This is a genomic window from Streptococcus parasanguinis CC87K (genome assembly GCF_000507765.1).
Classification (GTDB): Bacteria; Bacillota; Bacilli; order Lactobacillales; family Streptococcaceae; genus Streptococcus; species Streptococcus parasanguinis_J.
In genome coordinates this window covers 173,015-223,705 of the sequence record NZ_KI669403.1, presented here as the reverse complement: position 1 = coordinate 223,705, position 50,691 = coordinate 173,015, and the positions used below count along the sequence as shown (strand labels likewise).

The window sequence follows — 50,691 nt, the reverse complement described above, 5'->3', positions numbered from 1 at the left end:
TTTTTAATCACTGTTAACTATCAGTTTTTAAATGGAATTTTTAAAATCCTTTAGATAGTTTTCTAATTTCTTTTTCATTTTTGCTTTTCCTTGACATCTTCTGTTTGTTAGTAATGCTTCATATTGTTCTTTTTCTTTTACTGTTAATTTTTCTTTAAAATCCTTTAAAGAATCTCTTAGAACTACCAGTTCGTCTAAATACATTTTTCTTGATGAAATTCTGTGGCTAATTTCCCCAATTTCAATATATGGAAGTCTATTAATTTTTCTTTTATCACTTTCCTGTTGTCTTATTTTATCTTTAATATGATTACTAAATTTTGTTTTGAAATATGTATAAAGTAATTCTTCATTTGTTTCAATTTCAGGATTCTTTTGATAAAGTTCAAACAGAGTTAGCTGACCTTCTTGTTCCCAATCATCTTTTTCCCATAATTGAATATAATATTCTTTTTCACATTTTCTTACGATATATTTTACTTTTTGATACATTTTATTAAATTCCATAAGCTCTCCTTTACTTTTATCTGTATTTTATAAAAATAAAGAAGCCTATTGGACTTTTTTTCTATTCTGCACGTTTTTTTAACTATTTGGTTATTATTTTAACTATTTTGGTCAAATACACAAAAAAACTGCCACTTGGTGACAGTTTATCGATAGTCCGTACGGGATTCGAACCCGTGTTACCGCCGTGAAAAGGCGGTGTCTTAACCCCTTGACCAACGGACCATTTTTACAACATATTCTATTATACAGAATATTTTTACTCTGTCAACACTTTTTTAATAAAAAAAGAAGGAAATATTTTCCTTCTTTTAAATTAGTTGTTTTCTTCTAATTTTGACTTAATCTCATCATAGGATAGAGGTTTTGCTTCTTCTTCTAATTCATGTTCTGAATTTTCGGGCATTTTTCCTGTTTCGTATAATGATTTAATTTGGACACTATCCAAGGTTTCATATTTTAATAGAGCTTCGGCAATCAGTTTATGCGTTTCTCTATTTCCTTGAATAATTTCCGCAGCTTTATTACGGGCTTCATTCAACAGACCACGAACTTCTTCATCGATTTCGTAAGCTGTTTGTTCTGAAATCATTTTTTGTGGACTTTGGGCACCAAACATCGCATGATTTCCTTCATATTGAACCGGTCCAAGTTTTTCACTCATACCATATTCTGTTACCATCGCACGCGCCATTTGGGTTGCTTGTTCAAAATCATTTGAAGCACCTGTTGTTTGCGAATTGAAAATAATTTCTTCGGCAACACGTCCTCCCATGAGCCCTGCTAATTGTTCTTTCATATCTTCTTTAGAAAGTAACATTTGATCTTCTTTAGGAAGGGCAATCATGTAACCGCCTGCGCGACCACGTGGAACAATGGTAACTTTATGAACCACACGAGCATTTGATAAGACAAGACCAACGATCGTATGACCAGCTTCATGATAAGCAACCATTTCTCGTTCTTTTTGTGAAATCGTCCGATCTTTCTTAGATGGACCTGCAATAACACGATCTTCTGCTTCATCGATATCAGCAGCATCAATTACTTTTTTATTTCGACGAGCCGCTACCAAGGCTGCTTCGTTCAAAACATTTTCAAGATCAGCACCGACAAATCCTGGTGTCTGTTGAGCAACCAGTTTTAAGTCGACATCTTGAGCAAGTGGTTTATTCTTAGCGTGAACACGAAGAATCGCCTCACGACCTTTCACATCTGGACGTCCAACCAATACTTTACGGTCAAAACGGCCAGGACGAAGAAGGGCAGGGTCAAGAACATCAGAACGGTTGGTTGCTGCGATCACGATGATTCCTTCGTTGCCTTCAAAACCATCCATCTCAATCAAGAGCTGGTTAAGGGTTTGTTCACGTTCATCATTTCCGCCACCAAGACCTACACCACGTTGGCGCCCAACAGCATCAATTTCATCGATAAAGATAATGGCTGGTGCTGCTTTTTTAGCATCTTCAAAAAGTGAACGAACCCGGCTAGCGCCGACTCCGACAAACATTTCAACGAAGTCAGAACCAGAAATACTGAAGAATGGCACTCCAGCTTCACCAGCTACTGCTTTTGCTAAAAGGGTTTTACCAGTTCCGGGAGGGCCTTCAAGAAGCACACCTGCTGGGATTCTTGCACCCAATTTAGTAAAGCGTTTTGGATCTTTTAAAAATTCAACAACTTCAACAAGTTCTTGTTTTTCTTCTTCAGCTCCTGCTACATCTGAAAAACGAACTTTAATATCTTCTTTATTAGCAGCGCGGGCTTTATTACGACCAAAGTTCATGGCACCGCGGGCACCTCCGCCACCGCCTTGGTTCATCATTGAGAAGAAGAAGAACATGACGATAACAAATGGAACAATTGAAGTCAGAATGGTTATCCACATGCCACTTGAGCTTTCACGTTTGATAGTGATTTCCGCTTTGTGGTCAGCTGCTAATTTTTGTAATTCATTGACAGTGATGTCAGATGGAAGGATGACACTAGTAAAGCGAGATACTTTTTGAACACTTGGGGTAAAAAATTGAATTCCTGTATCATCTTTTGATTCTTTAGCTTTATTATAGGTCCCTGCAATTTCAATCACACTACCATTTGGTTGGTAACTGATCGTTTTTACATTATCATTTTTAATTTCTTTGACCAATTCTGTGTAGTTGATTTGCTGACTTTGACCAACTCCATTACCCGCAAAAAAGTACTGGAACCCTGTCACAGCCGCTACAATAATCAACAAATACAGAAATGGATTTCGAACAAAACCGTTATTTTTTCTGTTATTCATCTAGTCTCCTCTATTTTGAGTACACTTCCTCTTTTAATACACCAACATAGGGTAGGTTACGATAATTTTCATCATAGTCTAAACCATATCCTACAACAAACTCATTTGGAATCGTAAAGCAGGTATAATCTGCTTCAATCTCAACCAAACGTCCTTCAGGTTTATCCAGTAAGGTAGCAATCTTCACAGATCCTGCATTTCGTTCTTCAAAGAGTTCTTTTAGACTCTTGAGGGTTTTACCTGTATCGATAATATCTTCTACAAATAAAATATCTCTACCAGTAATATCTTGGTCGATATCCTTGATAATATTAATAATACCTGAGCTTGCTGTACCACCATGATAACTTGAAACCAGCATAAAATCCAATTCAATATGTGTATCCACGTGGTTGATCAACTCTGCCATAAATGGAACAGAGCCTTTCAAAATTCCAACAAAAATTGGATTTTTTCCTTGGTACTCTTTTGTTAGGGTTTCCCCCAATTTCTTTGCTGCTTCTACAATTTCATCATGTGAAACCAATACTTTTTTTATATCTTTTTCTAACATGTTTTTACCTATCTATTTTTTGAATATAAAGATCATCTTTCATTATACCACTTTTTGAGGGCTTACTCAAATCACTCGTTACCAATCCCACTACAGAAAGAATATTATGATTCTGTTCTATAATGAGAGCCTTTTGCCGAAGAGAAATTGGAATTTTATGGTTGATAAACCACCGCCTTAATTTTTGATGGTGGCCATTAACAAGCAGCTGATCTCCTTCCTTTCTCCTTCTAATTAAGATGGGAGTTTCGCGTGAAACAGAAAGAATTTCTACATTTTCCCCTACTAATGGTTGTCCAAAAGATAGTTTATAATTTGCAATTTCAAAAATATTCCCAAATTCTAACAAAAATGGGAGGGGTTGGTCATCCGACTTTTGACTGATTTTTTGTATTTCAAAGAAATCATATTCTTGATGTAGTTCATAATTCGACTTTAAATAATGAACGCAATTTCTTTTTTTTCGCAGTAAATCTAATAATTCTTGAAACTGTACCCTACCAAGTTGCAAATCTGGAAATTGTGCCAAATACTCTTCTAATAAGAATGATTGTACAGAATCAGAATACGTTCTAAAAGAAGCTAAATCTTGAATACTTAACTCGCTAGTCAATTCTTTCAGGGCTTGGTGCCAATGAGTCACTTCCTCTGCTAAATAACGAAGACTTGCTTGCATTTGAGGATTTTCTTTTTCAAATTCAGGAAGGTATTGATGGCGTACACGATTTCGGAAATAGTCCTGTGAGTCATTGCTACTATCTTCAAAGTGAGGGATTTCCATCAACTCATCTTTGGTAAAAATTAACAAAGGACGGATTAGCTCACCCTTGCCAAATGGTTGGCGTACAGGAATGCCACTTAAATGGCGTAATTTTGTTCCTCGTATCAAGCGCATGAAAGTTGTTTCAGCTTGATCATTTGCATGATGACCTGTTACTAAAGCAGTGCAATCTTCTTTCTCCATAATCTGTTTAAAAAAATCATAACGAAAGGTACGAGCTTTTGCTTCCGTAAAATCACCCGAATAGTGAGCCACATGAATACGTGTCTCTCGCCTATCAGCTAGCGTTCGAAGTTCACTTTCTTCTAAATCTGATTCTGGTCTTTGTCCATGATTGATATGAGCGAGTACCAGATGGATTTTCAATCGTTCTTTATTCTTATATAAAAGTTCATACAGATTCATTGAATCCAATCCACCAGATAAGGCAACTAAAACACGGCGATGGGGAGTAAATAGATCTTGTTTTTCACAAAACTCTAAAAATCGCTTTTCCATTATTTCAATACCTCATAGATATCCTTTGAAATGTTGGAAATCGTATCATAATTCGAATGATCTGTAAAAACGACTAGTACATAGGGTGAATTTGTGTATACAATCGCAACATCATGTCTAAAATCATAGGCATCTCCAATTTTATGAGCAACTTTTACTGGAAGGTCACGCGCAATCCGTTGATCATCATATTTTGTAGAGGAGAGTGCATCAATAATAGAGCCATTTTGTTGATAGACAGCCTCCATGACATTGCCAGCCATTTCAGCGGATGCTTCTCTTTTTTCAACATCCCAATGTTTCTTTGCAATTTTATCCAAAGTTTTTTGGAAGTCTTGATCTGATTGATGAGTGACATAATAATTCAAGATATTATGTCCAACATTATCTGATTCTTTTGCAATTTTATCTACCAACTCTTGAACACTATATTCTTTTCCATCTGGTGTTTTTGAAAGGCTACCACTTCCTTCTGGTTCATAGCCACCTTTGAAATCATTGACTTCTGGAATATATTTGTAGGTTGTAGTTGGAGAAATGGCTTTTTTCTTGAGCTGTTCTTGGACGTAGTACAAGTATGGTAATTTCGTTACACTGGCAGAATACATTTCTTTTTGCGGATTGATTCCAGCAGTATTTCCAGTCTCTAATTGTTTTACATAGATTCCATACGAAGGAGAATTGTATTTACTATTTAACAAGTCCTGGACTTTTTCCATTCGATTATCTTTTTCAGTAACGAATGGTTTGTTCACCCAGCCCTGACCTTCAATCTCCACAAATTCATCTCGTAAAGTCTTAGCTGTACGTAAGACTGTCACTTTTGTATAAGGAGAAAGAGGTGTATTTTTTTCTTTTGCACCATTTATTAAGGGTCGGTCATACACTTTAAAACCAGGTTTTAGCCACATGTCTTGTTTTTTTTCTTGTGTTTCTTGTACAACATCAGAAAAAATGACAGAAGAATCTGCTAATACATATCCTTTATCTGCTATTTTAAATACAGCTTTCCCTTCATCATTTACAAAGAGTTGTTCGATTGTAAACGGTGTGTTGGGAAGAATTTCTCCTTTTGCTTTTTTCAACTGAGGATCAGAAAAAACAGAAATTTTGCGATAGACATTCGGGTTCGCTGGAATTGAAGAAAAATAAAGTTCTGATGGATGAGCCATTGTCTGAGAAGACTCAGACTGCTCGATACTCGCTGCTTGAGACCCAATAAATAAAATTGGAACTAACAATAGGAGCAGAAATCGTTTAGACACCTGTATTCCTTTCCTTTTCATCCTTTTGAAGTTTAATCATTTGGTTTTTCTTTTTTAATTCCTCTAATTTTTCATCCGAAAATTCAAGGAATTGTTTAACTGTTTGTAAGATATTTTCCATCGGTTATTGGGGGAGTAAATCTGGGATGGTATAAACATATTCACCATCTTTTGAAAAAGAATACTTAGCGCGTGCATATTTTGTTGCATAATCATCGTCTTTTAATTTTTTAGCGATGTCTTGTTGGTATTCTTTTTGTTCACTTGTTTCTTTATACTCTTTTTCCAACTGTTTGTATTGTTCTTTTTTATCTTGTAGCGATTGATAGCTCTGGGCTAAATTATAAGTTGGAAGAATAAACAATAACATGACCAATATCAAAACGAGCCCCAGAAAACGATTGCGTTTTTTTCTTTCTTCTTCTAAAAAACGTTTTCGCTGACTTTCGTCTTTGATATATTTATTGTTCATTTGAACGATATTTTTAGGCATCTTCTTCTATCCTTGTTTCACTAATTATTTCGTACATTTTGGATGCATCTTCTTTTTTTGTACTATCCAACATTTCCAAGACTTTAACCGTCAATACTTTATTTCCAAAACGAACTTCAATTTGATCATTCACTTTCAAATCCGTTGAACTTTTGGCTAATACTCCATTAACTTTGATCCGCCCTTTATCTGCAACTTCCTTTGCAACAGGGCGACGCTTAATAATGCGAGAAACTTTTAAATATTTATCTAATCTCATACTGTCACCTCTAACATAGTATTGTATCATTTTTTATACATAAAATGCGAAAAATGAGCTGAGAACTGCTAGTTCTCTTCTTTTTCCTGTTTAATTTCCAATAAGGTTTGACCAAATTGCTTCAGAGCTTCTAAAATTTCAAAATCTTTCTTGTTTCGAATATCAAAGATCACTTCAATCAATCCCTTTTCTTCTGCAATCTGTGCCTTCAACTGTGTCATTGACAGAGCTTTGAAATAATCCTGTGTTAAAAACAGTTGTTTGGCAATAGGTTCAAATTTCACTGTCACTTTTTGTTGTTTTCTCTCAACAAGACGGACAAAGACTTGATCTAAGTAAGCTTTCACTAAACCAATTTCAAGTAGATAGGCCACAACATCTGGGTATTCTCCAAAACGATCAATCAATTCATCTTGCAAGTATTCATAGTCCGTTGTAGAATTCATTTCACGAATTTGTTTGTAAATTTCAATTTTTTGACGTTGATCTGAAATATATTCATTAGGTAAATACGCATCTATTTGAAGGTTCAACTCTGCATTGCTCTTTTGCCGACGATGCTCTTGGCCTTGTTTCTTAGCAATAGCTTCTTCTAACAATTGAGAATACATTTCAAAACCAACTGAATCGATGAAACCAGATTGAGAAGCTCCAAGGATATTCCCTGCTCCACGGATCGATAAATCTCGCATAGCAATTTTAAATCCAGACCCCAACTCAGTAAAACCTTTAATCGCTTCTAAACGTTTTTCAGACACTTCTGTAAGAGATTTGTCTGGACGATACATCAAATAGGCATAAGCAATTCGATTGCTTCGTCCCACACGACCTCTTAGTTGATAAAGCGTTGAAAGTCCCATATGATCCGCATTTTCAATAAAGAGCGTATTGGCATTTGGAATATCCACACCTGTCTCAATAATGGTTGTCGTCACTAAGACATCGTATTCGCCATTAATGAAATCCAACAGGGTATTTTCTAAGCGAACCTCACTCATCTGACCATGAACAAAGCCAATCGAAGCCTCTGGAATCAACTCTTTTAATTCAGACACCTTTTGTTCAATTGTATCTACCTTGTTGTAAAGATAATAGGCTTGTCCTCCACGATCCATCTCCCGCAACACAGCGTCTCGAATAATGGTTGGATTGGTCTCTAATACAAAAGTTTGCACAGGATACCGATTGGTCGGAGGTGTTTCGATGACAGACAAATCTCGAATTCCTAGCATAGACATGTGAAGAGTTCGAGGTATAGGGGTAGCTGTCAAGGTAAGCACATCCACCTTTTTTTTCAATTCTTTCAAGGTTTCTTTGTGCTTCACTCCAAAACGTTGTTCTTCATCGATCACGATTAAACCTAAGTCTGAAAAAACAACATCTTTGGACAAGAGACGGTGAGTTCCAATAATAATATCCACTCGTCCTTTTTTCAACTTTTCAAGCGTTTCTTTCTGCTCTGCCTTACTCTGGAAACGACTTAAAACAGCAACCTCTACTGCAAAAGATTCAAAACGCTCCTTAAAATTGGCATAATGTTGTTGGGCAAGAACAGTGGTAGGAACCAGCACTGCTACTTGTTTATGATCATTTACTGCCTTAAAGGCTGCTCGCATAGCGACCTCTGTTTTTCCAAAACCGACGTCTCCAACCAGCAATCGGTCCATCGGACGATTCGATTCCATATCTTTTTTAATTTCTTCAATGGAACGTAATTGGTCATCTGTTTCAATATATGGAAAATCTTGTTCAAAAGCCTCTTGATTTTCATCATCTTGGGAATAGGCAAAGCCTTCTAATTGACTACGCTCCGCATAAAGTTTTATCAAATCATCCGCAATGTCCTCTACCTGGGTCTGAACCTTTTGCTTCGTTTTTTGGAAACGCCCATCGTTTAACTTGTTAATTTTTGGCGTTTTTCCATCACTTGCAACGTATTTGGACAACATCTGAATCTGATCGACAGGAATCGAGATGCGATCTCCATTTTGATATTGAATTGAAACATAATCACGATGGACACCCGAAATTTCAATCGTTTCAATTCCCAAATATTGACCAATACCATGAACTTGGTGAACAACATAGTCCCCTTTTTCCAATTCATTATAATTTTTTAGGCGTTCTGCATTGGAAATATTTTGCCTGCGAATCTTTCGTTTGATCTTTTTCTGATAAATCTCTGATTCTGTAATGTAGACAATTTTTTCATCAACAAATTGAAAACCGTGAGCTAATCCTCCAACGACTAATTGACTAGCTTGAGGAATGATCGTATCCCCATCAATATAATCTAATCGAATCCCATACTCTTCTAAATTTTTATGGAGCTGTTGAAGATTGTGATGAGAAGTTGCTTGGACAATAACAGTATAGTTTGATTTTCGATACCGTTCAATTTCCTCTTTTAGTAAATCAAATTGTCCAAAAAACTCCTGCATGGGATATTGATTGAATTGATACAAATGATCAAACTTCAGATTTCCTAATCCTTTTTGAAAGTTTGAAAAATAAGTTGCAGGCGTATATTTTCGTAATGTTGTACTGGTGTCTGCAAAATACACTTGGCGAGAAGAAGCTCTATTTTTATGTAAATCTTCCGTCAAGAGATTAGCTGTATCTAGTTCAAATCTCGCTATTTGGTCTGCTATTTTTTGATAATCATCCAGAAAGACTGGAGTATGTTTAGGGAGATAATCGAATAGGGTATATTGCTTTTTGTAAAAGAAACTAATAAATTTCCTAAGATCCGGATGGAGTTTCCTTTGAGAAATATCTCCCAGAATTTCTGCTAGATAAGATTTAAATTCTTCATTTGCACTCTGTTCTTGCAATTGTTCTATTTGCTGCTGACCACGGATAAAATCTTCCTCTTGCAACAATAGATCACTCACTGCCTTCAGTTGAACTTCTTCAACATTTTCAACAGAACGCTGACTTTCTGGGTCAAAGATTCGGATTCCATCAATCTCATCTCCGAAAAATTCAATCCGATAGGGTTGGAGTTGGTCGATCTCAAAGATATCTAAAATATCTCCTCGTAGACTAAACTCTCCCTGTTGCAAAACTTGGCTCACCTTTTGGTAGCCAATTTTCTGTAATGTTTCACTCAGAGTAGTTAAGTCTATTTCTTGACCAACCTTCAATTGAAAAATGCTAGATGCAAAAACTTTAGGAGAAGGTAATAGTAGTTTTATACCACTCACATTGGTCACAAGGATGCCTTGACGATCTTCTTGGCATAAAAAGTTCAAAGCCTCTAATCGTGCAAATTGCCTTTCTTGTGAAGCAAAAACAAATTCTGCTAAAGGGTTATCATCTCCCAAAAATGTATGGACTTTCTCTTCTCCAAGTAAGGCAATAAAATCACTGGCCAATCGTTCTGCTTCGTTATAACTGGAAGTGATGAGGACTGCTTTTTCAATAGAATCAAAGACTGAAGCCATTACAATAGCCTTTGTGGTCGCAGATAATCCTAAGATCAATTCCCTATTATTTTTTTGCAAACCTTGTTGCCAGGATAGAAGGTTGGAGTTTTGACTCACTAAATCAATTACATTCATCTACTTACCCGTTGTATTTCTGCATGCTTCTTTCAAAATTTTCTTCTACCAAGTAATCGTTAACCGCTTCTTCTACTCGATCGATTGTTTGTAGAATAGTGATGTAATCGCCTTTATCAAATTTTCCTAATACATGATGAACAACTGACATGCCCTGCTTAGGTCTTCCAATTCCAATCTTAATTCGATAAAAAGTCTGAGTTCCAATATGATTGATAATCGATTTGATTCCGTTATGACCTCCAGCTGATCCTTTCGCTCGAAGACGAATCTTACCAACTTCCATATCTAAATCATCGTAAATAACCAAAAGATCTTCAATATCCAGACCATAATAAGTCAGAAGGGCATGGACTGCTTTTCCACTCTCATTCATGAAAGTGGTCGGCTTTACAAAATAGACCTTTTCTCCATTCAAAAATGTTGAGGCGATATCAGCTTGAAAAATCTTATCATGGGAGAAAGTAAGATTTAAAGACTTTGCCATTTGATCAACTAACATAAAGCCTACATTGTGTTTCGTTTCAAAATACTTATCACCTGGATTTCCCAATCCAACAATTAATTTCGTCATCTCTTTCCTTTCAAAACACTAAAAGGGTTGGAAATATTTTTTCCAACCTTTACATTTTTTTAACTATCTTATACATTAAAACGGAATTCCATGATGTCCCCGTCTTGGACAACATATTCTTTTCCTTCTTCGCGCAAGCGTCCTGCTTCTTTTACAGCCTTTTCAGAACCGTATTTAACTAAATCATCATAGGACATGGTCACGGCACGAATAAATCCTTTTTCAAAATCAGAGTGGATGATTCCAGCAGCTTGAGGAGCTTTCATACCACGTTTGAAGGTCCAAGCACGCACTTCTTTTTCACCAGCTGTGAAATAAGTGCCAAGTCCCAACAAGTGGTAAGCTGCACGCGTGAGTTTATCAACTCCAGACTCTGTTAGGCCAATTGCCTCTAAAAATTCTTGTTTATCTGCATCATCTAGCTCAGAAATTTCTTCCTCAGCACGCGCAGAAATCACCACGACTTCCGCATTCTCTGTTGCCGCAAAGTCACGAATTTGCTTCACATACTCGATAGAATCTGGATCTGCAACAACATCTTCATCCACATTGGCTACATAAAGAACTGGTTTGGTAGTCAAAAGGAAAAGTCCTTTCACCACTTTTTGTTCTTCCTCCGTGAATTCAATGGTCCGAGCTGATTTACCATCTTCAAGAACTGGTTTGATTTTTTGTAGAACATTAAATTCCGCAACAGAATCCTTATCTTTTTGTGTACGAGCGATTTTTTCTACACGCGCATAGCGTTTATTGACAGACTCTAAGTCGGCTAAAATTAATTCTAAATTGATGGTATCAATATCTGCCAGTGGATCAACAAAGGCATCTTCACGACCTTGCTCCCGCATGACATTTTCATCATCAAAAGCACGCACTACATGGACAATGGCATCTACTTCACGGATATTGGCCAAGAATTTATTACCAAGTCCTTCTCCCTTAGAAGCCCCTTTCACAATCCCAGCAATATCTGTAAATTCAAAAGTAGTCGGAACTGTCTTCTTAGGAGTAATCATTTCCGTCAATTTTTGGAGGCGTTCATCTGGAACTTCTACCATCCCGACGTTTGGATCAATGGTTGCAAAGGGATAGTTTGCGGCCTCTGCTCCTGCTTTTGTAATTGCGTTAAATAGGGTTGATTTACCAACATTTGGTAAGCCAACGATACCTGCTGTTAATGCCATTTTTCTTTTTTCTCCGTTCAAATTTCAATCTCTTTTATTATAACATAATTCAAAAGACAAGTAATGAAAAATAAAATATTTCATGACCTTTGAAACTAGATTTTTTCATCAAACTGTAACGTTCTAAAAAGATAAAAATGATATACTATATTTAACAATGAACAAAGGAGTTTTTCAGATGAAAAAACAAATATGGAAATCTATTTTTCTTTCTTTAATCGCTATCTTTACGCTCTTTCTTCTTGGAGCTTGTGGACAACAATCTGTTCAAAAATCCTATCTTCAGGCAATCAACCAAGAAAAGAAAACAGATGTTCGTATTACACTAGAACATAAAGGTGATAAAGCGATCAGTAACCAAACCACCACTACTATTTATTACAAAGAGGCGGGAGTTACGAAAGATCAATTAAAGGAAATGATCGATAAATATGATGAAGAATACAAAGATGTCAAAGGATTCACACATTCTGCTGAATATAAAGATGATTATATGGTTGAAAAAACAACACTAAATTATGAAAAGGCAGACTTAGATCAGCTAATTGAAAAGAAATTAGTAACGACACAAAAAGATAAAAAAGTCGACTATATCAGCTTCAAATCAACTTTTGATATGATGAAACAGGGTGGTTTCAAAGAAGTTAAAAATGGAAAATTTGAAGAATTAAAATAATCGAAAAGGTTCGGTCACATAAGTGACTGAACCTTTTATAGTACTTTCTTCATTTTCTGTTCAAAATCATGGCGACTCATCATGACCACATGATCACAATTGCTACACTTGATTTTTATGTCTGCACCAAGTCGCGTAATTTCCCAACGATTTGCCTTTTTGCCTGTTTCTTTAATCACACAAGCGTGAGGCTTTTTCATTTCTACAAAATCACCTAACGTATACATGATTCACCTTTGTTAATTTGTGCGAACTGGCGTAATCAATTGAATGAACCCTTGTTCATTTCCTTCTGGAACCAATGTAAACGGTCTAACAGAAGAAATAAAACGAATAACAACTTGTTCACTGTCAATAGCTTTGAGCGCTTCAATCAAATAAGTTGGATTAAAGCTAATAGACAAATCCTCTCCTGAAACGGCGCTCGTATCGATCTCTTCATTTACTCGCCCAACTTCTGGTGAATGAACGTGGGAAGAAACCACTCCATTTTTGAACTCTAATTTAACCGTTCCGTTTTGAGTCGCATTTGAAAGAAGACGAGCACGCTCCATTGCAAATCGAAGGTTGGCCACATTGAAGGTTGCCTCTGTATTGAATTCTGTTGGAATGAGACGGTCTGTATCAGGATAATTTCCTTCTAGCAAACGGGTATAGAAACTAATGTGTTCACTTCTAAAGAGAATTTGATTGTTTGCAAAGAAAACTTCAACTGTTTCAATATCATCAGAAAAGACAGAGGTGAATTCACGAAGAGAGCGACTTGGGATGACAACATCAAAGTTGTCTCCATTTTTCTCCAGTGTAATCACTTTTTGACTCATACGGTGAGAGTCTGTTGCTACTGTTTTTAGCTCTTTATTATCCGATAGAACAAAGTGAACACCTGTCAAAATTGGCCGACTTTCTTGTACACTTGCTGCAAATGCTGTTTCATTAATTAATTGTTTTAATAATTTTGTTTCCAAAACTAATGGATTACTTGCAGCAATTTCTTGAATACGTGGATATTGATCTGCATCTTTTCCTTTAAGTGTAATTTCTGATTTTCCACTTGTTAAAAGAACCTGTTTTTGTTCAATCTCTTTAAAATCTAAAGTAACATCTGGTAAACTTGAAACCACATTAATAAAGAAAGTTGCTTCTAATAAAATAGAACCTGGAGAGGTCACCAATAAACCAGCATTTTCATCTTTGATAGAAATAAAGTTTTCAATTGAAATTTGGCCATTCGATCCAGATAAGGCAACTCCTTCTGGAGTGACATCAATTTTAATCGTGGAAAGGATTGGGATAGCATTTTTTGAACTGATCGCTCTTTTGGTAGTATTTAGTGCTTGTAAAAATAAAGTTTTGTTAATAGAAAAATTTATCATGGTCATTCCTTTTATTTATTTTATGATTAGTAAATTAATAGTAATAGTAGATTGTGTGGAAGTTGTGGAAAACTCTCAGAATCCTGTCTATGACTTGAAAAGTTACTTGTTTAAAAATTGTGCATAACCCCTAGAAGTTTAGAGGAAGTTATCCACAGATTAATTTAACTTTTTCTTGATACTTTGAATTTCGAGTCGTAGATTATCATCTGTGTCGACCATACTTTTAATTTTTTCATAGGCATGAATGACAGTCGTATGGTCTTTCCCACCGAATTCTTTTCCTATTCGAGGAAGTGAGTTGTCCGTCATCTCTCTTGAAAGATACATGGCCACTTGTCGTGCTAGGACAATATTCTGAACTCTTCGCGAACCTTTGATTTCTTTTACACTGACTCCATAAAAGGCTCCAACTGCTTCCTGAATTTTTTCAATGGGGATGACAAGCGTCTTGCTATTATCGTTTTTACGAGCTCGAATAGCTTCAGCTGCAACATCGATCGTAATTTCTTTTAGTTTTTTCACCTTCGCCATTAAAGAAATATCATTTAAGGCACCTTCTAAGTCTCGGACATTTGAATCAAACTGACCAGCTAGATATTCTAGTGTGTCATTAGGAAAAATATAATCTAGATCTTCAATTTTATTTCGTAAGATGGCAATCCGAGTTTCAAAATCAGGTGGTGTTATATTTTGCGTTAGTCCCCATTTGAAACGAGTAACCAGCCGCTCTTCAAGACTATCTAAATGATCCGGACTTCGATCGCTTGTTAGAACAATCTGTTTGTTGTCGCTATGGAGAGCATTAAAGGTATTAAAGAATTCCTCTTGAGTCGTGACTTTTTTCCCGCCAAGTGACTGGATATCATCGATTAGTAAAAGATCAAGACTTCGATAGGTATTCTTGAACGTCTTCATTTCTCCTAATCGAAGGTGTTCTAAAAATTCATTAATAAAGGTTTCTGCTGGGACATACTTAACCCGTGCATTTGGAATATTTTCTAGGATTTGATTTCCAATTGCGTTCAATAGGTGAGTCTTTCCAAGCCCTGGTCCACCATAGATAAAGAGAGGGTTGTATGTTGTTGCAAGATTTTCAGAAACTGCAAGCGCTGCTGCTTTCGCCCAAATATTTCCATCCCCTTGCACAAAATTATCAAAGGTGTACTTTGATTTCAGGCCTGTATCAATTTTAGGCAACGGTTCGGTTGTTAAGCTACCTGAAGATAATCTCCTGTTCTCACTGCTATGACTACTAGGAATTTCTTCGGTATCTTCAAAAACGAAATGGAACTTCAAATCTGTATTGTAGACTTCAAAGCTGGCTGTGATCAAAGCATTTTTTAGATTTGTTTCCCAAAATAATTCTTTATAATTTCCATCAAGATAAATGGTAGCCGTCTCTCCATCGATTTTTACTAATTTTGAATCGGCGACAAAAAAATCATAGGCACTATCTTTTAGTTGTAATTGGGCTAATTCTAAAAAACGAGACCAAAATTGCTCTTCTTGTGACACTATCAGACTTCCCTCCTTTTCTTGAATTGTATCAAATCATACGTACTCCTATTCTACCACAAACAAAAATAGTTTTCCACAGGCTAAATTTCATGAAATTAAATTATAGTTTTAAACTTTTTCCACAAGTTGTGGATTTAAATTCACATTGTTTTTAAAAGTTATCCACAAAGTGGGGATAACTAGTGAATATCCTTATTTTTCTGCTATTTACAAAAGATTTTTATGGTGGAAAAGCTTGTCAATACAAAAAATAAAAATAACAGCCTTATTTAAGGCTGTTGATAATTCGTTGGTATTCATCAAGACTAGAAAAAGAAATTTGGATAGTTCCTTTATTTTGAGAAGAGGAGTGTATCGTCACATCTGTTCCTAATATTTTTTTCAATCGTTGTTCCTCTTCTAGTAGGAAGCTCTCTTTTGCTTTTTTATTTTTCTGTTTTCTTTTTGAACTGATCTTATTTTCTAATGTTCGAACATTTAAATGATCCTGTTTGATTCGCTCCAACCAAAAGCGCTGCTCTTCTTCATCAAGAGGAACAAGAACACGCGCGTGAGCCGAAGAAATATCATTTTGAATGACTGCTTCTTGAACAGAGGGAGCTAGATGTAACAAGCGAAGCATATTGCTGATATAGGGTCTAGATTTCCCCATAAATTGAGCGATTTGGTCGTGCTTATAGCCATGATCAACTAGCTTCTGGTAGGAGATAGCTTCTTCAATTGGATTGAGATCTTCTCGTTGAAGATTTTCAATAATGGCTTGTCGCATCATTTCTTGATCTGTTAACTCTTTAATAATCGCAGGAACAAGCTCTAATCCAGCAATTTTTGAAGCTCTAAAACGTCTTTCACCTGCAAGCAATTCAAAACCAATTATTGGAGATTTTCTGACAATAATTGGTTGAATTAAGCCATTTTCTTTGATTGACTGAGCCAGTTCTTCTAATTTTTCTTGATCAAATACTTTTCTTGGTTGGAAAGGATTGGTTCGAATGTCCTTTACCGCTATTTTTTCTAATTTTTCCATCTTATGAATAGAATAACACACCTTTACAAATTCGTAAAGGTGTGTTTACAAGTATGTCAAGAAAGTGAAAGTTAATCGCTCAGATCCTCAGTTGATTTTGTCAACTTGATAGAAGTTGTTTGTTGTTTTCCATCACGATAGAATGTGACCTTGATCGTATCATTGATTTGGTGAGAATAGAGGGCGGATTGTAAATCTGCCGTTGACTCGATATCTGTATCATCGATCTTTGTGATGACATCATAACGTTGCAATTTATCTGAAGCAGGCATATTTTCAAGTGTTGAACGAACCAGTACTCCTCCAGAGATTTTTTCAGGAAGTTTTAATTGGCTTAAATCAGAAGTTGAAAGGTTGGATAAATCCATCATTTGGATTCCAAGAGCTGGTCGAACTACTTTTCCTTTTTCTTCTAGTTGCTTGATAATATTGACAACATCATTTGCAGGAATAGCAAATCCCATTCCTTCTACTGAAGTTTGTCCGTTATTTGAAATTTTACTTGAGGTAATCCCGATGACTTGTCCTTGAATATTGATTAATGGACCTCCAGAGTTTCCTGGGTTGATGGCTGCGTCTGTTTGTAGAGCGCGTGTAGAGATATTTTGTCCATTATCAGCTTTCAAATTCACATTGCGACCTTGGCTAGAAATGATCCCTTGAGTAACAGAATTAGCATAATCTGTTCCAAGAGGGCTACCAATTGCAATTGCAGTCTCACCGACTGTTAATTGGTTTGAATCTCCGAATTCAGCTACTGCCTTTGCTTTATCCGCACTGATGCGAACTACTGCAATATCAGAATAGACATCTGACCCAACTACTTCTCCGGGGACTTTATTACCATCTGCTAAAAGAATGTCTACTTTTTTAGCACCATTGATTACATGGGTGTTGGTAACAAGGTAGGCATATTTTCCTTCTTTTTTATAAATGACCCCAGAACCTTCACTAGAAATTTGTGAGTCAGAGTTTTCTTCTTTTTCAAATAGCCCTTGATTCGAAGAATCAGAATAAGTAATCACAGAAACCACAGCATTTTTCACCTTGTCTACGGCCTCACTAGTTGAGGTTGTATTTTTATAAGCTGTTTTAACAGTGGTTGAGTGTACTTGCTTACTTTCAGTATTTGAAGTAGAAGAATGAGAGGTTTGTAAGGTTAAAAAGGTTCCAAGAATCCCACCTAGAAAACCTACAACGAAAATGAGGGTTATGTTTCCGAGTTTTTTCAGTAAATTAGATGAAGATTTCATATTTTCCTCCTAAGGATATCAAATTGTCTAAAGTATAGAAAAACTTTCTTAATTATATCTTAAATAACTAAAGTTATCCACAAATTGTGGATAACTTGTAGAATTTAGTTGAGAAATGGCTTTAAAAAGGACTTTATAGAATAGATTTCCTTTCTATAGCTGTGGATTATTTGTGGAATTGAAGAATTATGCTACAATAGGGGAATGAAAATTAAATTGATAACCGTTGGAAAATTAAAAGAAAAATACTTAAAAGATGGGATCGCGGAGTATATTAAAAGGCTTGGTCGATTTGCAAAAGTAGAACAGGTTGAGTTAGTTGATGAAAAAACTCCAGATCGTGCCAGTCAACTCGAAAATCAACAAATCCTTGAAAAAGAGGGGGAACGAATTCTCTCTAAGATTTCAGATAAGGAATATGTGATTGTATTAGCCATCGAAGGAAAACAATTTCCTTCAGAGAAATTTAGTCAAACGATTGACCAGATTATGACATCTGGTTATTCAAACCTTACTTTTGTTATTGGAGGCAGTCTTGGTCTGTCTCCTGAAGTGAAAAAAAGAGGAAATCTATTAATGAGCTTTGGTCAATTAACTCTTCCTCATCAGTTGATGAAATTAGTGTTGGTGGAACAAATCTATCGTGCTTTCATGATTCAACAGGGGAGTCCTTACCATAAATAACCTTGACGCTCCTTCCTTTTTCTGCTAAAATGAAGTAAGTCGGTCTCATAGCTCAGCTGGATAGAGCATTCGCCTTCTAAGCGAACGGTCGCAGGTTCGAATCCTGCTGGGATCAAATGAGAGATGCAGCTTTTGCTGCATCTTTTCTTTTATGTAAAAATGTATAATTTTTCATTATCTATTAATTTTTGTATACTTCACTATATACAAATAGTAATGAAATGATTTATTAGGAATATTTAAAAAAAAGAACTAACAATCCCTATATAGTGCAAAGTGTAGATTATATAAATTGTGTAAAATAGTTTTCATTCATGTAACAAAAACATTAAAAACATTACAATTTTACCGATTCCCTTTAATTTTAGGCTATTTTATATTATAATTTTTTGTATATAAAATTTTATTTTTTTATAATAATACTAGAGTATAATAAAATAGAAAAAAGTGGGAGAGTTTGTGTGATTCAGTCATTAATCTTGTCTTTTCTCTTGGGAGGGATCATTGTTCTGACGTTTGCATTAGTGGACGAAAAAATCTATCAGGAACATCAATTTGCATTTATCTTTCTGCTGAGCACCTTTGTTCTTCTTTTTGAAAGTCTCTTAGTATTTTTAGATGTGACTTTATTTTCAAATATTCGACTCTCTGATTTAAATATGCTCTTATGGCCGGTTTATTTATATCCTTATTATCATTATGCCAATCGGACGAATCGCTTGTGCGCCATTTTTTATTCTTTTTTTACTTATTTAGCGGTTGAAGGAACAGCAACTTTTCTGACGATAATTGTCTCTTCAGTGTTGGGAGATGCTGTTGTAGCAGCTTACTCGATTGTCTACAATATGTGCATTCGTTTGGTCTCTTTAGGAATCATTTTGAAGTTAATTGACTTATTTGAATTTGATTTCACTCCTTTTTATGAGAAAGAATTTGAAAAATATTTAAAGAGACTCATCTGTGTTTATTTTGCTATATTTGTAGTGATTAATTTTGCTTTATGGATTAGTGAACAAGCGCAATTTAAAAATTTTGGGAGTATGTTGGCAACGATTTGTTTTTTCTCTTTTGTAGTCAGCTTATTCCATATGAAAATCGAGCGAGATCAGTATCGTAAAAATTTAGAACTGGAGTATAAAGAATTTTCTGAGCAACAAATGAGTCGGTATATGGCTGAAATTCAAAGTCTCTATTCTATTGTTAGGGGATTTCGTCATGATTTGGGAAATTTAGTTATTTCTATGTCATTAGCTATTGAGGAAGAAAATATTCCAGAAATACAGAGAATCCATAGAGAAGTATTGGAAAAAGGTTATAAAGAGATCAATACAGAAGCATTATCAGGATTCAACTTGGTCAATATCAAAGATTCTGCTTTACGAAGTATTTTGATTCGAGGCTGGTTGGATGCAAGAGATGCTGGGGTGGAAATGACCTTTGAAACGAGTGAACCAATCGAGCAACTACCAGTTGATTTATTAGATATCGTGAGAATCGTTGGGATTCTGGTGACAAACGCTTTGGAAGCTTCAAAAGAAGCAGAAGAAAAGAAAGTTCATATTGCTATTTTCTCTATTTCAAAAATTGTTTACTTAGTGATTCATAATACAACAAATGAAATCACTTTTGATATTAGAAAAATATATGAAGAAGGCTATTCGACAAAAGGAGAAAATAGAGGACTAGGATTAAATAATGTGAGAAAAATCTTAGCAAATTATGGAACGATGTTTTTAGAAACGGAATTGCAAGGAAATCGTTTTTTACAAGTTTTGAAGATTGGAGGATACGAACAAGAATGAAGATTTTTTTATTAGAAGATGAGCTCTCTCAACAGATACGGGTAGAAAAACATATTGCAGAAATTGCTAAGGAATTAGAAATTAAACTTGAAGTGATTTCTACCGGTAAAATTTCGGAATTTGAAAATTATATCCAGCATTCGGATATCCACCAATTATATTTTCTAGATATTCATATCCAAGACAATGAGTATTGTGGGCTGGAAATTGCTCAAAAAATACGAGAAGCAAATCCTTATGCCATTATTGTTTTTATTACTACAAAATCAGAATTTGCTTCGATTACCTATCGTTATAAAGTATCTGCCTTAGATTTTATTGATAAAAATTTGAATGAAGATTTATTTAGATTAAAAATTAAGGAGTGTATTGAGTATCTAACGACTATTCAAATTGGAAATGATGATTTGACAGATTATTTTGAGTATGACTTTAAGGATAAAAAGATAAAAATTCCATTTAAGGATATTCTTTATATTGAAACTGTTGGTTCGGCTTATAAATTAAACTTAGTTGGGAAAAATTTTCAAAAAGAAATTGCGGGAAGTTTATCAGATGTCTTGGAGAAAGATGTGGAGGAGAGATATTTCAGTCCCCATCAATCTTTTATCGTGAATAGAAGTATGATCATTGGAATGGATAAGAAAAAGAAACAGCTACTGTTGAAAGAAGGCTATTCTTGTCCAATCTCAAGAAGCAATATCAAACGTGCCAAAAAATTAATTGAAGAGCAAAATTTAGAATTTAGTGCTTGACAATTAGTTAAATTTTGATATAATGGGATATGTTCTGTTAATGAATATATGGTCCGTTGGTCAAGGGGTTAAGACACCGCCTTTTCACGGCGGTAACACGGGTTCGAATCCCGTACGGACTATATCTCATTCCGCCATAGCTCAGTTGGTAGTAGCGCATGACTGTTAATCATGATGTCGTAGGTTCGAGTCCTACTGGCGGAGCTAGTATAGCACCCATTTGGGTGTTTTTTTGTTTTGAAAAAGGCTAGGATAATGACTATCCTAGCCTTTTATTTATAAGTGAACGATGGTTAGATTCCTTAGCTTTTTCGTCTTTTTATTTGTCTCCATTCGTAGAGGAAGAAGAGAATGATTCCAACGAAAAAGGCAATGAGTCCTTCAATGAAGCCTTGGGGAACAAATGTTAAGGTGAGCGTTCCTGATCCTTTTGAAACACGAACTCCCATCAATCCTTTCTGGATGCGATGAATTTGGATAGGTTTTCCATTTTGTTTAGCTGACCAGCCTTTATCATAAGGGAGTGTAAAAATAAGGGTAGTGTCTCTATTTGCGTTATAGGCTGCTACCAATTTGTTTTTCTTTTTGTGAATAGCAACTTCTTGCTGACGAATACTAGCGATAGCTTGTGTGTATTGGTCAAGATCCAGAGCAAAAAATTCTGGTGTATCAAAGGAGACTGTCGAATTTTCGGGAAAACTCATACGAATAGTAACTGTTTCCTCTGTGTCAAAATGGCCAATCGAAAAGAATGGAAAGGCATTATCAATGGTATAGCGTTGGGTCTGTCCATTGTAGCTGATTTCAATATCTTTTCGATCATCGTTTGAAAATTGTAAATTTGGAACATTGACATATAGTTGGCTATGGGCAGGAACCGTTACTTCATATTGAATACTTGCGTAGGAAAGATGACTATCTTCTTCAATTTTTGCAGTTTGCAACGAAGATGTAGTATTTTGTGAAGTAGGCGAGAGAATATTTAATTTCTTATAAAATTTATATTTTTCATCCGTGATTTGATGGATGAATCGTGTCTGATTATCCAGTGTCAAATTCGTAAAGGAAGTATTTTTATAAGGTTTTGCTGACAGAAAGGCGATTGGTAAGGCATATTCGTTTTCTGAAAGTGAGACTCCATTTTTGGTTGCAATCTCTTTAAATCCAAATTTTTGAACAGGTTGTTGGCTTAAATTATAGCGAACACCAAATAGACTATCCATTAAAATAGAATTGTTTTGGTATCTAAGATTGAGGTTGGTTCCTTCAGATTTAAATCCAAGTTTGTCTAATGTCGAACTAGCATCCGTATTTCGTACAGATGAAAATTGAGAAATTCCATTATAACCATACTTCATGCTATCATTGCCCGTTTGTGGCTGTAAAATCTCAGTCCGATAATTAGAGTCTGTCTTCTCTCTTACTAAGGATTGGATGGCTTTTAAGTCTCGTTCGTAGGATGACCGAGAAGCAAAGACCCATTCATTCGCAATTCCTTCCATTTGATAATAACTATTCACCGATAATTCAAAGATGGAGAAAAACAGGATTGAAAGATAGAAAAGTCTAGGCGGTATCTTTTTTAGGATAAATCCTAAACAGACCAAATAGAAAGCAATTAAAAATTCAAAAGTAACAATGAAATTGACTGCATCTAAAAATTTATAGTGACTGCTGTAAAGGACAGTTGCTCCAAATCCTAGAATAAGGAGGAAATTAGCAAGACTAAAACGAATCCAAGTGATCTCCTCTATTCTATTTAGTACTTCTCCTGCCATCAGAATAATCGTCAAAGAAAAGATCCAAGAGTATCGATGAAGAAACATATTTGGCGCGTGCATACCTTGCCAAAGGAGATCTAATAATTGAAAACGAAAACTCAAAATAAGAATGGTCAAGAGTATAAAGTAAGAAAGTTTCACGTGAAACTTGATCGACTTTACAAAGAAAAAGGTAATCGCTAAAAGAAGTGGAAATAATCCCACGTAGATCATTGGAATTGATCCATATTTAGTAGTGTCAAAACTTCCAATGAAATTTTTCGCAAATACGTCAAGATACCAACTTTTTTCTGTAAAGATACTGTCAACCTTTGAAAAACTTTCTCCATGAGTGCGTAAATCTAAGAAGGTTGGATATAACATCACAAGGCTTGTTATAACTGATAAAAGAGATACAATCACAAAATGAAAGAAGCGTTTTCCAATTCCTTTGATGTCCCATGACAGTTGTGTCAAGTACCATAAAATAAGAAAAATAGACATCATAAACCCAAAATAATAATTTTGGATAAACAAGCTGGTTAAGCTGATAAAGTAGAGAATCTCTCCCTCATTGTAAATGAGTTTTTTGAATCCATAAAGAATTAATGGTGCTAGGATAAAAACATCTAGCCAAGTTTTGATTTCAATTTGGCTGATAGCAAAGCTCATAAGAGCAAATGAGGTTGAAAGGGTAAGAACCAGGGATCTAGGAATTTTAGAAAACATTCCATGTAAACTAATATAAGTGCTTAACCCAATAGCTCCAAATTTAAGAAGAGTGATGAGGTAAACAGCATCCGGCATGGATTGTGCATTAAAGAAGTAGACAAGAGGAGAAAAGAAACTTCCTAGATAATAGCTACTGAGTGCATAAAAATTAATACCTAATCCACTTTGAAAACTGTAAAATAGGCTATCTGTCCCGTGTAAAATATTTCGAAGTGTGGTATCAAAAATGACATACTGATGATAACCATCTCCTAATAAGGGGGATGTATCACTGTTCCAGTAGATTCCTTGTGAGAGGTAAATAAAGAACATCATGATAGCTGGAATCAGGAAAGAAGATACTATAAAAAGGGATGTTTTTAGCTTTGTTTTATTCATATATTTCTACTGAAAGAGCCTGAAATAATGATTTCAGGGCTCTTTATTTTTATGATTGACTCCAAAGTTCTTTCACTTTTGCTTGAACTTCTTCATTTTCAAGAAACTCATCATAGGTTTCATCAATACGATCGATCACGCCGTTTTTTGAAAGAACGATAATATGGTTGGCGAGTGTTTGAATGAATTCGTGGTCATGGCTGGCAAAGATAATCGATTCTTTAAAATTCTTCAATCCATCATTCAAACTTGAAATAGACTCCAAATCCAAGTGATTGGTTGGATCATCCAGTACAAGAACATTTGACTTGAGGAGCATCAATTTAGACAACATGACACGAACTTTTTCTCCTCCTGACAAGACGTTGACAGACTTGTTAACTTCGTCACCCGAAAAGAGCATACGTCCTAAGAAACCACGAAGGAAAGTATTGTCATCTTCTTCTTTACTTGCAAATTGACGAAGCCAATCAAGAATACTTTCACCACCTGCAAAATCACGACTGTTGTCTTTTGGTAGATATGATCGACTAGTTGTAACTCCCCACTTGACAGTTCCTTCATATTCAATATCATCCATCAATGCACGGATCAAAGTGGTTGTTTGAATATCGTTCTGTCCGATAAGGGCGGTTTTGTCACCAGGACGTAAGATAAAGCTGATATTGTCAAGGATAGTTTCACCATCAATCTTGACAGAAAGATTTTCAACTGTCAAGAGATCGTTACCAATTTCTCGTTCTGCCTTAAAGTTGATAAATGGGTACTTCCGACTAGATGGAACAATTTCTTCAAGTTCAATCTTGTCAAGCATTTTTTTACGCGAAGTTGCTTGTTTTGATTTTGAAGCGTTGGCTGAGAAACGTGCGACAAACTCTTGCAATTGTTTAATTTTTTCTTCAGCTTTTGCATTTCTATCTGCTTGTAATTTTGCTGCAAGTTCAGAAGATTCTTTCCAGAAATCATAGTTTCCGACGTAAAGTTTAATTTTTCCAAAGTCGAGATCCGCCATATGGGTGCAGACTTTATTCAAAAAGTGGCGGTCATGGGATACAACGATAACCGTATTTTCAAAATCAATCAGAAAATCTTCTAACCAGGTAATGGATTGAATATCCAATCCATTGGTCGGCTCGTCCAAAAGAAGGACATCTGGTTTACCAAAAAGGGCTTTAGCTAAGAGAACTTTCACTTTATCCCCATTGGCTAACTCGCTCATAGTTTGATAATGAAGGTCTTCTGAAATATTTAGATTTTGAAGCAATTGAGATGCTTCACTTTCTGCTTCCCATCCACCAAGTTCGGCAAATTCACCTTCAAGTTCAGCTGCACGGACACCATCTTCATCAGAGAAATCTTCTTTCATGTAGATAGCATCTTTTTCCTTCATAATGTTGTAGAGCTTTTCATTTCCCATAATGACAACATCGATGACCCGCTCGTCTTCGTAGTCAAAGTGATTTTGACGCAAAACAGACAAACGTTCATCAGGGCCAAGAGAAATATGACCAGTTGTTGGTTCAATATCTCCAGCTAAAATTTTTAAAAAGGTTGACTTTCCAGCACCGTTGGCACCGATGAGACCGTATGTATTTCCCTCTGTAAAGTTGATATTGACATCGTCAAACAATTTTCGATCACTAAAACGTAGTGAGACGTCTGATACTGTAAGCAATGATATTCTCCTCTTTCTATAATGTCTTCATTTTACTAGAAAATAGGGGAAAATTCAACTTTTTTACTGTCAATTTGTTTTTACAACTATGTAAACGAAATTGACAGTTTAGTAAAGTGTTAATTCCTTACAAACATAGAGGATAGACTAACATTTTCAACTAGAAAGTGCTATAATGATAGGGATAACGATTAAGGAGAAGAGTATGACAAAACCCATCATTCTGACAGGAGATAGACCGACAGGAAAACTCCATATCGGCCACTATGTTGGTTCTTTAAAAAATCGCGTCTTGTTGCAAAATAAAGACGAGTATAATATGTTTGTTTTCCTAGCAGACCAGCAAGCTTTGACAGACCATGCAAAAGATCCAAAAACGATTGTAGAATCTATTGGTAATGTTGCTTTGGATTATCTGGCAGCTGGACTAGATCCTGAAAAAGTTACGATTTTCATTCAAAGTCAGATTCCTGAATTAGCGGAATTGACAATGTATTACATGAATCTAGTATCTTTGGCGCGACTTGAAAGAAACCCAACTGTAAAAACCGAGATTTCTCAAAAAGGTTTTGGTGAGAGTATTCCAACAGGATTTTTGGTATACCCTATTTCACAAGCAGCCGATATCACAGCATTTAAAGCGAATTTTGTTCCAGTAGGAAATGATCAAAAGCCAATGATTGAACAAACTCGTGAGATTGTTCGTTCCTTTAATCATGCTTATAATACAGATACTTTGGTGGAACCGGAAGGGATTTATCCTGAAAATGAAGCAGCTGGTCGCTTACCTGGTTTAGATGGAAATGCTAAAATGTCTAAATCGTTGAATAATGGCATTTACCTAGCTGATGATGCAGATACTTTAAAGAAAAAAGTGATGAGTATGTATACTGATCCTGATCATATTAAAGTAGAGGATCCAGGAAAAATCGAAGGCAATATGGTATTTCATTACCTGGATGTATTTGGCCGTCCAGAAGATGCAGCTGAAATTGCAGAAATGAAAGAACATTATCAACGTGGTGGACTTGGTGATGTAAAGACCAAACGATATCTTTTAGAAATTTTAGATCGTGAATTAAGACCGATTCGTGAAAGACGCCTTGAGTTTGCAAAGGATATGGGTGAGGTCTACTCTATTCTTGAAAAAGGAAGTGAGCGCGCTCGAAATGTAGCAGCTCAAACACTAGATGAAGTAAAATCTGCGATGGGAATTACCTATTTTAAAAAATAAAACGACTTCATTAATAGCGAACATTTCTTACTGTTCATTGATAATTTACCAATAAATGATTGACAAATTGCGATAGAATGGTATGATATTAACAATAAAAATTCGAGCCTTGCTCAAATAAAAAGAAAAGAGGATCCAGCTAATGTCTAATTGGGACACAAAGTTTTTAAAAAAAGGGTTTACATTCGATGACGTGCTTTTGATTCCAGCGGAAAGTCACGTATTGCCTAATGATGCAGATTTAAGTACACAATTAGCAAGTAGTTTACGCTTGAATATCCCAATCATTACTGCTGCTATGGATACAGTGACTGAAAGTCAAATGGCAATTGCTATGGCACGTGCTGGTGGACTTGGTGTGATCCATAAAAACATGTCAATTGAGCAACAGGCAGATGAAGTACGCAAAGTAAAACGTTCTGAAAATGGGGTTATTATTGATCCGTTCTATTTGACTCCGTCTCATACAATTGCAGAAGCAGATGAGTTGATGGGACGATACCGAATCAGTGGTGTCCCTGTTGTTGAAACACTTGAAAATCGTAAATTAGTTGGTATCCTTACAAACCGGGATTTGCGTTTTATTTCTGATTACAATCAACCCATTTCAAATCATATGACAAGTGAAAATTTGGTGACTGCACCGGTTGGAACTGATTTGGAAACAGCTGAACGCATTCTACAAGAGCATCGTATTGAAAAATTACCATTGGTAGATGAAAATGGTCGTCTTTCTGGCTTGATTACAATCAAAGATATTGAAAAAGTTATTGAGTTCCCAAATGCGGCTAAGGATGAATTTGGTCGTTTGCTTGTGGCTGGTGCCGTAGGGGTTACTTCAGATACTTTTGAACGTGCAGAAGCTCTTTTTGAAGCTGGTGCAGACGCAATTGTCATTGATACTGCTCATGGACATTCTGCGGGTGTTCTTCGTAAGATTGCAGAAATTCGTGCTCACTTCCCAGATCGTACCTTGATTGCAGGAAATATTGCAACTGCTGAAGGTGCTCGTGCATTATTTGATGCAGGGGTAGACGTAGTTAAGGTCGGAATTGGTCCAGGATCAATCTGTACAACTCGTGTTGTTGCAGGGGTTGGTGTTCCTCAAGTGACTGCTATTTATGACGCAGCCGCTGTAGCTCGTGAATATGGAAAAACGATCATTGCTGATGGTGGTATCAAGTATTCAGGAGATATTGTCAAAGCACTCGCAGCTGGTGGAAATGCAGTTATGCTTGGCTCAATGCTTGCAGGTACAGATGAAGCACCAGGTGAAACAGAAATCTTCCAAGGTCGTAAATTTAAAACATACCGTGGTATGGGATCTATTGCAGCAATGAAGAAAGGTTCTAGCGACCGTTACTTCCAAGGATCTGTTAATGAAGCCAATAAATTGGTCCCTGAAGGAATTGAAGGACGCGTTGCTTATAAAGGTTCTGTAGCAGATATGGTCTTCCAAATGATCGGTGGTATTCGTTCAGGTATGGGTTATGTTGGTGCAGCAACCATTCAAGATTTACATGATCATGCACAATTTGTTGAAATGAGTGGTGCCGGATTGAAAGAAAGCCATCCTCATGATGTGCAAATCACAAACGAGGCTCCTAACTACTCAGCACAATAAATTTACACATTTGTAAATAAAAATAACAGCATCTTGACAGTATTGTCAAGATGCTGTTTTGATATGACCGGCTTGAACAGTGAAAATTTTCAACTCTTCAGGCAGGTCTTTTAAATGATCGAGAGTGGTCGTTGTAATAAATGTTTGAATATTATTAGAGATAGTTTCAAGTAGTTGAAGTTGACGATAATTGTCAAGTTCGCTCATGACATCGTCAAGTAATAAAATAGGCTTTTCTCTTGTGATTTCTTCCATCAATTCGATTTCTGCTAATTTTAGAGAGAGAACAACACTTCGATGCTGGCCTTGACTACCAAAGGTAGCATTCATATTATTGATAAAAAATGCCAAATCATCCCTGTGAGGCCCAATACTTGTTGTTTTCCTAAAAATATCCTTCTGACGGTTTTTTTCCAACATAGAGAGAAACTGCTCTTCTATATCATTTCCTTCTTCAGAAAAAACAGTTGACTGATATTGAATCGATAGGTCTTCTTTGTTGTCAGAAAGTCGAGTGTGTTTTTCTTTTGCTTTAGCTTCTAATTTCTTAATAAACTCAAGCCGATGATGGATGACGCGACTTCCAAAACTAGCTAGTTGTGAATCTAAGACCTCCAAAAATGTGGCATCAATTTTTTCCGAATTTTTTAGATAACTATTTCTTTGTTTCAGTACATGGTTGTATTGAGATAAGTCGGATAAGTAGAGAGGTTTCATCTGACCTAATTCAATATCAATAAACTTTCGACGCCCTGCAGGTGATCCTTTGATCAGTTGCAAATCTTCGGGTGCAAAAAGGACAACATTCATATGGCCAATATAGTTCGATAATTTGGCTTGTTTCAAATGATTTACCTTAGTTATCCGACCTTTTGGTGTCAAGGAAATTTCTAATGGAAGGGGACCAGTTTCTCTTTGTAATTGACCAGAAACTTTAAAATCGGTGGATTCAAAATAGATGAGATCTCTATCATTTCGTGTTCGATGACTTCTGGTTAAAGCTAGAAAATAAATTGATTCGAGAATATTGGTCTTTCCTTGAGCATTTTGACCTAGGAAAATATTTAATCCAGGATGAAACTCGACTTCAAGTTCTTGATAATTACGAAAATGTTGAATGGATAACTGTTTTAACCACATTACGAGATACCAGGAAAGCGAATTGCTTTTTCTTTTTTGTTAGTCTTTGTCGGTAGTTTCTTTTGTTGTTGATTGAGTTGCTTGACAAGTTTAGCAACACGTTCCTTTTCTTCCTTCTCTTTAAGATGCTCTTCTATTTCTTTTTGAGAAGGTTTAAGAATGGTGATAGTCATGTTCAGTTCAGGAATGTCAATTTGATCATTGACACGAAGTTTACGGCCTCTCCGTTGTTCTAATTCACCATTAACAAAGACTTCTTTTTCTTGAAGAAAGGCTTTGATTGCCCCACCACTCTGTATAATACCGAGTTCTTTTAAGATCGCTTGTAATGTAATAAAGTCATCAAATAATTTGTAATTCATAGTTCACCTCTTTGCGTGTTATTATACCATATTTTTAGTTTTTCTAGGGTAGAGAATATTGAGTGATTTGAGGAGCTTTTTCACAGTTTGAATTAGGATTTTAGTGTGATTTCGTGTTATAATGAAAGTTACTATTGAGTAGAACGAGGATGAAAATGGAATTAGTAAAGGGCGTGAATCTTCACTTTCTTCAATCAAAAAAATTTAAAACCAATAAAATTAAGGTCCGTTTTTCATCGCCATTAGATGAAAATACCGTGGCTGCGCGTGTTTTAGTAGCCTGTATGATGGAAACTGCAAATCAAAAATATCCAACTTCACAATTATTCCGTGAAAAATTAGCGAGTCTATACGGGGTAGAATTGTCCACCTCAGTCTCTAAGAGGGGGCGTGTTCATTATGTTAATTTGAATATTTCCTTTGTGCGCGATGACTTTTTGAGCAAGAAAAATGTTCTTACTGATGAGGTTTTGGACATTATAGAAACTATCTTCTTTTCACCTTTGGTAGTAGAAGATCACTTTGACAGTGATACATTTGACGTTGAAAAGAAAAATACAATTTCCGATTTGGAGTCGGAAATTGAAGAGCCTTATTATTATGCACATGGGCAATTGAATCAACTGTTTTTTGAAGACGAAACAATTGGGATGTCAAGATTGGGGAAAGTTGATTTAGTGAGACAAGAAACAGCTCAAAGTTCTCTTGAACAGTTTCATCAGATGCTCCAATTAGATAACATTGACTTCTTTTTCATAGGTGACTTTAATGAGGTCGCTATTTTGGATCGAGTGAACCAGTTTGAATTCAAACCACGTGATAACAATTTGTCTGTCACCTATCAACAACCTTTTACAAATGTTGTTAGAGAAAAGTTAGAGCAAAAACAAAACCAACAATCTATTTTAGAATTAGGTTACCATTTTTCTACCCAGTATGGAGAATCTCTCCATATCCCACTAGTTGTATTAAATGGGATGTTGGGAGCTTTCTCGCATTCGAGACTTTTTCAAATTATTCGAGAGAAAGAAGGTCTTGCTTATACTATCTCTAGCCATTTTGATATTTTTACAGGCTTTATGAGAGTTTTTGCAGGCATTGATAAGGAATCTCGTACGAAAGTAATGACCTTGATTATGAGACAGTTGAATGATTTAAAACGAGGCAAGTTTACAGAGTCAGAGCTTCAATTGACAAAAGAAATGTTGGTGAATACGACCTTATTAGCACAGGATCGGCAAAATACCTTAATTGAAAGGGAATATTTGAAAACGATCCTAGGAAAGAAAGTTCTTTCTTTAGAAGAGTGGTTAGAGTCCATCGATAAGGTTAGTAGAGAAGAAATTATTGAAGTGGCAAAAACAATTAATTTACAGTCTGTTTATTTTATGGAAGGAAAGTAGTGTAAAGATTGAAAATTAAAGAAAAATATTATGAATCAGTTGGTGAGCAAGTATACTTTACACGCTTGTCAAATGGGTTGACTATTCATTTAATTCCCAAAGAAGATTATTATGAAACCTATGGAATAATAACAACTAAGTTTGGCTCAGTGGATACACGAATTCTAGTGAATGGTGATGAAAGGCAATATCCTGCAGGAATTGCTCATTTTCTAGAACACAAAGTATTTGAAGATGAAAATGGTCAAGATTATTTAAAAAAATTCGTTCATTTAGGATCGGAAAGTAATGCCTTTACAAGCTTTACAAAGACAAGTTATCTTTTCTCAACAACTTCAAAAGTCCCTGAAAATATTCAATTGTTATTGGAGATGGTTTCAAAGGCTTCCTTTACAGAAAAATCTGTATCAAAGGAAAGAGAAATCATTCAACAAGAAATTGGAATGTACCAAGATAGTCCAGACTATCGATTATTTTTTGGTGCTTTAGAAAATTTATATCCTGGAACACCGTTAGCAGATGATATTGCTGGAACCAGGGAGTCTATTTCTGGTATTACAATAGATAATCTCCGTGAAAACTTTGATCTATTCTATCATCCCTCTCAAATGCACTTATTAGTGATCGGAAACTTTGATGTTGATGAAGTATTGCAAGTAGTAAAGAAATATGATCTGACTTCTCCTCGTTCTTCTGTTGAGTTAGAACGTTTTCCTGTAGAAAAAAATGAAGTAAGATTGAATCAATCTTGTAGAATGGAAGTTGCTACTCCTAAGTTGGCAATTGGAATTCGAGGAAATGATATCATTAAGGAAGAGGAAAAATTTCGTTATAAATTGATGTTGAAATTACTGTTTTCGATGATGTTTGGTTGGACTTCGCAACGGTTTCAAAGTTTATATGAATCTGGGAAGATTGACAACTCATTGACACTTGAAGTCGAGGTTGAGGAATTATTTCATTTCGTTATTTTGACAATGGATACTCAAGAACCGGTGTCCTTATCTCATCAATTTAGGTCAGCGATCAAACAATTTGAGAAGGATCCAGATGTGAATCAGGAACATTTGGATACGATTAAAAGCGAAATGTTTGGTGATTTCTTACAAGGTTTAAATTCGCTTGAGTATAGTGCCACTCAGCTTGAATATTTTTCAGACGGTAGCACTTCTTATGATCTTCCAAAGATTTTACAAGGTATTAGTTTACAAGATATCATCAAATTAGGACGTCAGTTCATCGACCAGGCTGAGATGGTAGACTATATGATTTTTCAAAAGTAGTAAACAATGTATCAAGAAGGGAAAACATGAAGAAGAGAACGATTGGTCAAGTGTTAAGACTGTCAAGAGTAAATTTACACTTAAGTTTACAGGATGTGTCAAATAAGACAGCCATTGAAATTCCTTATATAGAAGCGTTGGAAAACGATGAGTTTGATCTATTACCGAGTCCCTTTTACGCTCAGATCTATCTTAAAAAGTTAGCATGGGCTTTGGGATTAGATGAGTCCATCCTATTGACAGCTTTTCGTGAAGGAAAAGAATTGTTATTTGATGAAGAAATACTTGTAGATGACGAAGAGCTTCATTCAAGAAAATTAAGACAGAAAGCGAGCTGGTTACCAATCCTGTATTATCTACTAGTTAGTTTTGTCATCCTTGGCTTTGTGATTTATATCGTATATTTTTATGAGTTTACAGCATCTGTAAAATAGATGTAAAGATAGTTTATTTTTTGGAGGAAGTATGAAAAAAGAAAATATTCCTAATGCATTGACATTAATTCGGGTTGTGATGATTCCTATTTTTATTGCCATTTTAAGTTTAAGTCACTCTTACTTAGGACATATTGTAGCGGCAGTTATTTTTGCAATTGCTAGTATTACAGATTATTTAGATGGCTTTCTTGCACGAAAATGGAATGTAGTTAGTAATTTTGGTAAATTTGCCGATCCAATGGCAGATAAATTATTGGTTATGTCAGCCTTTATCATGATGATTGAATTAAAAATGGTTCCTGCTTGGATTGCAGCTGTTATCATTTGTCGTGAGTTAGCTGTTACTGGTTTGCGTCTTCTTCTTGTTGAGACAGGTGGTACAGTTCTTGCTGCAGCCATGCCAGGAAAAATCAAAACCTTTAGCCAAATGTTTGCCATTATCTTTTTGCTTTGCCATTGGACTCTTCCAGGGCAAGTGTTGCTTTATATTGCATTGATTTTCACAATTTATTCTGGTTACGACTACTTTAAGGGAAGTAGCTATCTCTTTAAAGACACATTTAAATAAATGAAACAGATGATTGAGCTAAAAAATGTATCCTTTCGATACGATAAAACAGTAGAAGAGTATCAAATTGACACGGTTTCGTTTCACGTGAAACAAGGAGAGTGGCTTTCAATTGTTGGACACAATGGTAGTGGGAAATCTACAGTTGTACGCCTGATTGATGGTCTTTTGGAAGCTGAGTCTGGTGAGATTTACGTTGATGGAAAACAACTGACTCGTGAAACCATATGGGAAATCCGTAGTAAAATTGGGATTGTATTTCAGAACCCTGACAACCAATTTGTTGGTGCGACAGTAGAAGATGATGTTGCCTTTGGTTTAGAAAATCAAGGAATTCCACGGGAAGAAATGCTTCAACGTGTGGAGAAGGCTATTGAGCAAGTCGGTATGCTGGAGTTTAAAGATCGCGAACCATCTCGTTTGTCAGGTGGTCAAAAGCAACGAGTGGCCATAGCAGGTATTATCGCCTTGAGACCAACTATTATTATCCTTGATGAAGCAACTAGTATGTTAGATCCAGAAGGCAGAGAGGATCTAATCGCGGTAATGAGAGAACTTCAGAAAAAATTTCAATTAACAATTATCTCCATTACCCATGATTTAACCGAAATTGCCTTAAGTGATCGAACACTCGTCTTTCAAAAAGGAAAACTAGAGTCTTCTATGACGCCGCGGGAATTGTTTTCAAGAAATGACCTTAATGAGATTGGACTAGATAAGCCTTTTAGTAAGCAGGTTCAAGAATCTCTCAGCTCGCATTTTCCGCTAAAACAGGATTATCTAACAGAAAGTGAGTTATTAGACCAACTATGGGAATTTCTTTAAAGAATGTCTATTATACTTATCAAGAGGGAAGTCCTTTTGAAGGGCAGGCGCTTTCTGATATTAGTTTGGAAATAAAAGATGGATCTTATACAGCCATCATCGGACATACTGGTAGTGGTAAGTCCACTTTGTTGCAATTACTAAATGGGTTACTGCGTCCGACTAAAGGAACGATTCAATTTGAAGATTTTGTTTTAGATAATCATTCTGAGCCAAAAGAAATGAAGTACTTGAGAAAAAAGGTTGGTTTGGTTTTTCAATTTCCAGAAAGTCAGCTGTTTGCAGAAACCGTTCTAGCTGATGTAGCCTTTGGACCACAAAATTTTGGGGTACCTAAGGACAAAGCGGAGGAAATAGCCAAAGAAAAATTAGCGATCGTTGGTTTAGATGAGTCTATCTATGATAAAAGTCCATTTGAACTATCTGGTGGACAGATGAGACGGGTTGCGATCGCGGGTATTTTAGCTATCGAACCAGAGATTTTAGTATTGGACGAGCCGACAGCAGGGCTAGATCCTGCTGGAAGAAAGGAATTGATGGCGCTGTTTGAGACATTACATAAAAATGGGATGACCCTAGTTCTGGTAACTCATACGATGGATGATGTAGCAAATTTTGCTGATACCGTATTTGCTTTAGAAGCGGGAAAACTTGTTCTAAACGGATCCCCAAGGGAAGTGTTTCAACAGGTTGAGTATTTACAAAAACTTCAATTAGGAGTCCCACAAATTACGAATTTTGCTCTTCAATTGAAACGAAGAGGACTTCCTCTGGACAGACTACCAATCAAAATTGAGGAACTAAAGGAGCTGTTACTTCATGAATAATATGATTTTAGGAAGGTATATTCCTGGAAACTCCATTATCCACCAACTAGATCCTCGTGGGAAGTTGCTCTCAATGTTTTTATTCATATTTCTTCTGTTTTGGGCAAATAATCTCCAGACAAATGTTCTTCTCTTTGCTTTTATTTTTGTTTTAATGTATCTAACGAGGATTTCGGTTAGTTTTTATATTAAAGGCTTAAAATCAATGATTTTTATCATTGCTTTTACAACTATTTTTCAATTATTTGCGACCTCTCAAGGAACTATTTTGTATCAATGGTGGTTTTTTAAATTAACCGACCAAGGATTGATGCAAGCCGCCATCATATTTTGTAGATTTATTTTAATCATTTTTTATTCGACGATTTTAACAGTGACGACGACACCATTGAGTTTAGCAGATGCTGTTGAAAAGATCCTTACACCACTAAAAATTATTAAGGTTCCGGCCCATGAGATTGGCTTAATGCTATCTATGAGTTTGCGCTTTGTTCCAACCTTAGTAGATGATACGAATCGAATCATGAATGCGCAAAGGGCGCGTGGTGTTGATTTTGGTGAAGGAAATCTATTAAAAAGGATCCGTTCCTTTATTCCAATCCTCATTCCTTTGTTTGCCTCAAGTTTTAAACGCGCAGATGCATTAGCAATTGCGATGGAAGCGAGAGGGTACAAAGGCGGTGAGGGACGAACACGCTATCGGACTCTGCAGTGGGGAGTAAAAGATACCCTGGCATTGCTCGTTATTCTGTGCCTCATGTTGATAGTTTTTTATCTAAAAAATGGATAGAGCTAGTTGAATTGGTTCAAAAATAAGGAAAAAGCGCTATACAAAGCGCTTTTTACATTAAATTCACATATTCTTGTAACATTTGTAATATATTCTACAATAAACTGTAACATTTTGTGTGTATGATAGAATTATGTTCGAAAGGAGAATAGAATTCATGAACAGTAAAAAGTTCCAATGGACAGTCACTTCCCTACTTTCAGCAGCATCACTTTTCATTTCTGGTATTGCTACAGTGAATGCTGAAACTTACGAAGTGAAGTCTGGAGATACTCTATCAAAAATTGCACTAGAAAATAACACTTCAGTAGAAAATATTATTGCATCTAACAATCTGACTAATGAAGATTTGATCTATGCAGGACAAATTATTGAGTTAGGTGAGCGTTCAAAATCTATGATTGATAAAGTTGCTCCACAAGAGCAAGCAAAACCTGCTGAAAGTGCACCTGCAGCAGCACAAACTGCTCAAAAACAAACAACTTATGCAGCAAATGCTGCAGTGACTTCTGCACAATCAACAAATGGTGGAATTGTTCTATCAAATGGGAATACTGCTGGAGAACAAGGATCTTATGCAGCTGCTCGTATGGCTGAAATGACTGGTGTACCTGCTTCTACTTGGGAAGCAATTATTGCCCGTGAATCAAATGGTCAAGTAAATGCAGCAAATGCTTCTGGTGCCAGTGGTTTGTTCCAAACAATGCCAGGTTGGGGTTCAACTGCAACAGTTGATGATCAAATCCAGGCTGCATACAATGCATATAGTTCACAAGGTTTATCAGCTTGGGGTTATTAAAAAATAGGTTTACAATTTGTAAACCTATTTTTTTAATGTCTCAAGAATGTCAAGTGGAGAGTGACAAATAAAATCTGGTGAGTAAAAAAGTAGCTCTTCAAGATCTCCAAATCCCCAAGTGACTGCCATGGTTTTTATGCCAACTGTTTGACCTCCAATGAGGTCAAATTTTGTGTCTCCAATAATCACTGTCTCCTCTTTTGGAAGGTCATTGATTGACAAGGCGTATCGAATGACATCGGCTTTGTGGATACGATCTGAATTTGATCCATAAATTCCTTTAAAGTATTTAGCGATACCTAAATCTTGACACATCTGTAAAGCAACCGGTTCATGTTTTGAAGTAGTTACATAAAGAGGAATGTTTTCGTCTTGTAATGCTTTCAAAGCTTCTACTATCTGAGGAAACAGAGTTGATTTGTATTGACCTTTTTCATGATAATACTGGCGATAGATCGTCACTGCTTGATCTACCAAAGTTTCAGGAAGGGTAGCTTCAAAACTAGAGATCAAAGGTGGTCCCATAAAACTACGGATGGTTTTGAGATCGGGTTGAGGAACCTTCAAAGTATCGAATGTATGTTGAAAGCTCTCTGTAATTCCCTTGGAACTGTCAACTAATGTTCCATCTAAATCAAAAAATAAGGCTTGCATGTTATTCTCCAAATATCTCTTTTTGTAATCTACGTCCGGTTGGTGTTGCTGCCAATCCTCCTTCAGCTGTTTCTCTAAAGGCAGTCGGAAGACTAGAACCAACTTGGTACATGGCGTCAATCACTTCATCAACAGGTATTTTTGATTCAATACCTGCTAAGGCCATGTCAGCAGCAATGAAGGCATAGCTGGCTCCCATTGCGTTTCGTTTGACACATGGAACTTCCACGAGTCCTGCTACTGGATCACAAATGAGCCCAAGCATGTTTTTGATGACAAAACAGACTGCTTGACTCGCTTGATAAGGAGTTCCTCCAGCAGCAAGTGTCAATGCAGCCGCACTCATAGCTGAAGCAGAACCAACTTCTGCTTGACAACCACCTTCTGCACCTGAAATAGAAGCATTATTGGCGATGACTAAACCAAAAGCTCCAGCTGTCAGTAGAAAATCTAGTTGTTGCTGACGGTTTAACCCTAATTTTTGAGTTGCTGCAGTGAGAACTGCGGGAAGGCAGCCAGCAGATCCTGCAGTGGGTGTTGCGCAGACCAGTCCCATCTTAGCATTGTGTTCGTTGACAGCAATAGCATTCTTCGCTGCGGTTAGGACGGTCAAGTCAGATAACGTTTTTCCTGATTTGATATAGCGATCTAATTTTGCGGCATCCCCACCGGTTAACCCACTACGAGAGTGGTTTTCATTTAACCCTAACCTTACAGAATCAATCATCACTTCTAAATTACGGGTCATTAATCGTAGGACTTCTTCTCGTTCACGACCAGTTAGTTCAAATTCAGTCGCAATCATTAACTCTGCGACGTTTCCTTGGTATTGCGTGCTTGCTTGTTCTACGAGGTCTACAATTGAATAAAACATATGAACTCCTTATTTGAAAAAGTTGACATTATGAAGATGAGGAATTTTACGGATATCGTCGATCGCTGCTTCACAACTCCTTGAGTCAACTTCTATAATCATAATCGCTTTTTCTCCAGCTTTTTCCCGCGTCACATTCATTTGTGCAATGTTAATATCATAGCGAGAAAGAGCTTCTGTCACATGAGCGATCATTCCAGGGACGTCCTGGTGAACAATGATAATGGTTGGAGTATTCATATTTAGCGAGATAGCAAAGCCATTTAACTCAGTAACCTGTATGTTCCCACCACCAATTGAGATTCCAGTGACAGAAATCGTTTTATGATCATTTTTAACAGTAATAGTCGTTGTGTTTGGGTGAGGAGCATTGCTTTCTTTTTGAATAGACCAAACAATCCGAATGCCTCGTTCATGTGCAATTTTTAGACTATCTGGGATTCTAGGATCATCCGTGTCCATTCCTAAGATGCCCGCTACTAAGGCTAAATCTGTTCCATGACCACGATAGGTTTTGGCGAAGGAATTAAATAATTGGAACTCAACTTCTTTTGGTTCCTCTCCAAAGATAGAAGAAACAATTTTACCAATTCGAACAGCACCTGCAGTGTGACTACTGGATGGGCCGATCATCACAGGTCCAATAATATCAAAAACTGATTGGAATTTTAAAGAGTTCATGCTCTGCTCCTTTGTGATCACTTTACTTCATTATATCAGATATGGCTGATGATTTCTTCTATTTTTCCCGAAATATCTGAGAAATCTTAAAGGGAACTTAAAGCATTTATATTATCCTTGATTTTTAGTATTTCTAACATCTGACTGAAATATTTGACACATTATTTCAATAAATATGAAATATTTCTTGTGTAGTATAGAGGTATACCAATAAAGGAGTACATAATAATGAATAAAAAACAAATGATGAAACGAATGATTGGACTTAGTTTACTTGCAGGACTTTTCCTTCCAATTGTAGCGAATGCAGATTCTTATACTGTAAAATCAGGTGATACTTTATCAGCTATTGCTAAAGAGAAGAACACAACGGTTGATGCAATTGCTAAGAAAAATAAGATTAGTAACGTGAATCTCATCTCAGTTGGTCAAGTTCTTGAGATTGAAGATGCAAATACAACGCAGAAAACTACGGAGCAAGCTCCTGCTAGTAAAACGGATACTACACAAGCAACAACTACTGTCTCTGCTTCAGATGGCTTGAGTGCGGAAGATGCAGCTGCTAAGGAATGGATTGCCCAAAAAGAGTCAAGTGGTAGTTATACAGCACAAAATGGCCAATATTATGGCCGTTACCAATTGACTATCACTTATTTGAATGGTGATTTATCACCTGCAAACCAAGAAAAAGTGGCCAATCAATATGTTGTCAGCCGTTATGGATCATGGTCAGCAGCTAAAAATTTCTGGTTGGCAAATGGCTGGTATTAAATTCGTATGAAAAGAGTTCTTGAATAGGACTCTTTTTATATTTACAGGCCTGTAAACCCATCGATCCTGATCAACAAAAGAATAGTAAGATGCTTGTTTTCTAATATAAAGCGTGTTAAAATGGTAACTGCTCAAAACGACCTTCAATCGTTGAAGCAAACCACGACCTTCAATCGTGAGAAACGAAAAGATGGGAGAAATCTATGAGTGATAACTCGAAAACACGTGTTGTTGTTGGTATGAGTGGTGGTGTGGATTCATCTGTAACAGCTTTATTATTAAAACAACAGGGTTACGATGTCATCGGCATCTTCATGAAAAACTGGGACGACACAGACGAAAATGGCGTCTGTACAGCTACAGAAGATTACAAAGATGTAGCAGCGGTTGCAGACCAAATTGGCATTCCTTACTATTCTGTCAACTTTGAGAAAGAATACTGGGATCGTGTCTTTGAATATTTCCTTGCTGAATACCGAGCTGGTCGAACACCAAATCCGGATGTCATGTGTAATAAGGAAATCAAATTTAAGGCCTTTTTAGATTATGCTATGACACTCGGTGCAGATTATGTTGCGACAGGGCACTATGCGCGCGTGGCGCGTGATGAGGATGGCATTGTCCATATGTTACGTGGCGTTGACAACGGGAAGGATCAAACTTATTTCTTAAGCCAACTGTCACAAGAACAACTTCAAAAAACCATGTTCCCATTGGGACATTTGGAAAAGCCTGAGGTTCGCCGTCTAGCTGAAGAAGCTGGATTGGCAACAGCTAAAAAGAAAGACTCAACTGGAATTTGCTTTATCGGAGAAAAGAATTTCAAAGAGTTTCTAGGGAACTACCTTCCTGCCCAACCAGGTCGAATGATGACCATCGATGGACGAGATATGGGTGAACATGCTGGTTTGATGTATTACACAATCGGTCAACGGGGTGGACTTGGAATTGGTGGCCAACAAGGTGGAGACAATGCTCCATGGTTTGTAGTTGGGAAAGACCTCAGTCAAAATATTCTTTATGTCGGTCAAGGCTTCTATCATGAAGCATTGATGTCAACAAGTTTACAGGCTAGTCAAGTTCACTTTACACGAGATATGCCAGAAGAGTTTACATTAGAGTGTACAGCTAAGTTCCGCTATCGTCAGCCTGACTCTAAGGTGACTGTACACGTTAAAGGTGACAAGGCAGAAGTGATTTTCGCAGAACCTCAACGAGCCATTACACCAGGACAAGCTGTTGTCTTTTACGACGGTGAAGAATGTCTAGGCGGTGGCTTGATTGACAATGCTTATCGGGATGGAAAAGTTTGTCAGTATATTTAGAATTTTCTAGGAGGAACGAAAGTGTTTCAGTTCTTTAAGAAAAAAATAGAGAATACAAAGACTATCTCTGATTATAAGAAACAATATTTGAGGGAAAAAACGACGGAGTCAATTGAAGCTTTGTTCAAGGAATTGAAGCAATCTAAAGTTTGGGTTCCCTTTAATGCTTCTTTAATGGATGGGAGTGATGAACAAGAAGGTGTTCGTCTAAAACCGGATATTCTACGAAAGGGAGACGACTACTTTTATCCTTGTTTCTTGACGGAACAGGATATTCCTAAAGATTATTACGATCGTTTTTCTTGGCTGCAAATACCTTTTACGGACTGTTTATTTACTGCAGAAAGGATAGGAAAGTTTCCAGTGAGAGGGATTGTTCTAGATGCATTCTCTGATCCAGTTGAGATTGACAAAGGAGTTTTTGAAGCAATCCGTCAGTGTTAGTATATTTAAATTGACAAATTTTCTCAATTTGCTACAATAATAAAAGCAATAGAAATGATGGTCAAAGCTCATGGATGTTGCAGGCTTTTTTGTCCTGCACTTCTCAGAGTTTTGACTATTTTTGTGTGATTTCGAAAGGAAGTAAAATGAGGCAACAGGATTTTCGAACGAAAATAGGTTCTACTGTTTTTGGTGTGAGGGCGACTGCTTTGATTGTAAAAGATAATCGCTTGTTCGTCATAGAAGATGAGGACGGCTGTTATACAATCGGAGGTGCTATTCAAGTCAATGAAACTACAGAGGATGCTGTAGTTCGGGAAGTCAAAGAGGAACTTGGTGTCACATCTACAGCAGGTCCGTTAGCTTTCGTGGTTGAAAATCACTTTGAACAAGCTGGAATCCACTACCATAACATTGAATTTCATTATTTGGTGGACTTGCTAGAAGATGCACCTTTGGTCATGCAGGAAGATACCAAGCAATTACCTTGCCGTTGGATTGCTTTAGATGATTTACATACTGTTGACCTGAAACCAGCCTTTTTAAAATCGGCCCTACCAGAATGGGACGGAAAATTACGACACATCCATCTTGAAAAATAGGAGAAAAAATGACTTATAATTTTATTGAAGAATACGATATCATTGTAATCGGTGCGGGGCATGCGGGAGTAGAAGCCTCTCTAGCTGCTAGCCGTATGGGTTGTAAGGTCTTACTTGCGACTATTAACATTGAAATGCTGGCTTTTATGCCTTGTAATCCCTCTATCGGTGGTTCTGCTAAGGGGATTGTCGTGCGTGAAGTCGATGCCCTCGGTGGAGAAATGGCGAAAAATATCGACAAGACCTACATCCAAATGAAAATGCTCAATACTGGTAAAGGTCCTGCGGTTCGTGCACTTCGGGCTCAAGCAGACAAAGAACTTTACTCAAAAGAAATGCGGAAAACGGTTGAAAATCAAGAAAATTTAACTCTTCGCCAAACTATGATTGATGAGATTTTGGTGGAGAATGGTAAGGTTGTTGGTGTAAGGACTGCAACTCACCAAGAATATGGAGCAAAGGCTGTTATTGTCACTACTGGGACAGCTTTACGCGGAGAAATTATCATTGGAGATCTCAAGTATTCATCAGGACCTAATCATAGTCTAGCTTCTATCAATTTGGCCGATAATCTCAAACAGCTAGGATTAGAAATTGGACGTTTCAAAACAGGGACGCCACCTCGTGTAAAGGCGTCGTCAATTAATTATGACGAAACGGAAATTCAACCCGGAGATAAAGCTCCAAATCATTTTTCTTATACATCGCGTGATGAAGATTATGTAAAGGATCAGGTTCCTTGTTGGTTAACTTATACGAATGGGCATAGCCATGAGATTATCCAAAATAATTTACACCGGGCACCTATGTTTACAGGGGTTGTAAAGGGAGTAGGTCCTCGCTATTGTCCGTCCATTGAGGATAAAATTGTCCGTTTTGCTGACAAAGAGCGTCATCAACTATTTTTAGAACCTGAGGGACGAAATACAGAAGAAGTCTATGTTCAAGGGCTGTCAACGAGTTTACCAGAGGATGTTCAACGGGATCTCGTCCATTCTATTAAGGGACTTGAGAAGGCAGAAATGATGCGAACGGGTTATGCAATTGAGTATGATATGGTTTTGCCTCATCAATTGCGCTCAACTTTGGAAACTAAGAAAATTTCAGGTCTCTTTACAGCTGGCCAAACCAATGGAACGTCTGGCTATGAGGAGGCTGCTGGTCAAGGGATTATTGCAGGGATCAATGCGGCTCTAAAAATCCAAGGAAAACCAGAACTCATTTTGAAACGCAGTGATGGTTATATTGGGGTCATGATCGATGACTTGGTAACAAAGGGAACGATCGAACCGTATCGTTTGTTAACAAGCCGTGCAGAATACCGTCTGATTTTGCGTCATGATAATGCCGATATGCGCTTGACAGAAATGGGACGAGCAATTGGATTGGTAGATGATGAACGTTGGCAACGTTTCGAAACCAAGAAGTATCAGTTTGAAAACGAGATGAAGCGTTTGGATAGCATTAAGTTAAAGCCTGTAAAGGAAACCAATGAGAAGGTTGCTGCAATGGGCTTTAAACCATTGACAGATGCTGTCACTGCTAAAGAATTCTTGCGAAGACCAGAAGTCTCTTACCAAGATGTGGTAGAATTTATCGGTCCTGCAGCTGAAGAACTGGATGATAAAATCATTGAATTGATTGAAACTGAAATTAAATACGAAGGCTATATCTCAAAAGCAATGGACCAAGTCGAAAAAATGAAGCGTATGGAAGAAAAACGAATTCCTGCGAATATTGACTGGGATGATATTGACTCTATTGCAACCGAAGCGCGTCAAAAATTTAAATTAATTAATCCAGAAACGATTGGTCAAGCAAGTCGTATCTCAGGTGTCAATCCAGCGGATATCTCTATTTTAATGGTTTACTTGGAAGGTAAATCTCGTAGTATCTCCAAAAACAAAGCAAACCACTAATCAAATGGGGCTGAGATGATGTTTCAGCCTCAATTTTATGGATTGAAATCTGTTGTTGCTGTTTACACAGTTGTAAACCTTGTTTACAAAGTAGTGAAGTGGAGGAAGAGCTTTTTGCTGGTCAATTTTCTCTGTAATATAGAGAGAAACCTCGCTTTTTACCTCTATTTATGGTATAATTCCGAGAAGAGGTTTATGATGAAAAAATTTCGTTTATCGTTCATCCATTATGTGTTAATTGGTTTTATTTCATTTGCAATTTTAGCAATTTTTTTAAGAATCTTTGGCAAAGGCTATGTAACTCTCATTGCAATTTTTTTAGTCTTAGCTGGATTGATTGCTTTATTTGAATACCAGTTACAAATTTCAGAGTTAGATGAATTAGAACAAATACAATATGTTAACCATCAGGCAGAAAGCGGATTAGCATCCCTCCTTGATAAAATGCCTGTTGGAGTTATCAAGATTAATGAAGAATCAAATGAAGTAGAGTGGTTCAACCCTTATGCTGAATTGATTTTTTCAACAGATGATGGGGACTTTGATGTTGAATCATTGAAAAAATTACTCAATACTTTGTTTGAGGATAAAGGTCATTATGTCACGGTAGCCGATAAGAAATATTCTGTTTACTTTGATCAGACAGCTAGTGTTGTTTACTTTTTTGATGTATCTAGTGAGTATGAGGCAACAGTTGGCTTGGTGACAACTCGTCCTGTTATCGGTATTATCTCTGTTGATAATTATGATGATCTGGAAGATGTCATTTCAGACTCTGATATTAGCAATATCAATAGTTTTATTGCCAACTTTGTAGAAGAGTTTACAGCTCGCTACCATATGTTTTACAGACGTGTGGGAATGGACCGTTTCTATTTGTTTACAGATTACACGGTCTTGGAACAATTGATGGAATCGAAGTTTTCAGTCATCGATCAATTCCGAGAAGAGGCAAAAAATCGTGAACTTCCAATTACCCTAAGTATGGGATTCTCGTATGGTGATGGAGAGCATGATGAAATAGGTAAAGTAGCTCTCTTGAACCTGAACCTTGCGGAAGTTCGTGGTGGGGATCAAGCAGTAGTCAAAGAAAATGATGAACAGAAAAACCCTATTTTCTTTGGTGGTGGAACAGCTTCAGCTGTGAAGCGGACTCGGACTCGCACACGCGCTATGATGACAGCTATTTCGGATAAAATTAAATCCGTTGATCAAGTCTTCATTGTTGGACATAGAAACTTGGATATGGATGCTTTAGGAGCGTCTGTGGGAATGCAGTTTTTCTCTAGCAATATTTTGGCCTCCTCTTATGTGGTCTATGACCCGCATGCAATGGCTAGTGATATTTCAAGAGCGATTGCGAAACTAGAAGAAGAGCAGGTGACGAAAATCCTTCCCCTAGAGGAAGCCATGCAAATGGTGACGGATCGCTCTTTGTTAATTATGGTTGACCATTCTAAGACGGCCTTGACTCTTTCAAAAGAGTTTTATCAGGAATTTCAACAGATTATTGTCATTGACCATCACCGTCGGGATGATGATTTCCCTGAAAATGTTCTGATCACCTATATTGAAAGTGGAGCAAGTAGTGCGAGCGAATTGGTTAGTGAACTTATTCAGTTCCAGAAGTCGAAGAAAAATCGGTTAACGAAGATTCAAGCTAGTGTCTTGATGGCTGGGATTATGCTGGATACTAAGAACTTCTCCGCACGTGTTACGAGTCGGACCTTTGATGTGGCGAGTTACCTTCGTTCAAGAGGTAGTGATAGTGTAACCATCCAGGAGATCTCTGCGATTCAGTTTGATGAGTACCGCGAAGTGAACGAACTGATCTTGACTGGTGAAAAGATTTTGCCGCATATCATCGTAGCTTGTGCCAATACGACTAAAGCCTATGATTCAGTAACTATTAGTAAAGCAGCTGATAGTATGCTGGCCATGTCTGAGGTGGAAGCAACCTTTGTCATTGCTTGTAATCAAAGTGGGACTGTCTCGATTTCTGCACGAAGTCGAAGCAAAGTCAATGTACAGCGTATCATGGAACAGCTTGGCGGAGGAGGTCATTTCAACTCGGCAGCCTCTCAAATTGAGGGTCAAGATTTGATGAGTATTCGTCAACAACTGATTGAGACTATTGAAAACGAAGTAACTATTGAAAAGGAGAATGTAGAATGAAAGTTATTTTCTTAGCGGATGTAAAAGGTAAAGGTAAAAAAGGCGAAATTAAAGAAGTACCTACTGGTTATGCACAAAACTTTTTGATCAAGAAAAATCTTGCGAAAGAAGCCAATGCCCAAGCAATCGGTGAACTTCGTGGAAAGCAAAAGTCAGAAGAAAAAGCGCATGCTGAATTGTTAGCGGAAGCGCAAAAGATTAAAGCAAAATTAGAAGAAGAAGCAACTGTTGTTCAATTCACTGAAAAAATTGGGCCAGATGGCCGTACTTTCGGCTCTATTACCAATAAAAAGATTGCAGAAGAACTTGAGAAACAATTTGGCATTAAGATTGATAAACGTCATATCCAAGTTTCCACTCCAATTCGTTCAACAGGTTTGATTGACGTCCCTGTAAAAATTTATCAAGATGTTACAGGTGTGATTAATATTCGTGTAAACGAAGGGTAAACACGATCGATAGAAAGGTTTTTTTATGGCTGAGATAGAGGAATTACGAACACAACCTCAAGATATCCAAGCTGAACAATCAGTGTTGGGAGCCATTTTTATTGATGAGGGGAAATTGGTCTTTGTTCGTGAATATATCGAGCCTGGCGATTTCTTTAAGTACTCGCACCGTTTGATTTTTAAAGCCATGATCGATCTAGCTGACCGCGGGGATGCGATTGATGCGACGACTGTTCGAAATATTTTAGATAGTCAGGGGGATCTCCAAAATATTGGCGGTCTCTCCTATTTGGTAGAAGTCATTAATTCGGTACCAACTTCAGCTAACGCAGAGTATTACGCGAAAATTGTTGCCGAAAAAGCTGTTTTACGTCGATTGATCTCTCGATTAACGGAAAGTATTAATCAAGCTTATGATGGTGCAAGTCCTTCAGATGAAATCATTGCGGGTGCTGAAAAAGCTCTGATTGATGTTAGTGAAAACGCAAATCGTAGTGGATTTAAAAATATTCGAGACATCTTGAATATAAATTTTGGTAGCTTGGAAGCCCGCTCGCTTCAAACCTCTGATGTTACGGGTATTGCGACAGGCTATCGCGATTTGGACCATATGACGACAGGGCTACATGAGGAAGAATTGATTATTTTAGCGGCTCGTCCTGCAGTAGGGAAAACAGCCTTTGCTCTAAATATTGCTCAAAATATCGGGACAAAGTTGGATAAGACAGTGGCTATTTTCTCATTAGAAATGGGTGCTGAAAGTTTGGTTGACCGGATGTTAGCAGCTGAAGGCTTGATTGAATCCCATTCGATTCGTACAGGTCAATTGACGGATGAAGAGTGGCGGAAATATGCCATTGCTCAAGGAAATTTGGCCAATGCGAGTATTTACATCGATGATACCCCAGGAATTCGGATCACTGAGATTCGTTCGAGAGCAAGAAAATTAGCGCAGGAAACAGGCAATCTCGGTCTTATTCTGATTGACTACCTGCAGCTGATTACAGGAACTGGAAGAGAAAACCGTCAACAGGAAGTTTCAGAAATTTCTCGTCAGTTAAAGATTTTGGCGAAGGAACTAAAAGTTCCCGTTATTGCTTTGAGTCAGCTATCACGTGGTGTGGAACAGCGCCAAGACAAACGTCCTGTTCTTTCTGATATTCGTGAATCTGGATCGATTGAGCAGGATGCGGATATTGTTGCTTTCTTGTACCGTGATGATTATTATGATCGAGCTGGTGAAGAGGAAGAAGATGGAATGCCCAATAATACGGTTGAAGTGATTATTGAGAAAAACCGTTCAGGTGCGCGTGGGACAGTCGAATTAATATTCCAAAAGGAATACAATAAATTCTCAAGTATTTCAAAGAGAGAGGATCAATAAGATGAGTGATGCATTTACAGATGTTGCAAAAATGAAAAAAATTAAGGAAGAGATCAAGGCTCATGAAGGACAAGTGGTTGAAATGACACTTGAAAATGGACGGAAACGTCAAAAAAATAAATTTGGACGCTTGATTGAGGTCTATCCTTCTTTATTTATTATCGAGTATACGAACGACAATAGTTTACCAGGTGAACCAGCTAATACCTACGTGGAGTCTTACACCTATTCAGATATTTTGACAGAGAAGAATTTAATTCGTTATTTGGATTAATTCCTTGCTTTTATCGTCTAAATCAGTTATTATAATAAATACATATGGGAGTCTGTGTACAGTCTGAGAGGAAGTGTAAGCTTCGACCGCACCTGATCTGGGTAATGCCAGCGTAGGAAACAAATGAAATGTATTTTTCGTTATGAGTGACCTTGTGCAATCCGTCTCCTATTTTGGAGGCGTTTTTTATTTGTGTGAAAGGAGGTTACGATGTCTCTTGTAAAAAGATATTCAAAACAATTGATAGGATTTGCAGGTTTTAGCAGTCTTCTTGTCTTATGGCAGTTAGCAGGATTTTTAAATATCCTCCCCAAATTTGTATTACCAACGCCACTTGAAATTGGGAATGCTTTTGTACGAGATCGAGCTCTCCTGATACATCACAGTTTATCTACCCTTCAAGTGGCCTTGATCGGACTTGTTATAGGGATTCTTCTTGCTGCTGGATTTGCGATTCTCATGGATAGTTTTCAATGGGTGAATGATCTGGTCTATCCTTTTATGGTTGTTATTCAAACCATTCCGACGATTGCCTTGGCCCCTATCCTGGTTCTTTGGTTTGGTTATGGTATGCTTCCAAAACTGGTTTTGATCATTATTACGGTGGTATTTCCCATCGTAGTCAGTCTGTTAGATGGTTTTCGGCATTGCGATCAAGATATTCTGAGATTGTTTCAGATTATGCAAGCCAACAGCTTTCAGACCTTAGCTCATTATAAAATTCCTGCAGCGCTTCCTTATTTTTTTGCAGGTTTACGTGTGAGCGTTTCCTATGCTTTTATCAGTACGGTAGTTTCAGAATGGTTAGGAGGTTTTGATGGATTGGGGGTCTATATGATCCAATCGAAGAAGTTATTTCAGTATGATACGATGTTTGCGATCATTGTATTGATTTCTGCTATTAGTTTACTCGGTATGTTTCTCGTTGACCAATTAGAAAAAAACATTCTAAAATGGAAAAAGGATTGACAAACTTGTAAATGGTGTAAAAATTAAATTGACAAAAATGTAAAAGAGGTATAGCTAATGAAAAAGTCAATAGGTTTATTTTTCTCAATAATATTGGGATTTGTTTTCTTGAGTGCTTGTCAAAATTCTGTCAAGCAATCGTCAAGTGGTTTGAAAAAGATTGATTTTATTCTAGATTGGACCCCGAATACCAATCATACGGGTCTCTATGTAGCAAAGGAAAAAGGGTACTTTAAAGAAGCAGGACTGGATGTAGATATAAAACTTCCTCCGGAAGACAGTAGTTCTGATTTGATTATCAATGGGAAAGCTCCATTTGGTATTTATTTCCAAGATTCTATGGCCAAGAAATTGGATAAAGGTGCGGGTATTACCGCTGTTGCAGCTATCGTCGAACACAATACGTCAGGAATTATTTCAAGAAAAGATGCAGCGATCACAAGTCCAAAAGATTTGGTTGGTAAGAAGTATGGTACCTGGAATGATCCAATTGAGTTGGAAATGATCAAATCGATGATGAAAAAAGAGGGGGCTGATTTTAATCAAGTAAAATTGGTTCCAAATAGTGATTCAAATTCTATTACTCCGATTGAAAATAAGGTCTTTGATGCTGCTTGGATTTATCATGGTTGGGATGGAATTTTGGCTGAGCAAAAGGGAATGAAGACAAATTTCTTCTATATGAAAGATTTTGTTCCTGCATTTGACTACTATTCGCCTGTTATTATTGTTAACAATGACTATTTAAAGTCTCATAAAGAGGAAGCAAAAAAATTCATTCAGGCGGTGAAAAAAGGCTACCAATATGCTATAGAGCATCCAGAAGAAGCTGCGGATATCTTGATCAAACAGGCCCCTGCCTTAGCTAACCAGCGTGATTTTGTACTTGCTTCCCAAAAATATCTTTCCAGTCAATATGCTTCAGACAAGGATAAATGGGGGCAGTTTGACTCCAAGCGTTGGAATGCTTTTTATGCTTGGGCAAAAGAGCAAGGATTGGTTTCAAATGACTTAGAAGACAAAGGTTTCACAAACGAATTGGTAGGTGACTGATATTTTAACCGTAAAAGATGTAAGTTTCTCTTTTGGAGATAAAGCAGTTTTAAACAATGTATCACTAGAAGTGCAAAAAGGAGAGATCGTCTCTATTCTAGGTCCGAGTGGGGTAGGGAAATCAACCTTGTTTAATTTAATTGCTGGGATCCTTCCCTTACAAAAGGGTACCATAGAAGTAGATAATGCTCCGATCTCCTTTGGGAAAGTCAGCTATAT

At 36.8% G+C, this 50,691-nt stretch carries 49 protein-coding genes and 4 tRNA genes (1 of these 53 running past the window's edge); 29 read left to right on the top strand and 24 right to left on the bottom strand.

What is annotated here, in order from left to right; translation table 11 throughout:
* Positions 1-27 precede the first annotated feature (27 nt).
* From HMPREF1195_RS09225 to ychF, 12 genes are all read right to left on the bottom strand, one after another.
* Complete coding sequence (locus HMPREF1195_RS09225; RefSeq protein ID WP_023920010.1) at positions 28-507, bottom strand: hypothetical protein; 480 nt, start codon at positions 505-507, stop codon at positions 28-30.
* Between the two features lie 153 nt (positions 508-660).
* Positions 661-732 (bottom strand) — tRNA-Glu (locus tag HMPREF1195_RS09220).
* A 91-nt stretch (positions 733-823) separates the two neighbouring features.
* The gene (ftsH, locus tag HMPREF1195_RS09215) at positions 824-2,797 is read right to left on the bottom strand and encodes an ATP-dependent zinc metalloprotease FtsH (protein ID WP_023920009.1); all 1,974 of its coding nucleotides are present in this window, start codon (positions 2,795-2,797) and stop codon (positions 824-826) included.
* A 10-nt stretch (positions 2,798-2,807) separates the two neighbouring features.
* Positions 2,808-3,350 (bottom strand): hypoxanthine phosphoribosyltransferase, encoded by a 543-nt coding sequence (hpt, locus tag HMPREF1195_RS09210; protein WP_021154179.1) that lies wholly within the window; start codon positions 3,348-3,350, stop codon positions 2,808-2,810.
* Between the two features lie 4 nt (positions 3,351-3,354).
* Positions 3,355-4,629: a tRNA lysidine(34) synthetase TilS gene (gene tilS, locus HMPREF1195_RS09205; protein WP_023920007.1), complete on the bottom strand. Its 1,275-nt coding sequence runs from the start codon at positions 4,627-4,629 to the stop codon at positions 3,355-3,357.
* Entirely contained in the window at positions 4,629-5,894 is a 1,266-nt protein-coding gene (locus HMPREF1195_RS09200; RefSeq protein ID WP_023920006.1) for a serine hydrolase, read from the bottom strand. The genes tilS and HMPREF1195_RS09200 overlap by 1 nt, the downstream gene beginning before the upstream one ends.
* A complete protein-coding gene (locus HMPREF1195_RS11360; protein WP_003009253.1) occupies positions 5,887-6,015 on the bottom strand; it encodes an SP_0009 family protein in 129 nt (42 codons plus the stop codon). The genes HMPREF1195_RS09200 and HMPREF1195_RS11360 overlap by 8 nt, the downstream gene beginning before the upstream one ends.
* Positions 6,016-6,018: 3 nt before the next feature.
* Positions 6,019-6,387, bottom strand: coding sequence for an FtsB family cell division protein (locus HMPREF1195_RS09195; protein WP_003009251.1), 369 nt, complete (start codon positions 6,385-6,387; stop codon positions 6,019-6,021).
* Positions 6,380-6,646 carry an RNA-binding S4 domain-containing protein gene (locus tag HMPREF1195_RS09190; RefSeq protein ID WP_003002258.1) on the bottom strand — a complete coding sequence of 89 codons (267 nt, stop codon included), beginning with the start codon at positions 6,644-6,646 and terminating at the stop codon, positions 6,380-6,382. The genes HMPREF1195_RS09195 and HMPREF1195_RS09190 overlap by 8 nt, the downstream gene beginning before the upstream one ends.
* Before the next feature lie 68 nt (positions 6,647-6,714).
* On the bottom strand, positions 6,715-10,209 hold the full coding sequence (gene mfd / locus HMPREF1195_RS09185; protein ID WP_023920005.1) for a transcription-repair coupling factor: 3,495 nt from the start codon (positions 10,207-10,209) through the stop codon (positions 6,715-6,717).
* Positions 10,210-10,213: 4 nt separating this feature from the next.
* Positions 10,214-10,783 (bottom strand): aminoacyl-tRNA hydrolase, encoded by a 570-nt coding sequence (pth, locus tag HMPREF1195_RS09180; RefSeq protein WP_021154173.1) that lies wholly within the window; start codon positions 10,781-10,783, stop codon positions 10,214-10,216.
* A gap of 68 nt (positions 10,784-10,851) precedes the next feature.
* Positions 10,852-11,967, bottom strand: coding sequence for a redox-regulated ATPase YchF (gene ychF / locus HMPREF1195_RS09175; protein ID WP_003010773.1), 1,116 nt, complete (start codon positions 11,965-11,967; stop codon positions 10,852-10,854).
* A gap of 178 nt (positions 11,968-12,145) precedes the next feature.
* On the opposite strand from ychF, the gene HMPREF1195_RS09170 reads away from it, so the two are divergent.
* The gene (locus HMPREF1195_RS09170; protein WP_023920004.1) at positions 12,146-12,643 is read left to right on the top strand and encodes a DUF1307 domain-containing protein; all 498 of its coding nucleotides are present in this window, start codon (positions 12,146-12,148) and stop codon (positions 12,641-12,643) included.
* A gap of 35 nt (positions 12,644-12,678) precedes the next feature.
* Here HMPREF1195_RS09170 and HMPREF1195_RS09165 read toward each other — a convergent pair whose 3' ends face one another.
* From HMPREF1195_RS09165 to HMPREF1195_RS09145, 5 genes are all read right to left on the bottom strand, one after another.
* Complete coding sequence (locus HMPREF1195_RS09165) at positions 12,679-12,870, bottom strand: DUF951 domain-containing protein (protein ID WP_003002008.1); 192 nt, start codon at positions 12,868-12,870, stop codon at positions 12,679-12,681.
* Between the two features lie 12 nt (positions 12,871-12,882).
* On the bottom strand, positions 12,883-14,019 hold the full coding sequence (gene dnaN / locus HMPREF1195_RS09160) for a DNA polymerase III subunit beta (RefSeq protein ID WP_021154169.1): 1,137 nt from the start codon (positions 14,017-14,019) through the stop codon (positions 12,883-12,885).
* Between the two features lie 159 nt (positions 14,020-14,178).
* Positions 14,179-15,537 carry a chromosomal replication initiator protein DnaA gene (gene dnaA / locus HMPREF1195_RS09155; RefSeq protein ID WP_003009237.1) on the bottom strand — a complete coding sequence of 453 codons (1,359 nt, stop codon included), beginning with the start codon at positions 15,535-15,537 and terminating at the stop codon, positions 14,179-14,181.
* 268 nt (positions 15,538-15,805) lie between these two features.
* Positions 15,806-16,567 (bottom strand): ParB/RepB/Spo0J family partition protein, encoded by a 762-nt coding sequence (locus HMPREF1195_RS09150; protein WP_023920003.1) that lies wholly within the window; start codon positions 16,565-16,567, stop codon positions 15,806-15,808.
* A gap of 71 nt (positions 16,568-16,638) precedes the next feature.
* The gene (locus tag HMPREF1195_RS09145) at positions 16,639-17,820 is read right to left on the bottom strand and encodes a serine protease HtrA (protein ID WP_023920001.1); all 1,182 of its coding nucleotides are present in this window, start codon (positions 17,818-17,820) and stop codon (positions 16,639-16,641) included.
* A 204-nt stretch (positions 17,821-18,024) separates the two neighbouring features.
* Between HMPREF1195_RS09145 and rlmH the strand changes: the two genes are divergently transcribed.
* From rlmH to HMPREF1195_RS09115, 6 genes are all read left to right on the top strand, one after another.
* The gene (gene rlmH / locus HMPREF1195_RS09140; protein WP_003009233.1) at positions 18,025-18,504 is read left to right on the top strand and encodes a 23S rRNA (pseudouridine(1915)-N(3))-methyltransferase RlmH; all 480 of its coding nucleotides are present in this window, start codon (positions 18,025-18,027) and stop codon (positions 18,502-18,504) included.
* Positions 18,505-18,545: 41 nt separating this feature from the next.
* A tRNA-Arg gene (locus HMPREF1195_RS09135) sits at positions 18,546-18,619 on the top strand.
* 346 nt (positions 18,620-18,965) lie between these two features.
* Entirely contained in the window at positions 18,966-20,306 is a 1,341-nt protein-coding gene (locus HMPREF1195_RS09130) for a sensor histidine kinase (protein WP_003009231.1), read from the top strand.
* Complete coding sequence (locus HMPREF1195_RS09125) at positions 20,303-21,061, top strand: response regulator transcription factor (protein WP_003009229.1); 759 nt, start codon at positions 20,303-20,305, stop codon at positions 21,059-21,061. Before HMPREF1195_RS09130 ends, HMPREF1195_RS09125 begins: the two co-directional genes overlap by 4 nt.
* Before the next feature lie 50 nt (positions 21,062-21,111).
* Positions 21,112-21,183: transfer RNA gene (locus HMPREF1195_RS09120), tRNA-Glu, on the top strand.
* Between the two features lie 8 nt (positions 21,184-21,191).
* Positions 21,192-21,265 (top strand) — tRNA-Asn (locus HMPREF1195_RS09115).
* Positions 21,266-21,363: 98 nt separating this feature from the next.
* Here HMPREF1195_RS09115 and HMPREF1195_RS09110 read toward each other — a convergent pair.
* Together HMPREF1195_RS09110 and HMPREF1195_RS09105 are read right to left on the bottom strand one after the other, a co-directional pair.
* A complete protein-coding gene (locus HMPREF1195_RS09110) occupies positions 21,364-23,931 on the bottom strand; it encodes a YfhO family protein (protein WP_023920000.1) in 2,568 nt (855 codons plus the stop codon).
* A gap of 49 nt (positions 23,932-23,980) precedes the next feature.
* Positions 23,981-25,606 (bottom strand): ATP-binding cassette domain-containing protein, encoded by a 1,626-nt coding sequence (locus tag HMPREF1195_RS09105; RefSeq protein ID WP_023919999.1) that lies wholly within the window; start codon positions 25,604-25,606, stop codon positions 23,981-23,983.
* Between the two features lie 205 nt (positions 25,607-25,811).
* On the opposite strand from HMPREF1195_RS09105, the gene trpS reads away from it, so the two are divergent.
* Together trpS and guaB are read left to right on the top strand one after the other, a co-directional pair.
* Positions 25,812-26,840, top strand: a complete 1,029-nt coding sequence (gene trpS, locus HMPREF1195_RS09100) for a tryptophan--tRNA ligase (RefSeq protein ID WP_003002236.1) — start codon at positions 25,812-25,814, stop codon at positions 26,838-26,840.
* A 142-nt stretch (positions 26,841-26,982) separates the two neighbouring features.
* Entirely contained in the window at positions 26,983-28,464 is a 1,482-nt protein-coding gene (guaB, locus tag HMPREF1195_RS09095) for an IMP dehydrogenase (RefSeq protein WP_023919998.1), read from the top strand.
* Positions 28,465-28,509: 45 nt separating this feature from the next.
* Here guaB and recF read toward each other — a convergent pair whose 3' ends face one another.
* Both recF and yaaA read right to left on the bottom strand, forming a co-directional pair.
* A complete protein-coding gene (gene recF / locus HMPREF1195_RS09090) occupies positions 28,510-29,604 on the bottom strand; it encodes a DNA replication/repair protein RecF (RefSeq protein ID WP_023919997.1) in 1,095 nt (364 codons plus the stop codon).
* A complete protein-coding gene (gene yaaA / locus HMPREF1195_RS09085) occupies positions 29,604-29,966 on the bottom strand; it encodes a S4 domain-containing protein YaaA (protein ID WP_023919996.1) in 363 nt (120 codons plus the stop codon). Before yaaA ends, recF begins: the two co-directional genes overlap by 1 nt.
* A 155-nt stretch (positions 29,967-30,121) precedes the next feature.
* On the opposite strand from yaaA, the gene yfmF reads away from it, so the two are divergent.
* The 8 genes from yfmF (at position 30,122) to HMPREF1195_RS09045 (ending at position 36,898) form a co-directional block, all read left to right on the top strand.
* The gene (yfmF, locus tag HMPREF1195_RS09080) at positions 30,122-31,369 is read left to right on the top strand and encodes an EF-P 5-aminopentanol modification-associated protein YfmF (protein ID WP_023919994.1); all 1,248 of its coding nucleotides are present in this window, start codon (positions 30,122-30,124) and stop codon (positions 31,367-31,369) included.
* Between the two features lie 8 nt (positions 31,370-31,377).
* Positions 31,378-32,652 (top strand): EF-P 5-aminopentanol modification-associated protein YfmH, encoded by a 1,275-nt coding sequence (yfmH, locus tag HMPREF1195_RS09075; protein ID WP_023919992.1) that lies wholly within the window; start codon positions 31,378-31,380, stop codon positions 32,650-32,652.
* Between the two features lie 26 nt (positions 32,653-32,678).
* Positions 32,679-33,086 (top strand): helix-turn-helix domain-containing protein, encoded by a 408-nt coding sequence (locus HMPREF1195_RS09070; protein WP_023919990.1) that lies wholly within the window; start codon positions 32,679-32,681, stop codon positions 33,084-33,086.
* Positions 33,087-33,117: 31 nt separating this feature from the next.
* Positions 33,118-33,657, top strand: a complete 540-nt coding sequence (pgsA, locus tag HMPREF1195_RS09065; protein ID WP_003009208.1) for a CDP-diacylglycerol--glycerol-3-phosphate 3-phosphatidyltransferase — start codon at positions 33,118-33,120, stop codon at positions 33,655-33,657.
* Positions 33,658-34,482, top strand: a complete 825-nt coding sequence (locus tag HMPREF1195_RS09060; RefSeq protein WP_023919988.1) for an energy-coupling factor ABC transporter ATP-binding protein — start codon at positions 33,658-33,660, stop codon at positions 34,480-34,482.
* On the top strand, positions 34,467-35,309 hold the full coding sequence (locus HMPREF1195_RS09055; RefSeq protein WP_003002145.1) for an energy-coupling factor transporter ATPase: 843 nt from the start codon (positions 34,467-34,469) through the stop codon (positions 35,307-35,309). The genes HMPREF1195_RS09060 and HMPREF1195_RS09055 overlap by 16 nt, the downstream gene beginning before the upstream one ends.
* Complete coding sequence (locus tag HMPREF1195_RS09050; protein ID WP_023919986.1) at positions 35,302-36,099, top strand: energy-coupling factor transporter transmembrane component T family protein; 798 nt, start codon at positions 35,302-35,304, stop codon at positions 36,097-36,099. Before HMPREF1195_RS09055 ends, HMPREF1195_RS09050 begins: the two co-directional genes overlap by 8 nt.
* A gap of 157 nt (positions 36,100-36,256) precedes the next feature.
* Positions 36,257-36,898: a LysM peptidoglycan-binding domain-containing protein gene (locus tag HMPREF1195_RS09045; RefSeq protein ID WP_023919985.1), complete on the top strand. Its 642-nt coding sequence runs from the start codon at positions 36,257-36,259 to the stop codon at positions 36,896-36,898.
* Positions 36,899-36,922: 24 nt separating this feature from the next.
* Here HMPREF1195_RS09045 and HMPREF1195_RS09040 read toward each other — a convergent pair whose 3' ends face one another.
* The 3 genes from HMPREF1195_RS09040 to sdaAB are packed head-to-tail and all read right to left on the bottom strand — an operon-like array spanning position 36,923 to position 39,107.
* Positions 36,923-37,552, bottom strand: coding sequence for an HAD hydrolase-like protein (locus tag HMPREF1195_RS09040; protein WP_023919984.1), 630 nt, complete (start codon positions 37,550-37,552; stop codon positions 36,923-36,925).
* Between the two features lies 1 nt (position 37,553).
* Entirely contained in the window at positions 37,554-38,426 is an 873-nt protein-coding gene (sdaAA, locus tag HMPREF1195_RS09035) for an L-serine ammonia-lyase, iron-sulfur-dependent, subunit alpha (RefSeq protein WP_023919983.1), read from the bottom strand.
* A gap of 9 nt (positions 38,427-38,435) precedes the next feature.
* The gene (gene sdaAB / locus HMPREF1195_RS09030) at positions 38,436-39,107 is read right to left on the bottom strand and encodes an L-serine ammonia-lyase, iron-sulfur-dependent subunit beta (protein ID WP_023919982.1); all 672 of its coding nucleotides are present in this window, start codon (positions 39,105-39,107) and stop codon (positions 38,436-38,438) included.
* Between the two features lie 228 nt (positions 39,108-39,335).
* Here sdaAB and apf point away from each other — a divergent pair, with 228 nt between their 5' ends.
* From apf to HMPREF1195_RS08970, 12 genes are all read left to right on the top strand, one after another.
* Positions 39,336-39,878, top strand: a complete 543-nt coding sequence (gene apf, locus HMPREF1195_RS09025; RefSeq protein ID WP_023919981.1) for an aggregation-promoting factor — start codon at positions 39,336-39,338, stop codon at positions 39,876-39,878.
* A gap of 203 nt (positions 39,879-40,081) precedes the next feature.
* The gene (gene mnmA, locus HMPREF1195_RS09020; RefSeq protein ID WP_023919979.1) at positions 40,082-41,203 is read left to right on the top strand and encodes a tRNA 2-thiouridine(34) synthase MnmA; all 1,122 of its coding nucleotides are present in this window, start codon (positions 40,082-40,084) and stop codon (positions 41,201-41,203) included.
* Positions 41,204-41,224: 21 nt separating this feature from the next.
* Positions 41,225-41,647, top strand: a complete 423-nt coding sequence (locus HMPREF1195_RS09015) for an SseB family protein (RefSeq protein WP_023919977.1) — start codon at positions 41,225-41,227, stop codon at positions 41,645-41,647.
* A 146-nt stretch (positions 41,648-41,793) separates the two neighbouring features.
* Positions 41,794-42,249, top strand: a complete 456-nt coding sequence (locus tag HMPREF1195_RS09010) for an NUDIX hydrolase (protein ID WP_021154145.1) — start codon at positions 41,794-41,796, stop codon at positions 42,247-42,249.
* 8 nt (positions 42,250-42,257) lie between these two features.
* Positions 42,258-44,168 carry a tRNA uridine-5-carboxymethylaminomethyl(34) synthesis enzyme MnmG gene (gene mnmG, locus HMPREF1195_RS09005; protein ID WP_023919976.1) on the top strand — a complete coding sequence of 637 codons (1,911 nt, stop codon included), beginning with the start codon at positions 42,258-42,260 and terminating at the stop codon, positions 44,166-44,168.
* Positions 44,169-44,366: 198 nt separating this feature from the next.
* Positions 44,367-46,343 (top strand): DHH family phosphoesterase, encoded by a 1,977-nt coding sequence (locus tag HMPREF1195_RS09000; protein WP_023919975.1) that lies wholly within the window; start codon positions 44,367-44,369, stop codon positions 46,341-46,343.
* Positions 46,340-46,792 carry a 50S ribosomal protein L9 gene (gene rplI, locus HMPREF1195_RS08995; protein ID WP_023919974.1) on the top strand — a complete coding sequence of 151 codons (453 nt, stop codon included), beginning with the start codon at positions 46,340-46,342 and terminating at the stop codon, positions 46,790-46,792. Before HMPREF1195_RS09000 ends, rplI begins: the two co-directional genes overlap by 4 nt.
* Positions 46,793-46,817: 25 nt before the next feature.
* On the top strand, positions 46,818-48,176 hold the full coding sequence (dnaB, locus tag HMPREF1195_RS08990) for a replicative DNA helicase (RefSeq protein ID WP_023919973.1): 1,359 nt from the start codon (positions 46,818-46,820) through the stop codon (positions 48,174-48,176).
* 1 nt (position 48,177) lies between these two features.
* Positions 48,178-48,450, top strand: coding sequence for a Veg family protein (locus HMPREF1195_RS08985; RefSeq protein WP_003009183.1), 273 nt, complete (start codon positions 48,178-48,180; stop codon positions 48,448-48,450).
* Between the two features lie 210 nt (positions 48,451-48,660).
* Entirely contained in the window at positions 48,661-49,419 is a 759-nt protein-coding gene (locus tag HMPREF1195_RS08980) for an ABC transporter permease (RefSeq protein ID WP_023919972.1), read from the top strand.
* A 57-nt stretch (positions 49,420-49,476) separates the two neighbouring features.
* Positions 49,477-50,472: an ABC transporter substrate-binding protein gene (locus tag HMPREF1195_RS08975; RefSeq protein ID WP_023919971.1), complete on the top strand. Its 996-nt coding sequence runs from the start codon at positions 49,477-49,479 to the stop codon at positions 50,470-50,472.
* Positions 50,465-50,691 carry the start of an ABC transporter ATP-binding protein gene (locus HMPREF1195_RS08970; protein WP_003002172.1) on the top strand. 505 nt of this gene lie beyond the right edge of the window, so the window shows 227 of its 732 coding nt (coding positions 1-227); it begins with the start codon at positions 50,465-50,467; the stop codon falls past the right edge of the window. Before HMPREF1195_RS08975 ends, HMPREF1195_RS08970 begins: the two co-directional genes overlap by 8 nt.

Bases quoted from the DNA above. Each gene is read 5' to 3' on its own strand.
- HMPREF1195_RS09225 (WP_023920010.1), bottom strand. From the start codon at position 507: ATGGAATTTAATAAAATGTATCAAAAAGTAAAATATATCGTAAGAAAA.
- ftsH (WP_023920009.1), bottom strand. From the start codon at position 2,797: ATGAATAACAGAAAAAATAACGGTTTTGTTCGAAATCCATTTCTGTAT.
- hpt (WP_021154179.1), bottom strand. From the start codon at position 3,350: ATGTTAGAAAAAGATATAAAAAAAGTATTGGTTTCACATGATGAAATT.
- tilS (WP_023920007.1), bottom strand. From the start codon at position 4,629: ATGGAAAAGCGATTTTTAGAGTTTTGTGAAAAACAAGATCTATTTACT.
- HMPREF1195_RS11360 (WP_003009253.1), bottom strand. From the start codon at position 6,015: ATGGAAAATATCTTACAAACAGTTAAACAATTCCTTGAATTTTCGGAT.
- HMPREF1195_RS09195 (WP_003009251.1), bottom strand. From the start codon at position 6,387: ATGCCTAAAAATATCGTTCAAATGAACAATAAATATATCAAAGACGAA.
- HMPREF1195_RS09190 (WP_003002258.1), bottom strand. From the start codon at position 6,646: ATGAGATTAGATAAATATTTAAAAGTTTCTCGCATTATTAAGCGTCGC.
- mfd (WP_023920005.1), bottom strand. From the start codon at position 10,209: ATGAATGTAATTGATTTAGTGAGTCAAAACTCCAACCTTCTATCCTGG.
- pth (WP_021154173.1), bottom strand. From the start codon at position 10,783: ATGACGAAATTAATTGTTGGATTGGGAAATCCAGGTGATAAGTATTTT.
- ychF (WP_003010773.1), bottom strand. From the start codon at position 11,967: ATGGCATTAACAGCAGGTATCGTTGGCTTACCAAATGTTGGTAAATCA.
- HMPREF1195_RS09170 (WP_023920004.1), top strand. From the start codon at position 12,146: ATGAAAAAACAAATATGGAAATCTATTTTTCTTTCTTTAATCGCTATC.
- HMPREF1195_RS09165 (WP_003002008.1), bottom strand. From the start codon at position 12,870: ATGTATACGTTAGGTGATTTTGTAGAAATGAAAAAGCCTCACGCTTGT.
- dnaN (WP_021154169.1), bottom strand. From the start codon at position 14,019: ATGATAAATTTTTCTATTAACAAAACTTTATTTTTACAAGCACTAAAT.
- HMPREF1195_RS09150 (WP_023920003.1), bottom strand. From the start codon at position 16,567: ATGGAAAAATTAGAAAAAATAGCGGTAAAGGACATTCGAACCAATCCT.
- HMPREF1195_RS09145 (WP_023920001.1), bottom strand. From the start codon at position 17,820: ATGAAATCTTCATCTAATTTACTGAAAAAACTCGGAAACATAACCCTC.
- rlmH (WP_003009233.1), top strand. From the start codon at position 18,025: ATGAAAATTAAATTGATAACCGTTGGAAAATTAAAAGAAAAATACTTA.
- HMPREF1195_RS09125 (WP_003009229.1), top strand. From the start codon at position 20,303: ATGAAGATTTTTTTATTAGAAGATGAGCTCTCTCAACAGATACGGGTA.
- HMPREF1195_RS09110 (WP_023920000.1), bottom strand. From the start codon at position 23,931: ATGAATAAAACAAAGCTAAAAACATCCCTTTTTATAGTATCTTCTTTC.
- trpS (WP_003002236.1), top strand. From the start codon at position 25,812: ATGACAAAACCCATCATTCTGACAGGAGATAGACCGACAGGAAAACTC.
- guaB (WP_023919998.1), top strand. From the start codon at position 26,983: ATGTCTAATTGGGACACAAAGTTTTTAAAAAAAGGGTTTACATTCGAT.
- recF (WP_023919997.1), bottom strand. From the start codon at position 29,604: ATGTGGTTAAAACAGTTATCCATTCAACATTTTCGTAATTATCAAGAA.
- yaaA (WP_023919996.1), bottom strand. From the start codon at position 29,966: ATGAATTACAAATTATTTGATGACTTTATTACATTACAAGCGATCTTA.
- yfmF (WP_023919994.1), top strand. From the start codon at position 30,122: ATGGAATTAGTAAAGGGCGTGAATCTTCACTTTCTTCAATCAAAAAAA.
- HMPREF1195_RS09070 (WP_023919990.1), top strand. From the start codon at position 32,679: ATGAAGAAGAGAACGATTGGTCAAGTGTTAAGACTGTCAAGAGTAAAT.
- pgsA (WP_003009208.1), top strand. From the start codon at position 33,118: ATGAAAAAAGAAAATATTCCTAATGCATTGACATTAATTCGGGTTGTG.
- HMPREF1195_RS09060 (WP_023919988.1), top strand. From the start codon at position 33,658: ATGAAACAGATGATTGAGCTAAAAAATGTATCCTTTCGATACGATAAA.
- HMPREF1195_RS09055 (WP_003002145.1), top strand. From the start codon at position 34,467: ATGGGAATTTCTTTAAAGAATGTCTATTATACTTATCAAGAGGGAAGT.
- HMPREF1195_RS09050 (WP_023919986.1), top strand. From the start codon at position 35,302: ATGAATAATATGATTTTAGGAAGGTATATTCCTGGAAACTCCATTATC.
- HMPREF1195_RS09045 (WP_023919985.1), top strand. From the start codon at position 36,257: ATGAACAGTAAAAAGTTCCAATGGACAGTCACTTCCCTACTTTCAGCA.
- HMPREF1195_RS09040 (WP_023919984.1), bottom strand. From the start codon at position 37,552: ATGCAAGCCTTATTTTTTGATTTAGATGGAACATTAGTTGACAGTTCC.
- sdaAA (WP_023919983.1), bottom strand. From the start codon at position 38,426: ATGTTTTATTCAATTGTAGACCTCGTAGAACAAGCAAGCACGCAATAC.
- sdaAB (WP_023919982.1), bottom strand. From the start codon at position 39,107: ATGAACTCTTTAAAATTCCAATCAGTTTTTGATATTATTGGACCTGTG.
- apf (WP_023919981.1), top strand. From the start codon at position 39,336: ATGAATAAAAAACAAATGATGAAACGAATGATTGGACTTAGTTTACTT.
- mnmA (WP_023919979.1), top strand. From the start codon at position 40,082: ATGAGTGATAACTCGAAAACACGTGTTGTTGTTGGTATGAGTGGTGGT.
- HMPREF1195_RS09010 (WP_021154145.1), top strand. From the start codon at position 41,794: ATGAGGCAACAGGATTTTCGAACGAAAATAGGTTCTACTGTTTTTGGT.
- mnmG (WP_023919976.1), top strand. From the start codon at position 42,258: ATGACTTATAATTTTATTGAAGAATACGATATCATTGTAATCGGTGCG.
- HMPREF1195_RS09000 (WP_023919975.1), top strand. From the start codon at position 44,367: ATGAAAAAATTTCGTTTATCGTTCATCCATTATGTGTTAATTGGTTTT.
- rplI (WP_023919974.1), top strand. From the start codon at position 46,340: ATGAAAGTTATTTTCTTAGCGGATGTAAAAGGTAAAGGTAAAAAAGGC.
- dnaB (WP_023919973.1), top strand. From the start codon at position 46,818: ATGGCTGAGATAGAGGAATTACGAACACAACCTCAAGATATCCAAGCT.
- HMPREF1195_RS08985 (WP_003009183.1), top strand. From the start codon at position 48,178: ATGAGTGATGCATTTACAGATGTTGCAAAAATGAAAAAAATTAAGGAA.
- HMPREF1195_RS08980 (WP_023919972.1), top strand. From the start codon at position 48,661: ATGTCTCTTGTAAAAAGATATTCAAAACAATTGATAGGATTTGCAGGT.
- HMPREF1195_RS08975 (WP_023919971.1), top strand. From the start codon at position 49,477: ATGAAAAAGTCAATAGGTTTATTTTTCTCAATAATATTGGGATTTGTT.